This window comes from Brachybacterium sp. YJGR34, assembly GCF_003347015.1.
GTDB lineage: Bacteria > Actinomycetota > Actinomycetes > Actinomycetales > Dermabacteraceae > Brachybacterium.
In genome coordinates, this window is the sequence record NZ_PNFB01000023.1 from 1 (window position 1) to 56,167 (window position 56,167).

Below are 56,167 nucleotides of genomic sequence, written 5' to 3' on the forward strand. Positions count from 1 at the left end.
GGTCAGGTGCTTCTGACCGCACCGATCCACAGGCCGGGGCGGCGCGCCGGCGCGGGGTCTCAGGAGACGAGCTCGTCGATCTGGTCGATCGCCGAGCGCGAGCCCTCCTCTACTCCCATGTCCAGCACGGTCTGCAGGCCCTCCCGGTCGGCGTAGGTGGTCACGTAGACCGCCCGGGTGCCGCCGTCCTGCGCGGTGAAGGTGCTGACGCAGGTCGAGACCGGCAGCTCGGTGTTGGGGCGGAAGTCCTCGTGCGCGAAGCCGTCCTCGTAGCGGAAGGAGTCGGGCTCGTGGACCTCGAGCACCTTCCAGTACCCGTGGTGGCGGTCGCCCTCGGGGCCGGTCATGTAGTAGGTGACCAGGCCGCCCGGGGTGAGGCTGTGGTCCACCACGGTGGCCGGGTACTCCTTGGGCCCCCAGACCTTCTCGAGCTGGCGCGGGTCGGCGTAGATGTCCCAGATGCGCTGCACCGGGGCGGCGAACTGGGCCGTGATGGTGAGGGTCAGGGCGTCGAGGTCGTGGCTGATGTCGGTGACGGGCATGATCACTCCTGCATGAGGGACGGGGCGGACGGTGCCGCCGGATCCGCCGGCGACTCGCCGTCGTCGGATCGGGGGGTGGTCGCATCGAGCAGCTCGTCGATGCGGCCGATGTGCTCGCGCCACGGGACCTCGAGCTCCTCGAGGAGCCGGGTGGCGGAGCGGAGGGCTCCAGCGTCGCCGCGGGTGAGGGTCTCCCGCCCGCTGCGTCGCCGGGTGATCAGGCCGGCCTTCTCGAGCACCGCGACGTGCTTCTGCACCGCCGTGAGGCTCATCGAGTAGGACCGTGCCAGGGCCGAGACCGACTGCTCGCTCACCAGGACCCGGCGCAGGATGTCGCGCCGAGTGCGATCCGAGAGAGCCTGGAACCAGGCGTCGGCCCGATCCTCGTCGATCTGCTGCATGCCCCGAATCTACAACTGCATGGTTGTAGGACGCAAGGGGTCCGGGCAGGGGTTCTCCGGGCGCCTATGCTCGAGGCATGGCACAGGAGCGGGAGGAGTCCCCCGGGTACGACTGGGAGGACCCCTCCGTCCCCGGCCCGCCGGCGAGCACGGCCCTGCCCGATCACGGGGCCGGTCCTCGCCCTGCCCCGGACGGGGCGCTCCTCGCGCCGCCGGAGCCCGGGCCCGCGCCGGCCCGATGGTGGGGGAGCCTCCCGCCCTGGGCGATCGTCGCGATCGTCGTCGTGCAGGCCACGGCCCTGGTGCTGTGCCTCGTGCTGGTGCTGGGCGGGCTCCAGCGACTGCGCGCCCCGGACTCCGCCGCGCCGACCGCCGCCCCCACGACCGACGACCCCGCCGACGAGGCGGCCGCGTCGCCGCGCGAGCGGGGACGGGTCACCGACGCCGCCGGCGTCGAGCTCGGCGGCGGGATCGGGGACTACGACCGGCCGGCGAGCGTCGGGGAGCACACCTTCGTCTGGGACACCTGGAGCGGGGGCACGTTCAGCGTCACCGCCCGCGAGGTCGATCTCGCGGCGAGCTTCCCGCAGGGCGCCGGCGAGGAGGTCCTCGCCGAGGGGCACCGGCTGGTGGAGGCCCGCTACGAGGTGCGCTACGACGGTCCGGGGCAGATCGCCCCGGTCGAGGAGCTGTGGCTGACCGGGGAGTCGGACCTGTCCTACTTCCCGGACCTCGCCGAGGGCCTCGCACCGGACCCGATGGAGGTGATCCCGCCGCTGGCCAGCGGTGAGACCGCCAGCTTCCGCAGTCTGTACATCGTCCCCGAGGACGAGATCGGCTCCTTCCGGCTGGGCGTCGAGACGCCCCGCGCCCGGACCCTCTACTACGCCACCTGAGGACCGCGGGACCCGCATCCTCCGGTGGACACCCGGGCCCGATCTGAGGCATGCTCAGGACGCACCCCGCGGTATCGCTCACGTGGGCGGGAGACGCTTCCCCTCGACGACGAGAGGTCACCGATGAGCAGCTACGACGAGCACGTCACGAGAGTCCTCGCCACGCAGCGCGAGCATCCCGGCCTGGGCGCCGTGGCCGTCCTGACGATCGCCCCGCCCTCGGGGCAGGAGCACCGGCCCGCGACCCTCGGCCCCCGGTCCCTCGCCGCGGTCGCCGCGGCGATCGGCGCCGCCCTGGACCGGGCCGAGGCCGGCGAGATCGGGGCGATCGCCCTGACCGGCACCGGGCGGGTGTTCCTCGCCGGGGCCGACCTCTCGGTGTTCTCCGACCCGGCCGCGGCCGGTCACGTCGCCGAGATGACCCGTGCCGCCCACGACCTGCAGATCCGGGTGCGCACCAGCTCGGTCCCGGTGCTCGCGCACCTCAACGGCGCCGCCCTCGGCGGCGGACTCGAGGTCGCGCTGATGGCCGATGTGCGCACCGCCGCCCCGGGCGCGCGGGGTCTGGGCCTGCCCGAGACCGGCCTCGGCATCCTGCCCGGCTGGGGCGGGACCACGCTGCTGCCCGCCATCGTCGGCGCCGAGCATGCCGTGCGCATGATCCTCGAGGACCCCGCCCGGGACCGACGGCTCAGCGCCGAGCAGGCCGTCGAGATCGGCCTGGTCGACGAGCTCGCCGAGGACCTCGACGGCGCGCTCGACGCCTTCGCCGCCCTCGTCGCGGCGCACGGCGACGTCGAGGAGGCCGACGTCGACGTGCTCGACCCGCTCGTCGCCGAGGCCGCGGCGGATGCCGCCACGGTCCTCCCCGGAGCCTGGAGCGCCCGCACCGCCCCGATCCCCGCCACGGGCAGCGGGGAGGCGGAGTCCCTGCTGGACGCGCTCGACGCCGCCCACGGCGCCGGGACCCGACGCACCTGGGCCGCGCAGCTCGAGGCGCAGGGCGCCCCCGCCGTCGGCCGGGCCCTGGAGCTGCTGCAGCACCTGCCCGGATCGACCCTCCGCGAGGCGCTCGACCGCGAGGCCCGCGCGCTCGAGGACCTGGTGGCCGGCGACGCCGCCGCGGCCTCCCTCTACGCCGCCGAGCTCCTGCGCCGCGGGAAGCCCGGCCGCTCCGCCGTCGAGGGCGCCCGCGAGATCCACCGGGTGGGTCTCGCCGGAGCCGGCCTGATGGCCTCCCAGATCGCCGCCCAGCTGGCCCTCGGGCTGCGGGTGCCCGTGGTGCTGCGGGACCTCGACGCCGCGACCGCCGAGAAGGGCCTCGCGGCCGCCCGCGAGGTGGTCGCCGGCGCCGCCGCCCGCGGGCTGCTCGACGAGGCCGCCGCGACCGAGGTCGCCGGCGCGCTGTCCGCGACCACCGCGGTGCAGGACCTCGCCGACTGCGACCTCGTCCTCGAGGCCGTGCCCGAGGTCCCCGAGGTCAAGCGGTCCGTCCTCGCCGAGCTCGAGGGCGTGCTCGCCGACGACGCCCTGCTGGTCACCAACACCTCCTCGCTGTCGGTGACGCGGATGTCCGAGGGCCTGTCGCATCCCGAGCGGGTGATCGGCCTGCACTTCTTCAACCCCGTCGCGAAGATGCCGCTGGTCGAGGTGGTCCACACCGAGGCCACCGACGAGGCGACCCTCGCCACCGGCCTCGAGGTGGTGCGCCGGCTGCGGAAGTACGCGGTGCGCAGCGCCGACGCCCCGGGCTTCATCGTCAACCGTCTGCTGTTCCGGGTCCTGGGCGCGGTGCTCGCCTCCGTCGACGCGGGCGCCGACCCCGCCGAGGCGGACGCCTCCCTCGATGCGCTCGGCCTGCCGATGCGCCCCTTCGAGCTGCTGGACCTGGTGGGCCTGGGCGTCGCGGACCACGTGGGCACCGTGCTCGCCGCGGAGCTCGGCGACCGCTTCCACGCCTCCCCGGGCCTCGCCGCGATGGCGGCGCAGAAGCGGCATGTCACCGAGCGCCGGCGGTCCGCGGCGCATCCGGCGATCTCCCCCGCGGTGGCCGAGGTCTTCGCCGCGAGCGGGTCCCCGCGGCCCGAGCAGGCGCTGGTGGGCGACGCGCTGCTGGAACGGGTTCGCGACGGGCTCGCCGAGGAGATCGCGCTGATGCTCGAGACCGGCGTGGTGGAGCGGCCCGAGCAGGTGGACCTCGCCCTGATCCTCGGCGCCGGCTTCCCCCGCCACCGCGGCGGCATCACCCCCTACCTCGACGCGAGCGGCGCCGCGCAGCGCGCCGGCGGGCGCAGCTTCCACGGGGAGCGCTTCACCGGTCGTGCCTGAGCGCGGCACGGGTGCCGTTTCGTGCCCTGATGGTGACCTGCGTGTGCCTGGACGAGGACGGGGAGCCTCGTACGATGTGGCGACGAGCCGTGTGGTTCGAGCTGAGCAGGCCGTGTCGTGAGAGAGGGGACGGCGTCGCAGCTGACGCCGGAGCACAAGATGTCGCAGCCACCGCAGAGCGGATGGGGCCAGCCCCCGTCCGGAGACCAGTACGGCCAGCAGTCCCCGGCCGACGGCTACGGCCAGCAGGGGTACGGCCAGCAGGGCCAGGGCCCGGGTCCGCAGAGCTTGGGCCCGGACGTCGCGTCGGCGCCGATGTACGGCGGCGACACGGGAGCAGGGTCGACGCCGCAGGGCGGCGCCCCCTCGAAGAACTCCACGGTCCCGATCATCATCTGCGCCGGATGCGCGGTGCTCGCCCTGGTGCTGGTCCTCGTGGGCGGCGGCATCTTCCTGTTCACCCGCGACGGCGGCGAGGGCCCGAGCCCCGACCCCACGACCACGCTGGAGGAGTCGGAGCCCGCCGAGGAGCCGACCGAGGACGCCGAGCCCACCGAGGAGGAGGCGACCGAGGAGGAGGCGACCGAGGAGGAGCCCACCGAGGAGGAGCCCACCGAGGAGGAGGCCGCGAGCGGCGACAAGGGAACGCAGGACGATCCCTACGCGATCGGGGAGATGTTCACGCTCGAGGACGGCGAGGGCGGAACGCTCGACGTCACCATCGGCGAGGTGAACTGGGACGCCACCGATGCCGTCATGGAGACCAACGAGTTCAACGAGGAGCCGGGCGACGGAGAGACCTACATCCTGGTCCCGATCGAGATGACGTACCACGGTGATGGGGAGGCCGAGGCGTTCCTGACGATCACGGTCGAGTACGTCAGCGGGGGCAACAGCTTCACCGATGCAGGGACCGTGACTCCGAACGGCGTCCTGGACGTCGGAACCCTGCGCGACGGAGGCACCGGCAACTGGGACCTCGGGATCATCATCCCGGAGGACAGCGCGAAGGACGGCGCCTTCGTGGTCAGCGCCCTGCTCAACTTCGACGGCGACGAGGTCTGGGTCGCGGCCACCTGAGGGTGCGCCTCCGTCGTCCCTCGATCCTCAGCGCCGAGGCGCGGCCCAGGCCTCGAGCCGCTCGAGGGCCTGCTCGATCGTGGAGCGGCTCTTGCAGAACGCCAGGCGCAGGAAGGGTCTCGCCGCCCCGGCATCTCCGCCGCGGTAGAAGGCGGACAGCGGGATCGCGACCACCCCGGCCTCCGCGGGGAGCCGCTCCGCGAGCGCGTCGGCGTCGGTCTCGCCCAGCGGCGAGGCGTCCGCGACCGTGAAGTAGCCGGCCTCCGGCACGCTGAGGCGGAAGCCGATCTCCCGCAGCCCGGCGGTGAGCAGGTCGCGGCGCGACCGCAGATCAGCGGCGAGCTCCTCGAAGGCCGAGGCGGGCATCGCCAGCCCCTCCGCCACCGCGGGCTGGAACGGCGCCCCGGAGGAGTAGGTCAGCCACTGCTTGACGCCCGTGATGGCGGTGACCAGCTCCGGCCGCGCGGTGATCCAGCCGATCTTCCACCCGGTCACCGAGAAGGTCTTGCCGGCCGAGGAGATCGAGACGGTCCGGTCCTGCGCGCCCGGTAGCGCCGCGATCGGACGGTGCGGGGACCCGAAGGTGAGGTGCTCGTACACCTCGTCGGTGATGATCAGCGCGTCGTGCCGACGCGCCTCCTCGACGATCACCTCGAGCACCTCCGGCCCGGGCATCACGCCGGTGGGATTGTGCGGGGTGTTCACGAGCACCGCACGGGTGCGCTCGGAGAAGGCGGCGCGCAGGGCGGTGGTGTCCACCTCGAGCACCAGGTCGCCGTCCTCGCCCGCGCGGGAGACCAGCGGCACCGTGCGGTGCACGCCTCCGGCCAGGGCGATCATCGCCGCGTACTGGTCGTAGAAGGGCTCGAGGGTCACCACCTCGTCCCCGGGCTCGACCAGGGCCAGCAGCGTCGCCGCGAGCGCCTCCGTCGCCCCCGTGGTCACCAGCACCTCGCGCGCGGGATCCCACGTCAGCCCGTACCACTGCTCCTGATGCGCGGCGACGGCCTCGCGCAGCACCCGCTCACCGGCACCGGGCGGGTACTGGTTGCGGCCCGCCCGGATCGCGGCGATCGCCGCCTCCGCCACGACCTCCGGCGGATCGTCGTCGGGGAAGCCCTGCCCGAGGTTGAACGCGCCGAGCTCCGCGGCGCGGGCCGAGGTCCGGGCGAAAACGGTGGGGCGGGCCTCGCCGTCGACCAGCAGGCCGGCGGCGGCGGAGGCGCGGGTCCAGGGGCCGGAGGTGTCCATGGCTCCGAGTCTCGCAGACCCCGACCGGAGCCGTCGGCCCGGCCCATCCCGGCCCATCCCGCCGGCGTCAGCGGCGGGGGAAGACGAACCGTCCGTAGGTGACGTAGCGGAAGGACGTCGAGACGGCCTGGCCGATCAGGGTGCCGGAGATGTTGTCGGCCAGCGCCGTGTCCAGCCCCAGCACGTATCGGGAGAAGCCCAGGCAGGACAGCTGCAGCCCGGTCGCCAGCAGGTTGATCAGCAGGAACAGCACGATCGAGCGCGTGGTGTCGGGCCGGGGGCGGTCGCCGAAGGTCCACAGGCGGTTGCCCAGATAGGTGAGGCAGGAGGCCGCCGCGATGGTTAGCAGCTTCGCGGTGAGCGGCGAGCCGTGCATCAGCCCCTCGCCCCAGCCGTGCGTGGGGTGCCAGAACACCAGCAGGTTGTAGAGCGCCGCGTCGAGGAGGAACACGACTCCGCCGACGAGGAGGAACTTGACCGTCGAGGACAGATGCTCGTCGAGCAGCGCCCGGGCGCGGCCCCTCGCGCGCCCGTCGAGGGCGGGAGCGGGGCGGGCGGAGGCGGCCGGCGGCGCGGTCTCCTCCGTCGTCGGATCGGGGGGCGGCACGCCCGGCACCCTACCGGAGGCGGTAGGATCGGGCCCCTGCCGCAGCGACGGATCACAGTCGCCTCCCGCCCGAGGCGCCGGTCCTGGGAGCGCGCGGCACGACCGCTGCGACGGGCCGGCGGGGGATCCCCGGGCCCTGGGAGCGCGCGGTCAACTCGACAGCTCTCCACGGAAGGACCCCATGACTCACGTCGCCCTCACCATCGCCGGTTCGGAGACCACCGGAGGCGCCGGTGCGCAGACCGATCTGAAGACGTTCCACCAGCTGGACACCTTCGGCGCCGCGGCCCTGACCTGCATCGTCTCGATGGACCCGAAGGACAGCTGGAACCACCGCTTCGTCCCGGTGGACCCGCAGGTGATCGCGGACCAGATCGAGGCCTGCACCGCCGCCCACGACGTCGACACGGTGAAGATCGGCATGCTCGGGGCCCCGGCCACGATCGACACGGTCGCCGCCGCGCTCGCGCAGCACTCCTTCACGAACGTGGTGCTGGACCCGGTGCTGATCTGCAAGGGCCAGGAGCCCGGCGCCGCGCTCGAGACGGACAACGCGCTGAAGGCGCAGGTGCTCCCGCTGGCCACCTTCGTCACCCCCAACCACTTCGAGGCTCTCGCGCTCTCCGGCATGGACAGCATCGAGACGGTCGCGGAGCTCACCGAGGCCGCACGCCGCATCCACGACACCTACGGCGTGATCGTGCTGGCCAAGGGCGGCGTGGTGCTCGAGGGCCCCGACGCCGTGGACGTGTTCCACGACGGCGAGCAGACCGTCGAGCTGCGCAGCCCCAAGACCGGCGAGCACCGCATCCACGGCGCCGGCTGCACCCTCGCCGCCGCCGTCACCGCCGAGCTCGCCAAGGGGGCGACCCCGCTGCAGGCGGCGCGGACGGCGAAGGACGTGGTGACCAGCTCGATCGAGCACCGTCAGGCCAGCCACCTGCCGTTCGACGCCGTCTACCAGCGCCACTACAGCGCCTGAGCGCTCCGCCGCGGCGGCGCGCCGGGAGGACGGAGAGCCGGCGAACCCTCCATCCGTCGGAGCGATGGCCTACGCTCGGATCCCTGGGGTCGCACGGCGGGCAGGGCCGGCCGCGCGACCCGAGCCCCTGCCGCGACACGAGGTGGAGCACCCATGATCGGCTTCGAGAACGTCCGCAAGGAGTACCCGGGAGGGGCGCTCGCCGTCGAGGACTTCAGCCTCGAGGTCGCCTCCCATGAATCGGTGGTGCTCGTGGGGACCTCCGGCTCGGGCAAGACCACCCTGCTGCGGATGATCAACCGGATGGTCGATCCCACCTCCGGGGTCGTCCACATCGACGGGGACGACGTCTCCCGGCTGGACCCCGTCGTGCTCCGCCGCTCGATCGGCTACGTCATGCAGGCCTCCGGGCTGCTGCCGCATCGCACGGTGGAGGACAACATCATCACCGTGCCGGTGCTGCGCGGCACCTCGCGCGCACAGGCCCGCGTCCGTGCGCTCGAGCTGATGGAGACCGTCGGCCTCGACGTCTCCCTCGCCACCCGCTATCCCGCGCAGCTCTCCGGCGGCCAGCAGCAGCGCGTGGGCGTGGCCCGCGGCCTCGCCGCGGACCCGAACATCCTGCTGATGGACGAGCCCTTCGGCGCTGTGGACCCGATCGTGCGCGGCGAGCTGCAGCTCGAGCTGCAGCGCCTCCAGCGCGAGCTGCGCAAGACCATCGTCTTCGTCACCCATGACATCGACGAGGCCTTCCTCATCGGCGATCGCGTCGTGATCCTCCGCCCCGGGGGGATCGTCGCCCAGGTCGGCACCCCGCAGGAGATCCTCGCCGCTCCGGCCGACGACTTCGTGCGCACCTTCGTCGGCGCCGACCGCGGCGCCCGCTCCCTGCACGTCGAGCGGACCGACGGGCGCGACGTGGTCGTCGACGCCGACGGCCGGGCCGCCGGCGTGCTCGAGGCGGGGGCGGCCTCGCCATGAGATGGGTCCTGGACAACCTCGACGTCATCGCCGGATACACCGGCGCGCACCTCGTCCAGGCGCTGCCGCCAGTCCTCATCGCCTTCGCGCTCTCGCTGCCGCTCGCGAAGCTCGCCAACGCGCGCGGCTGGCTGCGCACCTCGGTGACCACCACCTCCGGGCTGCTCTACGCGATCCCCTCGCTGCCGCTGTTCGTGCTGCTGCCCGGCCTGATCGGCACCAGCGTGCGCAGCCCGCTGAACATCGCCGTCGCCCTGACCCTCTACGGCCTGGCGCTCATGGTGCCCGCCGCCTCCGACGCCTTCCGCTCCGTGAGCCGTGACGTGCTGGGCTCCGCGACCGCGCAGGGCTTCGCGCCTGCCGCCCGCTTCCTGCAGGTCGAGCTGCCGCTGGCCGGCCCCGTGCTGCTGGCGGGGGTGCGGGTGGTGGCCGTCAGCACCATCTCGCTGGTCACCGTCGGCGGAGTGCTGGGCGTGCCCAGCTTGGGCATGCTGTTCGTCGACGGCTTCCGCCGCGGCATCCTCGCGGAGATCGCCGCCGGCGTGGTCCTCACCGCCGCCCTCGCCCTGATCATCGACGCCCTGCTGGTGCTGCTGGGCCGCGCCCTCATGCCCTGGACCCGGCAGCAGGGGGTGCGGAGCGCATGACCTCCTTCCTCGAGGCCCTGGCCTGGCTGGGCGATCCCGCGCACTGGTCCGGTCCCTCCGGGATCCCGATCCGCACCGCCGAACATCTGGGCTACACCGTCCTCGGCGTGCTCGTCGCCGCGCTGATCGCCGTGCCGCTGGGCCTGTACGCGGGGCACACCGGCCGCCTGGCCAGCCTGAGCCTCGCGCTCGCGGGCGCCGCCCGCGCCCTGCCCACCCTGGGCCTGGTCACCCTGTTCGCGCTGCTGCTGGGCATCGGTCTGGGCGCACCGCTGCTGGCCTTCGTGATCCTGGCGATCCCCTCGCTGCTGGCCGGCACCATCGCGGCCGTGCAGTCCGCGGACCCCGCGACCGTCGACGCCGCCCGCGCGCAGGGGATGACCGAGACCCAGATCCTGGCCCGGGTCGAGATCCCGCTGGGCATGCCGCTGCTGATCGGCGGTGTCCGCGGCGCGACCGTGCAGGTCGTGGCCACCGCGATGCTCGCCGCCTATGTGGGCAACGGGGGCCTGGGTCGGTACATCTTCCTGGGGCTGGGCGCCCGGGACTATCCGCAGATGCTCGCCGGCTCGCTGCTGATCATCGCCCTCGCCCTGGTGCTCGACCTGTCGCTGCTGCTCCTGCAGCGCCTCACCGCGCCGCGCGGGGTGAGGGCGGCATGAGCCCCCGGAGCACACCACGCCGTCGCCGTCCCGTTCTCGCCGTCCCCCACCCGGAGGTTCCCATGACCATCCACAGCACCCGCCGTCACCTGCTCGGCACCCTCGGCGCCGGCGGACTCGCGCTCGGCGCGGCCGCCTGCGGCGGCTCCGATCCCTTCGAGGAGGAGGGAGCCGCCGGGGCGTCCGATGCCGGCGGCGGCTCCGCCGGCATCGTCATCGGCTCCCAGGCCTACTACTCCAACGAGATCATCGCCGAGCTGTTCGCCCAGGTCCTCGAGGCCGAGGGGTACACCGTGGAGCGCCAGTACCAGATCGGTCAGCGCGAGGTGTACATCCCGGAGCTCGAGTCCGGGGCCCTCTCCCTGCTGCCCGACTACCTCGGCAACCTGCTCCAGCACTACGACCCCGACGCCGAGTCCGCGAGCCCCGAGGAGATCCACGCCGCCCTCGGCGAGGCGCTGCCCGAGGGTCTGCGGGTGCTCGACTTCGCCGCGGCCAGCGACCAGGACTCCTACACCACCACCTCCGACTTCGCCGCGGAGCACTCCCTGACCACGATCGGGGACCTCGCCGGCGTCGAGGAGGACCTCACCATCGCCGCCAACAGCGAGTTCGAGGTGCGGCCCTACGGTCCCGAGGGGGCGAAGGAGATCTACGGCGTGGACGTCTCCGTGGTGCCCGTCGAGGACTCCGGCGGCCCGCTCACGGTGCAGGCGCTCCTGGACGGGGACGTGCAGCTGGCCGACATCTACACCGCCGACCCCGCCATCGCCGAGAACGACCTCGTGGTCCTCGAGGACCCCGAGTCGATGATCCTGCCCCAGAACGTGGTGCCCGTGGTCACCGATGCGATCGACGAGGGGGCCGAGGCCGCGATCGGCACGGTGCTGTCGGCGCTCAGCGCCGACGACCTGGTGGAGTTGAACCGGCGCAGCGTCGTCGACCAGGCCTCCAGCGCGGACATCGCGAGCGACTGGCTGAGCGAGAAGGGCCTGGTCTGAGGACCATCGGGGATCCGCTGCAGGACGCGAGGCCCGGACCGTACTGCAACTGAGGGGTTGCATTTGGTGGGGAGGGGTGGAACAGTGGTGCGCGCCGGGACCGCCGGCCCCACCTCCAGGAGGACTGCCATGAGCGAGCACGCCACCATCACCACCGATGACGTCCCCGACGAGATCGTCCGCAGCATCCACATCGACGCCGATGCCCAGACCGTCTTCGGCATCATCAGCGAGCCCGGCTGGTTCATCAACGACGGCGAGTACACCGAGCACGAGCTGACCGTCGAGGGCGAGGTCACGCATGTGGTCGACCCTGTCCACGGCCGGTTCGCGATCGGCACCGAGGTGCTCGATCCGCCGCACCGGGCCGTCTTCCGCTGGCTGGGCGGTCAGGCCGGTGAGCTCGAGGACTTCCCCGCCAACACCATCGAGTTCACGATCGAGGCCGACGGCGAGGGTGTGCTGCTCACCGTGTGCGAGCGCGGCTTCGCCGGGATCAGCCCCGATGCCGCCGTCCGCCGGGAGCGCTTCGAGGACAACACTGCAGGCTGGACCCAGGAGCTGGACGTCGCCCGGCGCCTCGCGGAGCGGGCCGCGTGACCACCGCGGCTCCCGCTGCGACGGCACTGCTCACCGAGGAGGCCGACGAGGTCTTCGGGCTCCTCGCCGACCGCACCCGCCGACGGATCCTGGTGCGCCTGGCCGAGAAGCCCGACGACGCCGGTGCCGTGGCCCGCGACCTCGAGCTCACGCGCCAGGGGATCGCCAAGCAGCTGCACCTGCTCGAGGACGCCGGGCTGGTGGGCGTCTCCCGGGTCTCCCGGCGGCGGGTCCACCACGTCGACCCCGCCCGGATCCGCGAGATCTCCGACCTGCTGGGCCTCGTCGCCCGCGGCTGGGACCGCCGGCTGGAGCAGGTCAAGGAGCGGGCCGAGGCGCAGGTCGCCCAGCGCGCCGAGGAGCAGGTCATGGGTCGCGCCGAGGCGCCGCGGCGGGAGTGAGGCGCCCGCGGTGCTGCCACCCCGCCGCCCGGACTATCCTCGCAGGATGGGCAGGGTCACCGAGACGAAGCGACTGCGCACGGTCCGGGTGCGGGACGGCAGGCTGTACGTCGGGCGCAAGGGCGACCACGTCGCGGTCGAGGAGCCCCTCGACATCCGCCTCAACGGGCAGAAGCTCTCGCTGACCATGCGCACCCCCGGGCACGACGTCGAGCTGATCCACGGCTTCCTCCACGCCGAGGGGCTGATCACCTCCCGCGAGGACATCGCCGAGGCCCGCTACTGCGACGGGGCCGTCGTCGAGGACGAGAGCGGCTTCGCACGCAACACCTACAACGTCATGGAGTTCACCACCGCGCGGCCCCAGCTGCTGCCACTGGTGACGAAGGCCTTCACCACCTCCTCCGCCTGCGGGGTCTGCGGGACCGAGAGCATCGAGGCCGTGCGCCGCTCCAGCCGCTATCCGATTCAGCAGCGCTGGAGCATCGACCCGCGGGTGATCCTGGCCGCGGCCGAGGCCCTGACCGACGAGCAGGCCGTCTTCGCGCGCACCGGAGGCGTCCACGCCGCCGCGCTGGTCGACCTCGCGGGGAACCTCCTGGTGGTCCGTGAGGACGTGGGCCGCCACAATGCGGTCGACAAGGTGATCGGCTGGGCGCTGCTCGAGGACCGCCTGCCGCTCGAGGACTGCTTCCTGCTGGTCTCCTCCCGCGCCGGCTTCGAGATCGCCCAGAAGTCCTGCCTGGCCGGGATCCCACTGCTGGCCTGCGTCTCCGCCGCCAGCTCGCTGGCCGTGGACACCGCCGAGGAGTTCGGCCAGACGCTCATCGGCTTCGCCCGCGCGGGCGCTGACGGCGACGGCCGGATGAACGTCTACACCCACCCCGAGCGCCTCGACCTCTCCGCCGCCGAGGGCTGAGCAGGACTGCGTCGCGGCGCTCCCGTGCGCGCGACGGGCCCGTCGTCCGCTCTCGCGGCCGGGCCCACGGAATGCGGTGCAGTTCCGCGCCATATCTCGGTCGAATCTGGTTCGGAATCGCACCCTAGCCTGCGGCGAGGCGGGCGTGCGGCGGATCGTGGCGCCGGGGTCCGTAGAGTGCTCGCATGCACAGCGATGAGCTCGACGCCTTCTGGTCCCGTGCCCGCGCCGCAGAGCCGTCACTGCCCCTGGAGGCGCCGACGGCCTGGGCCTTCGGCGCCACCGCGCAGCATGCTGATGACCTCCTGAACCTGGTGCTCGCAGGGATCAAGACCGGGACGGCGACGGCGATGGCCGATTTCGGGGACGACGAGCCGGTCCCCGTCGTCGGCGAGCTCTCCATCATCCTCGACGGCTCCGGGACGCCGCGCGCCGTGCTCGAGGTGACCTCCCTCGAGGTTCTGCCCTTCGACGAGGTGGGCGAGGAGCACGCCCGTGCGGAGGGAGAGGGGGACCGGACGCTGGCGAGCTGGCGGCGGATCCACGAGAGCTTCTGGCGGGCCCACGGATCCGAGGGGTTCGCGCCGGACATGCCGGTCCTCTGCGAGCGCTTCCGTCTGATCCATCCCCGCTCGGCTCCGACTCCCTGACCTCTCCTCCCCAACCCGGCCCCGTCCACCGGGGGCGGGACGTCGTCCGACTCCGTCGAACCCCGGGCTAGCGTCGGCCGCATGCTCGCGGACCTCGGACTCTTCGCCGGCCGCATCGATCATCGTGCGGTCTGGCAGGAGCGGGGGTTCCACTCGCGTGACCTCGCCTCGCCCCGCTTCACCACCGTCTTCCCGGGGTACCTCACCCCGACGGCCGCTCCCGCTTCGGTGAACGCCCTGGCATCGACCCTGCAGCGGTCGGTCCGCCCGGGGAGCATCCTCAGCCACACCACCGCCGCGCTGCTCTGGGGCATCCCGATCCCGCTGGGGCTCGAGAACGGGATCGCCCTGCTCCGCCGGCCGAACCAGGACCTGGCCTGGGACAGCGACGGCCCCGTCATCCCCTCGGTCGTGCCCGGCGCGGTGCTCGGGCAGGACGCCGCCCTTCCTCTGCTCCACTGCCGCGTCCGTCGGGGCGGCACCACCCGGGTCGGCCGCGGGGCCGTCGTGCATCGCGGCCGGCGCGGCAGCCCGAAGGTGCTCGGCGCCCTGGTCGTGTCCGGGCAGGCTGAGACGCTGCGGGAGCTCGCGACGATGATGCCTCTTTGGGACGTCGTCGCGGCGGTCGACGCGGTCATCGGCCCTCAGGCCGAGTATCGCGGCCAGACCGTCGCCTCGCTGGTGGCCGCGGCGTCCGCGCAGCGTGGCCTCCACGGACTCGACCGTCTGCGCGCCGCACTGGCCTTCGCGCGCGACGGCGTGCGCTCGCCGGGGGAGACGGTCATGCGTCTGCTGCTCGAGAGGATGGGATTCCCGCCGGCCGTGGTGAACCTCCCCGTGCGCGACCCGGACTCACGGAAGCGCTTCGAGATCGACCTGGCCTGGGAGGATCTCCGGCTCGGCCTCGAATACGACGGTGACGTGCATCGGGCGAAGGGGCAGTGGCGCCGGGACGAGGCCCGGCGGGACCAGCTCGCCTCGCTCGGGTGGACGCTGGTCCGCGCGAACGGCGACGATCTTCGGTCGCCCCGCCGGCTGCTGCTGAGGCTGCGGCGGACGATGGTCGAGCGCGGCGTCCTCCTGCCGAGCAAGGACCGCCTGCTGCGCGGCCTCCGAGAACTGGGCACGGAGCGGCCGACCCTGCGGATCGACCCCCGCCGGTTCTGATCGGTCCGCGCCGCTCGCCGCCAATGCGCGACCTCGCGGTCGCCAGGGAGAAAAGGTGCGGAACTGATCCAGATCAGAGCGAAAAGTGGATCGGATCCGCACCATTCTCGGCGGTGCGGCGGTGCGGCGGTGCGGCGATGCGGCGGTGCGGCAGCTCGGAGCGCGCCCGCACTCGCCCGCCCCGCCGGCGCTCAGGACAGCGAGAGCAGGCTCTGGGCGGTCACGGCGTCGAGGACCAGGTCGGTGGCGACCCCGGCGCGCAGCGCCGCGCGCAGGGGGAGCGCCTTGCGGGTGCCGGCCGCGACCAGCAGGCGCCGCGGGATGCGGGCCAGCTGCGCGGGGTCCGGCCCGGAGCCGCGGGCGTTCAGGGCGACGTCCCGGTAGGTGCCGTCGGCCCGCAGGAACACGGTGCAGACGTCGCCCACGGCGCCGTCGGCCCGGAGCGAGCGCCGGTCCTCGCCGGTGAGGTAGTTGTTGGTGTAGACGTGGCTGGGGACGACCGCGTCGAAGGCGCCCACGCTGAACACCGCGAGAGTGCACTGCCGCTGCACCTCGAGCACCCGCCGTACCGAGCGCTCGCGCCACATGGCCTCGCGGGTCGCGGCGTAGTCGAAGAAGGCGGGGACGGGGAAGTGGTGCACGGTGCCGTCCCACAGCGAGGCGGCCCGGGCGAGCACCGTGGAGACGTAGGTCAGCCCCGAGCCCTCGGTGTTGATCGCCCCGTTGAGCTGCACGATCCGCAGCCCCGGGACCGGACGGGGGCGCAGGGAGGAGACGAGGGCGGCGATGGTCGTGCCCCAGGCCAGGCCGATCGTCATCCCCGGCTCGAGCATGTCCTCGACCTGCTCGGCGGCGGCGCCGGCCACGGTCTGCAGGCGTTCGTGCTCGCCGTCGCCGGGGGCGGCCTGGACCACCACCGTCCGCACGCCGTACCGGTGGGCGATCCGTCGGCGCAGCTCCTCGAGGCGCGGCTGGCCGGGGGGATGCAGCGTGATCTGCACCAGGCCGGCCTCCCGTGCGTCGCGCAGCATCCGCGAGACCGTGGAGCGCGAGACGCGGAGCGATCCGGCGATCGACTCCATGGTGTGCCCCTCCGCGTAGTACATCCGTGCAGCGTCGAAGGCGGCGTCACGGCGGGAATCGGGGGCCATGACCCCAGTCTTGCACGTCCGTGCAGTGTGATTGCGGAGAGCTGCACAGCGTCCCACGATGTCCACCACGGGTGAGCCGCTGCGCTGCGGCACCCGTGATGACCACCAGCCGGTACCCCGGCTCCCGCCCGTCGCGCGGAGCCGACCCCTTGCGAAGGAGCATCCCGTGTCCGATCAGCATCGGTCCGCACTCACCCCCTCCGGTCGGGCCGAGCACCTGGGCCGGCTCCGCGCCGCCACCGGGGAGAACCCCCTGGACGTGCTCGTGGTCGGCGGCGGCGTCAACGGTGCCGGGGCGGCCTTCGACGCGGCCACCCGCGGACTCTCCGTCGGCCTCGTCGAGTCCCGCGACTGGGCCTCCGGCACCTCCTCCCGCTCCTCGAAGCTCATGCACGGCGGCCTGCGCTACCTGCAGATGCTGGACTTCTCGCTGGTCGCCGAGGCGCTGCGCGAGCGCGACCTGCTCCTGACGCACACCGCGCCGCACCTGGTGCGCCCCATCAAGTTCGTCTTCCCCTTCTTCAAGAAGGTCGTCGACCGCGCGTTCATCGGCTCCGGCGTGGCGCTGTACGACGCGATGCAGTCCGTGGGCCGCAAGCGCGCCGTCCCCGTCCACCGCCACCTCGGCCACGGGAAGATGCTCGAGGTGTTCCCGGGGCTGGACGGCGACAAGGCCGTGGGCGCGCTCGAGTACTTCGACGCGCAGATGGACGACGCCCGCTTCGTCATGATGCTGGTGCGCTCCGCCGCGCAGTTCGACGCCTCGGTCGCCAACTACACCACGGTCGTCGACTACCTCCACGATGCCGGCGGCCGGGTCATCGGCGCCCGGGTGCGGGACGAGGAGAGCGGCGAGGAGTTCGACGTGCACGCCCGCGAGACCATCCTCGCCGGCGGCGTCTGGACCCAGCGCCAGCAGGAGCTCGCCGGGGCCGACGCCGGCCTCGAGGTCCTCGCCTCCAAGGGCATCCACATCACCGTGGCCCGCGACCGCATCCCCGCCGTGCCGGACACCGGGATCATCACCCAGACCGAGAAGTCGGTCCTGTTCATCATCCCCTGGGACGAGTACTGGGTGATCGGCACGACCGACACGCCCTGGACCCAGGACCCGGAGGACGTCGGCGCCACCTCCGCGGACATCGACTACGTCCTCGAGCACGCCAACGCGGTGCTCGCCCAGGACCTCGACCGCGAGGACGTCATCGGCGTCTACTCCGGGCTGCGTCCTCTGCTGCAGCCCGTGAAGAAGGGCTCCGGCAGCTCGACGAAGGTCTCCCGTGAGCACACCGTCATGGAGGTCGAGCCGGGCCTGTCCGCGATCGCCGGCGGCAAGTACACCACCTACCGGGTGATGGCCGAGGACGTCGTCGATTTCGCCCTCAAGGACTCCCAGCCCGGCCGGCGCAGCCTCACCCGTTCGGTGCCGCTGCTCGGCGCGCAGGGGTACGAGGCGATGGTGCGGGACAAGACCGCCCTGGCCGCCCGCCTCGGGGCCGACGAGCTGCGCATCGACCGCCTGCTGTTCCGCTACGGCACGCTGCTGGGCGACCTGCTCGAGCTCGTCGAGGAGGACCCCTCCCTCGCCGCTCCGCTCGATCACGCGCCGCGCTACCTGCGCGTCGAGGTGCTCTACGCGGTGCGGGCCGAGGGCGCCCGGCACCTCGCCGACATCCTCGAGCGGCGCACCCGGCTGGACTACGAGACCCGGGATCGCGGCGTCGCCGCGGCCGAGGAGATCGCCGCGATCGTCGGCCCGGAGCTGGGCTGGGACGAGGCGGCGCGCGCTCGGGAGGTCGCGGCCTATCGCGACTACATCGCCGCACGTCTCGAGGGCGAGCAGTCGTCCGAGGACGCGCAGGCCGCCGCCCACCTGTCCGCCGTCTCCGAGGTCCCGCCCCGGGCCTGACCGGAGCAGGGGCGCCCGGGCACCGGGCTCGGGCGCCCCGGGGCGGCGGCACGCCGCCCCGTCGACCGTCCGCGGTCGTCCGAAACCCGGCACGGACCGGGCCCCGGTCCGTGCCACCACCGACCGGCTCTCGATGAGGAGAACTTATGGGAACGCTCGCCACGATCATGCTGTCGGAGATCGCGGGCACCGCGATGCTGACACTCCTGGGCGGCGGCGTCGTCGCCAACGTCGTCCTGGGCAAGACCAAGGGCAACGGCGGCGGCTGGCTGCTGATCAACTTCGGCTGGGGCCTCGCGGTCTTCTCCGGCGTCTGGGTCGCCTTCAAGACCGGGGCCCACCTGAACCCCGCCGTCACCATCGGCCTGCTCGCCAGCGGCGCCGAGGAGTACGGCCCCGGCATCCCCGTCGGGGTCGGGACCACGCTGGTCTACTTCCTGGCCGAGATGATCGGTGCCTTCCTGGGCGCCGTGCTGGCCTGGCTCGCCTACAAGAACCACTACGACCAGGAGACGGACCCGGGCGCGATCCTCGGCACCTTCTCCACCGGTCCCGAGATCCGCTCCCGCGGGTGGAACCTGGTCACCGAGATCATCGCGACCTTCGTGCTGGTCTTCGTGATCATCATGTTCGGCAACACGCCGAACGAGCTCGGTCCGCTCGCCGTCGCGCTGCTGGTGCTCGCCATCGGCGCCTCCCTCGGCGGGCCGACGGGCTACGCGATCAACCCCGCCCGAGACCTCGGACCGCGCCTCGCGCACGCGATCCTGCCGATTCCGCACAAGGGCGGCTCGGACTGGGGATACTCGTGGGTGCCGATCGTCGGCCCCATGATCGGCGGCGTGCTCGCCGGTCTCTTCTCGATCGTCTACTTCTGATCGACCGCGCGGCCCGGCGGCGCCGGGCTCCGCGCCACCACCTCGCAGCACCCATGACGAAGGAGTTCCGATGAACGACCAGCCCATGTACATCATGTCCATCGACCAGGGCACCACCTCCACCCGCGCGATCATCTTCGACCATGGCGGTCAGATCGTCGCCTCCGGGCAGCAGGAGCACGAGCAGATCTTCCCCCGGTCCGGCTGGGTGGAGCACGACGCGCTGGAGATCTGGCGCAACACCCGCGCCGTGGTCGCCGACGCCCTCCAGAAGGCGGAGATCAACCGCCACCAGCTCGCCGCCGTGGGCATCACCAACCAGCGCGAGACCGCGGTGGTGTGGGACAAGGCGACCGGTGAGCCCGTGTACAACGCGATCGTCTGGCAGGACACCCGCACCCAGAGGATCTGCGACGAGCTCGCGGGCGAGGAGGGCGCGGACAAATACAAGGAGCGCGTGGGACTGCCGCTGGCCACCTACTTCTCCGGCCCCAAGGTGAAGTGGATCCTCGACAACGTCGAGGGCGTGCGCGCGCGGGCCGAGGCCGGGGAGCTGCTGTTCGGCAACACCGACTCCTGGCTGCTGTGGAACCTCACCGGCGGTGCGGAGAACGGCGTGCACGTCACCGACGTCACCAACGCCTCGCGCACGATGCTCATGAACATCGACACCCTCGACTGGAACGCGGACATCGCCGCGGACATGGGCATCCCGCTGTCGATGCTGCCCGAGATCCGCTCCTCCTCCGAGGTCTACGGCCACGGCCGCAAGCAGGGCCTGCTCATCGACACCCCGATCGCCGGCATCCTCGGCGACCAGCAGGCCGCCACCTTCGGCCAGGCCTGCTTCGAGGTGGGCCAGGCCAAGAACACCTACGGCACCGGCAACTTCATGCTGATCAACACCGGCGAGGACCTGGTGCGCAGCGAGAACGGCCTGCTCACCACCGTGGCCTACAAGATCGGGGAGAACAAGCCGGTCTACGCCCTCGAGGGATCGATCGCCGTCACCGGCTCCCTGGTGCAGTGGATGCGCGACAACCTGGGCATGATCAGCGAGGCCCCGGAGATCGAGGACCTCGCGAAGAAGGTCCCCGACAGCGGCGGCCTGTTCATCGTGCCGGCGTTCTCCGGGCTGTTCGCCCCGCACTGGCGCTCCGACGCGCGCGGCGCGATGGTGGGCATGACCCGCTTCCACAACCGCCACCACATCGCCCGGGCCACGCTCGAGGCCACGGCCTACCAGTCCCGCGAGGTGCTCGACGCGATGGTGGCCGATGCGGAGCACGAGGGTGTGGAGCTCAGCGAGCTGAAGGTCGACGGCGGCATGGTCGCCAACGAGACCCTCATGCAGTTCCAGGCCGACATCCTGGGCGTGCCGGTGGTGCGCCCGCAGGTCATCGAGACCACCGCGCTGGGCGCCGCCTACGCGGCCGGCATCGCCGTGGGCTTCTGGAACGGCGAGCAGGACGTCATCGACAACTGGGCCGAGGGCAAGCGCTGGGAGCCCGCCATGGACGAGGACGCCCGGGCGCGCTCGATGCGCCTGTGGGCCAAGGCCGTCGAGCGCACCCTGGACTGGGTCGACGAGGACGTCGAGGCCCTGCAGGACTGACGCGCGGCGCGCGCCGACGCGCAGTGCGCCGGCCGCGCGGCGTGCCGGCGCGCAGTGAATGCGGTGCGGTTCTGTTCCAGATCGGAGCCCGAACTGGTTCAGGACCGCACCCTTCTTCATGCGGCTCGCTCCCGGGGACGCTTCCCGGTGCGGGGCGCTTCGGGCTGCTTCCCGACGTCGGGCAGCGGGGGCGCTGCTCCCGCCCGCGCGCGCATATAACCCTTCGGTAGCCTGCCCGGGGTGTGGAACTGTCGACCGTGAGGCAGATCGCTTCGGCGGACAGCAGGTGGGCAGGCTCACGGAGAAGCGCTGTGACCAGGAAAGGCGCAGCTCTCGCACAGCGCTGAGCAGTCGATCATCGTCGATCGGCATCGATCGTCCCCCTAGGGTCGAGGCGACCCATCCGCTCCCGACGACGTGCTCTGCCCGCCGTCGCGCTCCGGCGCGGCCCCGCGGAGGTCGACGTCGTCCTCGACCCTCCCTTCCCCGTCCCTTCCCCACCCCTGAGATCGGAGTCCTCCCATGGATCTCGCCGCCAAAGTCCTCGCCCTGGCCGTGTATTTCGCGGTCATGCTCGGCATCGGGCTGTACGCCTTCCGCAAGACCACGGGGGGTGAGGACTACATGCTCGGCGGGCGCCGGCTGCACCCCTTCGTCGCGGCGCTCTCCGCGGGAGCCTCCGACATGTCCGGCTGGCTGCTCATGGGCCTGCCCGGCGCGCTGTACATGAACGGCCTGGTCGAGGCGTGGATCGCCGTCGGCCTCACCCTCGGTGCCGGGCTGAACTGGTACTTCGTCGCCCCACGCCTGCGGCAGTACACGCAGATCGCCGGCAACGCCATCACGGTGCCCAGCTTCTTCGGCAACCGGCTCCACGACCGCAGCAACGTCCTCCGCATCGCCGCGGGCCTGATCATCCTGGTGTTCTTCACCTTCTACGTGTCCTCGGGCATGGTCGCCGGCGGCGTGTTCTTCCAGTCGATGTTCGGCGGCCCGTACGTGACCGGCATGCTGCTCGTCGGCGGCGTGACCATCCTGTACACGCTCTTCGGCGGCTTCCTCGGCGCGAGCTACACCGACGTCGTCCAGGGCCTGATCATGCTGGTCGCGCTGATGCTCGTCCCCGTCACGGCGATGTTCGCCGTCGGCGGGCCGGCGGAGATGTTCGCCTCGGTGCGCGAGGTGGACGCGAACTTCGGGTCCATGACCTCCGGCGGCACCTTCATCGGCATCATCTCCGCGCTCGCCTGGGGCCTGGGCTACTTCGGCCAGCCCCACATCATCGTGCGCTTCATGGCGCTGCGCTCCGCGCGGGACGCCCGCTACGGCTTCGGCGTGGGCATGGTCTGGATGGTGCTGTGCGTGGTCGGCGCCGTGTTCACCGCCCTGGCGGGCCTGGCGTACTTCCAGCAGAACCAGGACGCCGTGCTCACCGACTCCGTCAACGGCGAGTCGGTGTTCCTGGACCTGTCCCAGCTGCTGTTCAACCCGCTGATCGCGGGCCTGCTGCTGGCCGCCGTGCTCGCGGCGATCATGTCCACGATCTCCTCGCAGCTGATCGTCTCCAGCTCCGCGCTCATCGAGGACCTCGTGGGCGGCCTGGGCATCACCCTCACCTCGCAGCGCTCGCTGTGGGGCGGCCGGATCGCCGTGCTGGTGGTCTCGGTCACCGCCATCCTGCTGGCCCTGGACCCGGAGAGCTCCGTGCTGGGCCTGGTGTCCTTCGCCTGGGCGGGCTTCGGCGCCGCCTTCGGCCCGATCGTGCTGCTGGCCCTGTTCTGGCGCCGCCTGACGGCGATCGGCGCGGGGGTCGGCATGGTGGCCGGCGCCGTCGTCTCCTTCGTCTGGGGCCAGTTCACGCCGGACGTCACCTGGGGTCTGTTCGGCGAGCAGCATCTCTACGAGATCATCCCGGGCTTCCTGATCTGCCTGGTCCTGGCCGTGGTGGTCAGCCTGCTCACCCCGCCGCCGCCGGCCAGCACCGTGGCGGAGTTCGACGCCATGGAGCGCACCCTGGCCGCGGGCGAGGAGCCGCAGAGCACCGACAGTGCCGGTGTGGCCGGAGCCGGGAAGGGCACGAGCGCCTGAGTCCGGGCGCCGGGCGCCGGGCGCCGGGCGTCGGGCCGCAGGTGCGGGCCAGCGGGCGACGGCGACCGTCGCGCCCGCCCCTGCGGACCAGGGCGCCGGCCGCTCCGCCGGGTCAGCCGCCGAAGAGGCGCTCCTCGGCGGGGCCGCGGGTCCCGGGGTCGACGGCGAACAGCGAGCCGGCCTGCGGGTCCTCGCCGTCGGCCAGGTTCTCCCTGCTGGTGGTGATGAACAGCGTCGCGCGGTCCTCGCCGCCGAAGGTGCAGGCCGTGACCTTCTGAGCGCCGACGGTGATGCGCTCGGCGACCGCGCCGCGCTCGTCGAGCCCCAGCACCTGGCCGCCGCCGTTCATCGCGACCCAGGCCCGCCCCTCGACGTCCAGGGCGAGGCCGTCGGGGTGGCCCTCCTCCGCGGTGAGGTCCGCGAAGGGCCGACGGTTCAGCAGGCCCTCGGCGTCGGACCAGTCGAAGAGGTCCACCCGCCCCGTGGGGGTGTCGACGTAGTAGGCGGTCCTGCCGTCGGCCGAGAACGCCAGTCCGTTGGAGATGGTGAGGTCCCCGAACAGCTCCGTGGTGGTGCCGTCGGGCAGCAGGCGCCACATCGCGGCGGCGCCGGGGCGCTGGTCGTAGGCCATCGAGCCGCAGAGGAACGAGCCGTCCGGCGCGATCGCCCCCTCGTTCATCCGCACCGGGCCCTCCCACAGCGGCGGCAGCGGATCGATCGACCCGTCGGCGTCCTCGAGGGCGAAGCCGTTCTCGAGCGCGAGCACGGCGCCGCCGCTGGTGGCGGGCCGCACGCAGGCCACCACGGGGCTCGGGGTGGGCAGGCGGTGGACCTCCCCGTCGGCATCGAGATGCATGACGTCTCCGGCGAACATGTCCACCCAGCGCAGTCCGCCCCAGGTGTCGGACCAGGCGGGCCCCTCGGCGTGGTGGCAGATCGACGTGGTGAGGCGGTCGGCGTGCATGGCGGTCTCCGTTCGCGCGGGGCTGCGGGTGGGACCACCGTACGCTCCGGGCGGCGCGATCTCAGGCGCTGATCGCCTCCGCCCGGTAGGCGCTGGGCCGCTGGCCGTGCTCCCGCTGGAAGGCCGTGCTCAGCGCGAAGGCGCTCGAGTAGCCCACCCGGCGGGCGATCACCTCGAGGGTGTCCTCGCTCTCGCGCAGAAGGTCCGCGGCCAGGCACAGGCGCCACGCGGTGAGATACGCGATGGGCGATTCGCCGAGCAGCTCGCGGAAGCGGCGGGCGAAGGCGGCCCGCGAGGACTGCGCCCGGTCGGCCAGGGACGCCACCGTGTGCGGCAGCTCGGGCCGGTCGTGGATGACCTCGAGGGCCGGCCCGACCACCGGATCCGCCGTGGCGGAGAACCACGGGGGCACGGCGCCGCCGTCCTCGGCGGCCCCGGGGCGGGACAGCCCGTCGCGCAGCGCGCCGATCAGCACCAGGTCCAGCAGCCGGTCGAGCACCGCCTGCTGTCCGGGCTCGTCGCGGAGCAGCTCCGCCTCCAGCAGGTCCATCGGCGCCCGTCCCTGCCGCTCCCGCGGCACCATGAGCACCCGCGGCAGCCCGCCCAGCAGGCGTCGCGTGAGCCGGCCGGTCGCCGCGAAGGACCCCGTGAACAGGGCGTGCTCGGCATCCAGGCGGTCCCCGCAGGTGCGCAGGCCCAGGCTGATCTCCGCGTCCGGCAGCACCGCACCGGAGGCGTCGGTGCACCGGCCGTCGGCGATGCCCACGTACTGCGGCGGGGCGAGGGAGCTCGGGTCGCTGGTGACCGAGAACGGCCGCTCCCCGGTGACGACGGCGAGATCCCGTGGCGCCAGGTGCCGCGGCGGGGCGTCCCCGGCCTCGAGCCAGGCGCTGCCGCGCAGCATCGTCACCACGGTCATCGTCGCGCCCTCGTCCAGGCGGATCCGCCAGGGCGGGGTGAGCAGGTTCGTGCCCAGCAGCGCGCCTGTCGAGCGGATCCGCTCGACCAGATGGGTCAGAGCATCCATGGAGCCAGGATAGACGCTCGCGTATCGGGGAGAGACCCTGCAATATTCAGCGTCTTGCTCGGCGGTGGTCGACTGGGCGCATGACGACGACGGACACCGCATCGGACACCCGGACCGCACCCCTCTCCCACGCCCCGACCCCCGGCACCTCGCTGTGGGTGCATGCGCATCCGCAGCAGGGGTCCCTCAACGACCAGCTGTTCCGTGCCGGCGCCGCGGCCCTCGCCCACCGCGGCGAGGTGCTCACCAGCGATCTGTACCCCCAGGGCTTCGACCCGGTGCTGCGGACGGAGGACGCCGGGCACCTCGCCGCCGATCCGGGGAACCTCTCCCTGCGGATCTCCGCGGCTCACGCCGCCGGCCGGATCCCCGCGCAGGTGCTCCAGGAGCAGCGCAAGCTCGCCGCCGCCGAGCTGCTGGTGCTCCAGTTCCCGCTGTGGTGGTACGGGATGCCCGCGATCCTCAAGGGGTGGCTGGACCGGGTGCTCACCGACGGCTTCGCCTACGGCGACATGGACCGCGAGCTGGGAGTGCCGCGGCGCTACGGCGACGGCGGCCTCACGGGCCGGCGCGCGCTGGTGATCGTGACGGCAGGGGAGGACGCCGCTTCCATCGGCCCCCGCGGCATCAGCGGCGACATCGAGTCGCTGATGTTCCCGCTGACCCATGGCGCGCTGTGGTACGTGGGCATCGACGTGCTGGACATCCACCTGGTCACCGACGCCGACGGCCTCGACGCCGACGGGGTCGCCCGCGAGGTGGACCGGCTGCGCGCGCGGATCGAGGGGATCGACGCCGAGGCGCCGGTGCCGTTCCGGACCCTGCGCGAGGGCGACTACCGCGGCACCCGCGCGCTGCGCGAGGACCTGCTGCCCGGGCGCCATGACCTCGGGATCCATCGGCGGGCGGTGCGCTGAGTCCGCCGCGGCGCCGGCCTGTCCCCGGAGCCCGCCGACGCGTAGCGTGCCGGACATGACCGATCGCGCCGTCCCGAACCTGCCCTCGCGGGACTTCTCCGCGACCCTCGCCTTCTACGCCCAGCTCGGCTTCGCACCCCGCTACCGCGCGGACGACTGGATGATCCTGCGCCGCGGGGGCGTGGAGCTCGAGTTCTTCCCCGCGCCCGCGTTGGATCCGCTGGCCAGCGACTTCATGGCCAGCATCCGGGTCGCCGATCTGGATGACCTCTATGCGCAGGTCGCCGCCGTGGTGCCGCTCGGGACCACCGGGTACCCGCGCCGCCACCCGATCGCGCGGCAGCACTGGGGTGCGCGTGTGGGCTGGCTCGTCGACCTCGACGGCACGCAGCTGCACCTCATCGAGGACGCGCCGCCGGGGTGAGGCCCCGCGGCGGGGCCGCCCCTCAGGCGCTGTGCTGCCGCGCCGCCAGGGCGTGGGTGATCTCGCGGGTGGCGGGGTAGAGGTCCCGGTACAGCCGGTACAGCTCGTCGTACTGCGCGGCGGCCGCGGCATCCGGCGTGCACACGTGGTCGATGCCGTTCCAGCTCGTGGTGTCCGTGCCGTGCGCGACCTGCGCGGCGAGCATCGAGGTGCCATAGGAGGCGCCGACGGTGCGGCGCGGCACCTCCTGCTGCAGGCCGGTGACGTCGGAGACGATCCGGGGCCACAGCTCGTTCTGGGTGCCGCCGCCGACGGCGACCATTCGCTCGATCCGCACCCCGGCCTCGCGCAGCGCCTCCACGTGGTGGCGCACCCCGAAGGCCGCCGCCTCGAGGGCGGCGCGGTAGAGGTCCCCACGGGTGTGGGAGAGGGTCAGCCCGGCGATCACCCCACGGGCCGAGGGATCGTGCATGGGGGAGCGCTCCCCGGCGAAGTAGGGGAGCATGAGCAGGCCGTTCGCCCCCACGCCGCTGGCCTCGGCCTCCTGGACCAGGGTGGAGAAGTCCGCGTTCCCGGTCAGCTCCCGCATCCATCCGGTGATCGCCCCGGAGCTCGCCATCCCGCCGGAGAGGGTGAAGGTTCCCGGCGTGGTGCCGGACGTGACCCACATCGAGCGGCTCGGCGCGGGCGCATCGGTGATCGCCACCAGGAAGGTGGTGGTGCCGTACATGAGCATCACGTCGCCCGGGGCGGTGGCGCCCACGCTGATCGCCTCCGCCCAGGCGTCCACGGTCCCGGTGATCACGGGCGTGCCCTCGGCGAGTCCGGGGATCGCGCGTGCGGCCTGCGCGGACACGGTCCCGGCCACCTCCCCGGACCACTGCAGCGGCGGCAGCTCGAGTCCGGGGGCGACCACCTCGGCCCAGGGGCGGTGCCAGTCCAGCGCGGCGGTGTCGTACAGCGGGGTCGCCATGCTGGCGCTCGCGTGGTCCAGCACGTACTGCCCGGTGAGGCGGAAGGCGAGATAGGAGGAGGGCATGAACAGGCGCGATGCCCGCGCGAAGGTCTCCGGCTCGTGCCGGGCCACCCAGCGGACCTTGGGTCCCGCCGCCTGCGAGCTGAGCACGCAGCCGCTGCGCGCGAGGATCTCCTGCTCCCCGAACAGTGTCGTGAGCTCCTCGATCTCCGCCTCTGCGCGGGAGTCGACGCCGTAGAGGATCGCCGGGCGCACCGGCGTCCCGTCCTCGTCGGTCAGCAGCACGCAGGGGCCCATGCCGGAGACGCCCACGGCGGTGACCGGCACCTGGGCGGACTCGATGAGCTCCCGGGCGATGCCCGTGAACTCCGCCCACCACAGCTGCGCGTCCATCTCCACGTGGCCGGGGTGCGGGCGGTCCACCGCGTGCTCGCGGCTCGCCGTGCGCAGGATCGTCCCGTCGGGGCCCACCAGCACACCCTTGGTGCTCGAGGTGCCGATGTCGATGCCGAGCGTCGCGCCCCGGTGCCCGTCGCGCTCCTCGTGCTCCGCGCGGTCCTCGCGATCAGCCATCGACCCGCCCTCCTCCAGCTCGCCTCGATGCGGCCCGCGCCGGTCCGTCCCGGCGGGCCCCGGACATTGTGTCACCAGGGACGCCGCCGAGTGGTGGCGAGGGCGACCGGCGGCGTCGCCGCCGTTGGGAGAGGACGTTCTCGGCGCCGGGCATTTGCACGGGGCGGACCGCTCCTCTATAGGATCGTCGCGCCGGAGGCGACGGCCTGCCGGCCACGCGGTGCCCCCGCGGCAGCGGCCGACGATGAAGAGGTGGACGTGCTCGAGACGCACATGGACCCGCAGCTCCTGCACCGCGCCGCCTCGGCGTACTACCTCGACAACCTGCGGCAGGCGGAGATCGCCGAGCGCCTGGGGATCTCCCGCCCCACGGTCAGCAAGCTCCTCACCGAGGCGCGACGGATCGGGATGGTGCGCTTCGAGGTGCTCGACGTCGCCGGCCCGGACCTCTCGGATCTGGAGCGGCGACTCCGAGAGCGGCTGGGGGTGCGCGGGGTGCGGATCGCCCCGGGGGACCAGGCGCATCGGGACCTGCGCGGGATCGGCGACCTGCTGGCACAGGAGCTGCGGAGCCTGGACCTGCATCGCGGGGACGTGCTGCTGATCTCCTCGGGCAAGACCACCTACGCGGTCAGCCGCCTGCCCGGCATGCCGGAGCTGCGCGGAGTGGTCGTCGCGCCGACCGTCGGCGGGCAGCAGGAGCACGATCCCGCCTTCCAGACCAACGAGACGGTGCGGAGCCTCGCCGAGAGCACCGGCGCCGAGCCCCACTACGTCTTCGCCCCCGCGCTGCCCAGCCCCAGCCTCTGGCGCTCCCTGCAGGCCGATCCCAGCTTCATGGAGATCACGGGACTGTGGTCGCGGGCGGAGGTGCTGGTCACGGGCATCGGTGCCCCCTATGCCCGGAGGGACCTGCTGACCTCGGTGGTCCCGCGGGACGATGCGGCACTGCGCTCCGCGGTGGGTGATGTCTGCCTGCACTTCTACGACGTGGACGGCGAGCCGGTGGCCTATGAGGGATCGGACCGCCTGGTCCGCCTGCCGCGGGAGACGCTGCAGCGGATCCCCACCACCATCGCCCTCGCGGTGGGACGCGAGAAGGTGCCCTCGATCCGGGCGGGAGCGAAGGCCGAGCTGTTCACCACCCTGATCACGGACGTGCCGACGGCGGAGGCGATCCTCGAGGCGGAGTGATCGGCGGGGGAGTCCGCGCACGAATGACCCCGCGGTGAGAACATTTGTGCTTGACGAATGTGCACAGACGTGCCTAGTCTCACTCCGAGGGCACTCGTCGGGAGCCGCCGGCTCGGAGCCTGCCGACGCATGGTGCGCACCCGGATGGCAGCGAAGGAGATGTGTGGAGATGAGTGAGATCCCGTCGACGATGAAGGCCGTGGTCATGCACGCGCCGGAGGACTACCGCCTCGAGGACAAGGACGTGCCGGCGCCCGCCGCGGACGAGCTGCTGATCCGGGTGGAGGCCGTCGGCGTCTGCGCGAGCGACCTCAAGGCCTACGCCGGGGCCGCGAAGTTCTGGGGGGACGAGAACCGCGAGCGCTGGGTCGAGCCCGGCATCACCCCCGGTCACGAGATCGCCGGCGAGGTCGTCTCCGGCTCCGCCGAGGCGCTCGCCCACCACGGCGTCGCCGTCGGCGACCGCATCGTGGTCGAGCAGATCGTCCCCTGCGAGGAGTGCATGTACTGCAAGCGCGGCTGGTACTGGATGTGCGGCCCGCACGACATGTTCGGCTTCAAGCACTACGACGGCGGCATGGCCGAGTACATGATCGTGCCCTCGCTGGCCCGCGCCCACCGCATCTCCAAGGACATCCCGCCGCACCACGCCGCCTTCGCCGAGCCGCTGTCCTGCTCCCTGCACGCCGTGGAGCGCGCCCAGATCACCTTCGACGACATCGTCGTCGTGGCCGGCGCCGGCCCGATCGGCCTGGGCGCGATCATCGGCGCCGCGCACAAGAGCCCCAAGATGGTCATCGCCCTCGACTTCGACGCGAACAAGCTGGCCCTGGCCCAGAAGTGCGGAGCGGATCTCACGCTGAACCTCTCGGAGGTCGACGTGAACGAGGAGATCGGCAAGCTCACCGGTGGCTACGGGGCCGACGTCTACATCGAGTGCACCGGCCACCCCAGCGCCGTCGGCCAGGGTCTGAACCTGCTGCGCAAGCTGGGCCGCTACGTCGAGTACTCGGTGTTCAAGGAGAACGTCTCCGTGGACTGGTCGATCATCTCCGACGACAAGGAGCTCGACGTCCTCGGCGCGCACCTGGGCCCGCACTGCTGGCCGGCCGCCATCAAGATCATCGAGTCCGGCGTGCTGCCGCTCGAGGAGATCTGCACCCACCAGTTCGGCCTCGGCGAGGTCCAGAAGGCGCTCGACACGGTCGCCGACTCCGCCGGCGCCTCCGTCAAGGTCTCCCTCCTGCCGGGAGCCTGACCCCGCCCGTCCCCGGGGCCACGGCTCCCGGGGGCGACCCCGGGATGCTGCCCCCGGCGCCCGCTCCGGCGCCGGCCGCAGCACCCCCGCCACCACCTCCCCGCGCTCATCGGAGAGCGCCCCACCACTCCTCGCGGAGTCCCGGCCGCGACGCCACCGACGACGTCGCCCCGCCCCGGGACCCTCCGCCGTCGGCGATGACGCCGCGCACCCCGCGCACCGGTGCCCCGCCGACGGGCACGACCGGCAACGACGCCCCGCCCGCTCTCCCCGGGCGCCCGACAGGAAGGCTCAGCATGAGCACCGCACAGGCCGTCCCCGCGCGCACCCCGCAGCGCGAGAGCAGGCCCACGAAGCACCGGGGGCGCTGGATCGCCATCGCCCTGACCGTCATCGGGCTGCTCGTGGTCGTGCTCGGCACGAAGGTCGTCCCCCAGGGCGAGGAGGCCGCCACCACCGAGGCCTTCGACAAGGCCACCTTCGGCGCCGAGCAGTTCCCGATCGTCCAGGAGGGGATCACCGAGCGCGCCGTCCCCGCCCCCGAGCTGGCGGAGGCGATCGCCGCCGATCCCGCGGCCGCCGCCGAGGAGCACGGCGTCGAGGCCGCGGGCCAGACCGTCTACAGCACCACCTTCACCGGCACCGTCGGCGAGGGGGAGGCCGGCCTCTACGAGGTCGAGGTCGAGGGCATGCCGGAGGAGGTCACGGTGCGGATGCAGACCGGTCCCGCGATCAACGGCACCGAGCTGCGCGACGCGACCGGGGAGTACGACTTCGGCCAGTTCACCAACCAGATCGAGTACCAGGACGCCGGCGCCGCCCTCAACGAGGAGATGAAGAAGCAGGTCCTGGACCCGATCGACCTCGCCACGCTGCCCGGGCAGACGGTCACCGTCACCGGCGCGTTCACCGCGATCAATCCCGAGGGCTGGCTGGTCACCCCGGTGTCGATGGAGGTCCAGGGATGAGCGCCCTCGCCGATCATCACCCCGCGCCCGGCACCGGCGGCGCCGACCAGGTGGTCCTGCAGGCGCAGGGCGTGGTCAAGGACTACGGCGGCACGCGGGCGCTGAAGGGCGTCGACTTCGGCGTGCACCGCGGCCGCGTCACCACGCTGTTCGGGGAGAACGGCGCCGGCAAGTCGACGCTGATGAAGATCCTCTCCGGGGTCGAGCAGCCGACCTCCGGCCGCATCCTGCTGGACGGCGAGCCGATCTCCTTCTCCGACACCACGGACGCCCGCGATCACGGGATCGCGATCATCCACCAGGAGCTGAGCCTCGCCCCGAACCTCTCGGTGCGCGACAACATCTTCCTGGGCCGCGAGATCACGCGGCCCACCGGGGTCGACTTCGCCGAGGAGACCCGGCAGGCCGCCGCGCTGCTCGAGGAGATGCGGCTGGACGTGGACCCCTCGGCCGAGGTCGGGGACCTGCGCGTGGGCCAGCAGCAGATCGTCGAGATCGCCCGCGCGCTCTCGATCGACGCCCGGATCCTGATCATGGACGAGCCCACCTCCGCCCTGGCCGCGCAGGAGGTGGAGATCCTCTTCGGCATCATCGAGGACCTCACCGCCCGCGGGGTCTCGATCGTCTACATCTCCCACCATCTGGAGGAGGCGCTGCGGGTCACCGACCATGCCGTGGTGCTGCGGGACGGCGCCGTGACCGCCCGCGGCGACCGCGGGGAGATCGACCTGGAGTGGATCGTGCGCCACATGGTGGGCGACAACTTCGACCTCGGCTCCCCGCCCACTGGATACGCCTTCGGCGAGCCGGTGCTCGAGATCGAGGAGCTCACCCTCCGTGATCCGGAGAACCCCGAGCGCGCCGTCGTCGATCACCTCTCCCTCCAGGTGCGCGCCGGGGAGATCGTCTGCCTCTACGGGCTGATGGGCGCCGGCCGCACCGAGCTGCTCGAGGCCGTCGCCGGTCGCGGCGACCCGATCGGCGGGCGGGTCGTCCACCGCGGGCGGGCGCTCGGCGGGGAGTCGATCCGCGAGCGGCTCGCGCAGGGCATCGGCCTGGTCCCCGAGGACCGTCAGCGCGACGGCCTGGTCCCGACCATGACCGTCGGCCAGAACCTCACCCTGGCCAGCATCGCGCAGTTCCTCCGCCGGGGGCTGACCTCCCGGCGCGCCGAGCAGGCCCTGGCCGAGCGGCTGATCGAGGACGTCACCGTGAAGGCGCCCGGGCCGGCGGCGCCCATCGGCTCCCTCTCGGGCGGCAACCAGCAGAAGGTCGTGCTCGGCAAGATCCTCGCGACGAATCCCGGCATGATGCTGCTGGACGAGCCCAGCCGCGGCATCGACATCGGCGCCAAGTCCGAGGTGTTCTCCCTGCTCGCCGATCGCGCCCGCGAGGGGCTCGCCGTCGTCTACTCCACCTCGGAGATCGACGAGTGCTTCAGCATCGCCCACCGCATCGTCGTCCTCCACCGGGGACGCATCTCCGCCGAGTTCGGGCCCGACGCGGCGAAGGCCGACGTCATGGCCGCCTCCGGCGAGGTCGTCGCCCCGTGAACCAGCTCCCAGGAACGGAATCCCCCATGACCACCTCCGCCGTCGCCGCGCCGAAGGAGTCCGCGCAGCGGATCGACCTCTCCAAGCTGCTCCTCGAGGGGCGCGCCTTCCTCGCGCTCGCGCTGATCATCGTCGTCTTCTCCCTGCTCTCGCCGAACTTCCTGACCGTCGACAACCTGCTGATCATGTCCTCGCACGTGGCGATCTTCGCGCTGCTGTCGCTGGGGCAGCTGCTGGTGGTCCTCACCGGCGGGATCGACCTGTCCGTCGGCTCGACCCTCGGGTTCACCGCGGTGATCGGCGGCTTCCTCCTGCGCGGGGTGCCGCTGGACCTGTTCGGCGTCACCGTGTACCCGAACGTCGCCGCCTCGGTGCTGATCGCCGTCGTCCTGGGCGGGCTGATCGGAGCGCTCAACGGCGTGCTGGTGGCGCGGTTCAAGGTCGCCCCGTTCGTGGCGACCCTCGGCATGCTCTACGTGATCCGCGGCTTCGCGCTGCTGCTGACCAACGGGCGCACGATCAACGACCTCTCCGGCGACGAGGGGCTGGGCAACACCGGCTTCGAGTGGCTGGGCTTCCATCGCATCCTCGGCATCCCCGCCGGCGTGCTCATCATGGCCGTCATCGCCCTGGCGATCGCCGTGATGCTGGGGCGCACCACCTTCGGCCGCTGGCTGTACGCGACCGGCGGCAATCAGCGCGCCGCCCAGCTCTCGGGCGTGCCCGTGCGCCGGGTGACGGTGTGGGTGTACGTCATCTCCGGGCTGTGCTCGGCGGTGGCCGGGCTGATCCTCGCCTCGACCCTGACCAGCGCGAGCCCCACCGCGGGCAACACCTACGAGCTGACCGCGATCGCCGGCGTCGTCATCGGCGGCGCCGCCCTCTCCGGCGGCCGCGGCACCGTGCGCGGCACCCTGCTGGGCGCCTTCGTGATCGGCTTCCTCTCCGACGGCCTGGTGCTCATCGGGGTCTCCGCCTACTGGCAGACCGTCTTCGTGGGCGCCGTCATCGTGGTGGCGGTGCTGCTGAACTCCCTGCAGTACGGACGCCCCCGCCGTGCCCGGGCCGCGGCCCCGGCCGCGGATCCCGGTGCCGCCGACGGCCCCGCCGGCCCCGACGCCGCTGCCGACGGCGAGCCCGATCCCGGCTCCGCACCCCGCACCGAGCCCCCTCGGAGCGACTGACCCCTGACCCCTGCACGCGGCACCACGTGCAGGCCCGCGGCGCCTCCCCGACGGGATGCGCCACCCCTGAAAGGAACACACCATGGAACGCAGGCACTTCCTCTCCGTCCTCGGCGCCGGTGCCGCAGCAGCAGGTCTCGCGGCGTGCGGCGGCTCCGAGGAGACCGGTGGCGGCACGTCCGATGCGGGCGGTGGTGGCGGCACCGACGGCGGCCTCATCACCATCATCGTCAACGACCCCTCGAACCCCTACTGGAAGACCGAGGGCGACGTCGCCGCGGCCAAGGCCGAGGAGCTCGGATACACGACCACGGTCGGCGCCCACAAGGGCGACACCAACACCGAGAACACGCTGGTCGACACCGCGATCTCCAACCAGTCCGTGGCGCTGATCATGGATCCCGCCAATGCCGACGGATCCATCGGCACCATCAAGAAGGCCGTCCAGGCGGAGATCCCGGTGTTCCTCATCAACGCCGAGATCAACGAGGACGGCATCGCCATGGCGCAGCTGGTCTCGAACAACGCCCAGGGGGCCGCGCTCGGCGCCCAGGAGTGGGTGAAGCAGATGGGGGAGGGCGGCGAGTACGTCGAGCTGTTCGGCCTGCCCTCGGACAACAACGCCCAGACCCGCTCCAACGGCTACACCACGACGATCAGCCAGTACCCCGATCTCGAGAAGGTCGGGGAGGAGGTCGCCGATTGGAACCGCACCCTGGGGCACGACAAGGCGCAGTCCCTGCTCCAGGCCCATCCGGACATCACAGGGCTGATCTCCGGCAACGACGAGATGGCGCTCGGCGCGATCGCGGCCTTCCAGGAGGCCGGGGTGCTGGAGAACATCGTGGTGGGCGGCTTCGACGGCTCGCCGGACGCGATCGAGGCGATCAAGAACGGCGAGCTGGCCTACACGGTGCTGCAGCCGGTGGCGCAGTTCTCCGAGCTGGTCATCGAGATGGCCGATGACTACCTGCGCAACGGCACCGAGCCCGAGCAGGAGAAGCAGGCGCTGGACTGCCTGCTCATCACCGAGGAGAACATCGACAAGATGACGGCGCCCTTCACGTACACCGAGTGACCCTCGCCGTCCCGGGCCGCGGCCCCGGGTCCGGACCTCCCCGCGGCGACGGCGAGCCGGCGCGCCGGCGGGGGAGAACATTTGTGCTTGACGATTGTGCGCGCTCCGTCTAGGGTCTGATCCGTCCGCGCGCCGGCAGCGCCGTGCGCCGGGTCCCGTACGACTGTCGGCCCGTCGGCCGACTCCCACGAAGGAGTGCACCGTATGAGTTCGTCGACGCAGGCCGCCGGCCTCGCCCCGAGGGCGGCCGGCCAGGAGACGTTCCTGGACCGCCTCGGCATCCCCCACGTCCTGCGCTGGGGCTTCCTCGGCGTGCTGATCTTCATGACCGGCAACGGCGTCGAGTCCAACTTCGTCTCCACGCACATCGCCGAGGCCTTCGGGGGCGGGGACGACAAGATCGACCTCGCGGCCCGGATCATCACCGCCTACAGCCTCGCCGTCCTCATCGGCTCCTATCTCGCCGGCGCGCTCGCGGACCTCTGGGGCCCGCGCCGGGTGATGGCGCTGGGCTTCGGCGTCTGGGTGGTGTTCGAGCTGGCCTTCCTCGCCTCCCTGCAGCTCGAGTCGGTGCCGCTGGTGACCGTGTCCTACTTCCTGCGCGGCTTCGGGTTCCCCCTGTTCGCCTTCGCCTTCCTGGTGTGGATCAACCACGTGGTCGTCAAGGAGCGCAACGGCGCGGCCGTCGGCTGGTTCTACGTCATGTTCACCGGCGGTCTGCCCACGCTCGGCTCGATCGTCGCCGTCTTCCTGATCCCCGGCTTCGGCGGCGGCTTCGCCGGGGAGTCCTGGGCGATGCTGGCCTCCACCGTGCTCGTCACCATCGGCTTCCTGATCGCCTGGTTCGGCGTGCGCGAGAAGCACGGCAACGTGCGCCTCGCCCCGGCGGGAGAGTCCTCGGGCGCCGTGGTCCTCTCCGGCCTGCGGCTCACGGTCACCAACAAGCGCATCGCGATGGGCTTCCTGACCCGCCTGATCAACACCGCGCCCCAGTTCGGCATGTTCATCATCCTTCCCAACGTCATCGCCGGCTCGATCGACGACGGCGGCCTGGGCTGGAGCCAGTCGCAGTGGCTGGTCATGACCAGCGTGGTCTACGCGGGCAACATCCTGTTCAACGCCGCCTTCGGCACCCTCGGCGACAAGTGGGGCTGGACCCGGACGGTGCGCTGGTTCGGCATCGTCGGCTCCGCCGTCGGCCTGCTGCTGTGGTGGTACGTGCCGCACATGGTGCCGGCCGGCTCCGACTGGGGCTTCGTGGTCTCCGTCGCCGCGGGCACCGTCTTCGGCATCCTGCTGGCCGGTTTCGTGCCGCTGGGCGCGATCATGCCCGCGATCGCCCCCAAGCACACCGGTGCCGCGATGGCCATGTACACCACCGCCGCCGGCGGCGCGACCTTCCTCGGCTCCGCCGTGGTCGCCCTGGTCCGTCCCCTCGGCGGCGACGTCGGCGTGGTCTGGGCCTTCATCGGACTCTACGCCTGCGCCTTCGTCATGACCTTCTTCCTCAAGGTCCACCAGCCCCGGCTGCACGGCGCGGATCTCTCCGACGACGCCGCCGAGGCCCCCGCCGCCCGCTGATCCGCCCGGCCCCGGCCTGTCCCGCCCGGCTCGCCGCGCGTAGCCTGGGGACGGGCCGACAGGTCGGATCGCCGACGCTCCCCGCCGCCACCACGCCCCGAGAGAGACCCTGATGACCTATCTGTTCGATGATCCCAAGACCTTCCCCTCCGACGCCGTGGAGGGCCTCGTCGCCGCGCACCCCGAGGAGCTCGTGCGCGTCCACGGCGGCGTGGTGCGGGCGACGGCGACGCCGGCGGGGCAGCCCGCGCTGGTGGTCGGCGGCGGCTCGGGCCACTACCCGGCCTTCGCCGGCTGGGTGGGTCCCGGCTTCGCGCACGGCGCGCCGTGCGGGAACATCTTCTCCTCCCCGTCCGCGGACCAGGTGTACGCGGTCGCGCGCAATGCGGACAACGGCGGCGGCGTGATCCTCGGCTTCGGCCACTACGCCGGGGACGTCCTGCACTTCGGGGTGGCCGCGGAGAAGCTGCGGGCCGAGGGCATCGACGTGCGCATCGTCGCCGTCAGCGATGACGTCGCCTCCGGGGAGCCGGGCGATCACCGCGATCGCCGCGGGATCGCGGGGGACCTGCCCGTCTTCAAGATCGCCGGGGCCGCGATCCAGGCCGGCGCGGATCTCGAGGAGGCCGAGCGCCTGGCCTGGAAGGCCAATGACGCCACGCGCTCCCTGGGCGTCGCCTTCGACGGCTGCACCCTGCCCGGAGCCGAGGACGCCCTCTTCCACGTCCCCGCGGGGACCATGGCCATCGGTCTGGGCATCCACGGCGAGCCCGGCATCGACGAGGTGCCGATGCCCAGTGCACAGGAGCTGGCGCGCGTGCTCGTCGAGGGCGTGCTGAAGGAGACCCCGGAGCTGGACTCCTCCCGCGCCGCCGTGGTCCTCAACGGCCTGGGCACCGTGAAGTACGAGGAGCTGTTCGTGGTGTGGAAGCACGTCGCGCAGCTGCTGGCCGAGGCCGGCGTGACCGTGGTCCGTCCCGAGGTGGGCGAGCACGTCACCAGCTTGAACATGGCCGGCCTCTCCCTGACCGTGACGCGCCTGGACGAGGAGCTCGAGCAGCTCTGGCTGGCCCCGGCCGACGCCCCGGCGTTCCGTCGCGGCGGCAGCGTCGCCGGGGAGCGCGGCGCGGTGCGCGACGAGCTCTACACCCCCGGCGAGGACCCGATCCCTCCGGCCTCCGAGGACTCCCGCGCCGGCGCCGCGCGCATCACCGAGATCCTCGCCGAGCTGCAGTCCCTGCTCGAGGAGATGGAGCCGGAGCTGGGGCGCATGGACGCGATCGCCGGCGACGGCGACCACGGCCAGGGCATGGTGCTCGGCGTGCGCGCCGCCCGCGCCACCGCCGAGCGCGTCACCGGCGCCGGAGCGGGCGCCCGCACGGTGCTGGTGCAGGCCGGGGCCTCGTGGTCCGCCGAGGCCGGCGGCACCTCCGGGGCGCTCTGGGGCGCGGCGCTGACCAGCCTGGGCAGCGCCTTCTCCGATGACGAGGCGGTCTCCGACCCGCAGATCCTCACCGGCCTCCAGCAGGCCGTGCAGGCCGTCGAGCGCCTCGGCGGCGCGGCCCCCGGCGACAAGACCATGGTCGACGCCGGGGTGCCCTTCCGCGAGGCGCTGGCCTCCGCCGCCGAGGGCGCCCCCGCCGCGGAGGCCGTCCGCGCTGCGGCCGCGCAGGCCACCGAGGCCGCGCAGGCCACCGCGGACATCGCCGCCCACCTGGGCCGCGCCCGCACCCACGGCGACAAGTCCGTGGGCACCCCGGACCCGGGGGCGATCTCCTTCGCGGCGATCGTCACCCGCCTCGGTGAGCTGCTCGCCGCCTGACCACCGCATTCCGCAGGAACCACACCCCGAAGGAGACGTCATGGGCTGGAGAATCATCACCGGATCCGACAACGCCGGATACGGGCACAAGAGCGCGCTGAAGGAGCTGCTGGAGGCGGATGACCGCGTCGAGTCGGTGGTCGACGTGGGCGTCGGCTCGGCCGATGACGGCACGTACTACCCGAACGTCGCGGTCGCGGCGGCGGAGAAGGTCGCCGCCGGCGAGGCCGATCGCGCGCTGCTGGTCTGCGGCACCGGTCTGGGTGTCGCGATCGCGGCGAACAAGGTCTCCGGCGTCCGCGCGGTGACCGCGCACGATCTGTACTCGGTGCAGCGCTCGGTGCTGTCGAACAACGCGCAGGTGCTGTGCATGGGCCAGCGGGTGGTGGGCCTCGAGCTCGCGAAGGAGCTGGTCAAGGTGTGGCTGGACCTCGAGTTCGATCCGGCCTCCTCCTCCGCGGCGAAGGTCGATGCGATCTGCGCCTACGACGGGTCCCTCGAGCAGGCCTGATCCGGCCGGGCCGGCGCGAGCCGGCCGCGGCGGGCTCGCCGGCAAGGTCCTCCCTTTCCCCCTCGCCCCCAGGGTGGGTCGGAGAACGTCCCCTCTACAAGGGGCCTCATCCGACCGAACCCGCCGGCGGCCCACTCTGCCGCGGTGTGGTCGGGGAAGGTCCCCGTCTCCGGGGGCTTTCTCCGACCGCACCCGTCGGTGGCGCCTGTCAGTCCGCGAGTGCCCGACCGCGCAGCTCGGGCAGGGTGAAGGCCGCGGCAGCGGCCAGGGCGAAGGCGAGGGCGAGAGCGCCGAAGGCCAGGACCTGGCCACCGGCCGCGACCAGCACGGGCACCAGGAACGGCGCCATGATCGAGGCGAGGCGTCCGAAGGCCGCCGCCGCCCCGGTGCCCGTGCCGCGCACCGCGGTGGGGTAGAGCTCCGGGCCGATCGCGTACAGCGCGCCCCAGGCGCCGAGGTTGAAGAAGCTCAGCAGGCACCCGGCGACGAGGATCTGCGCCTCGCTGTCCGCCAATCCGTAGCCGATCGCCGAGAGGGCGGAGCCGGTGAGGAACACCGTGAGCGTCCAGCGCCGCCCCAGCACCTCGATCAGCCAGGCCGCGGCGGCATAGCCGGGGATCTGGGCGAGGGTGATGATGAGCGTGAAGGTGAAGGAGCGGGTGAGGTCGAAGCCGCGGTCCACCAGCAGCGTGGGGATCCAGATGAAGGCGCCGTAGTAGGCGAGGTTGATGAAGAACCACACCGCCCACAGGCCGGCGGTGCGGCCGCGCAGCGCCCGGGACCAGATGCCGCCGGCGTCCTCGACCCGGTCCGCCGCGGGCACCACGCCGACGGCATCGGCGTCGACCCGTTCCGCCGCGCAGCCGGACGGCGCCGTCGCACCGTCGGACGGCGCCTCGCCGGCCGGCTCCGACGGGGGCTCGATCCCGGCGGCCTCCTCGAAGCCGCGGGTGACGGCCTCGGCCTCCTCGAACCGGCCCTTCGTCTCCAGGAAGCGCACTGATTCGGGGGTGCCCAGGCGGATCACCAGCGAGTACAGGGCCGGGACCAGGCCCGCCGCGAGCGCCCAGCGCCACCCGGTGGGTCCGGAGGCGGCCACGAAGGTCCCGACCAGGGCGGCGAGGATCCAGCCCAGCGCCCAGAACGCCTCGAGCCACACCACCACGCGGCCGCGGATCCGGGCCGGGGCGAACTCGCTCATCAGGGTGGAGGCCACCGGCAGCTCGGCCCCGAGGCCCAGACCCACCACGAAGCGCAGCACGATCAGCGCGCCCACTCCGAGCGCGAGGGCGGAGGCGCCCGTGGCCAGGCCGTAGACCAGCAGGGTGAGGGCGAAGACGCTGCGTCGCCCGATCCGATCGGCGAGCAGGCCGCCCACGCTGGCCCCGAGGGCCATCCCGGCGAAGCCCGCGGAGGCGATGAGGGAGCCGTCGGCCGTGGAGATCCCCCAGTGCACGGTCAGCGCCGCGATGATGAACGAGATCAGGCCCACGTCCATCGCGTCCAGCGCCCAGCCGATGCCGGAGGCGCCCAGCAGCTTGGCGTGCTTGCGGGTGAAGGGCAGGCGGTCCAGGCGCTGGGACCGCGTCAGCGGATCGCCGGTGGCGGCACTCGCGGCGTCGGGCGCGGCAGGGGAGCGGCTCATCGTCATCTCCGGGGAGGTAGGGGTGTCCCGGGCCATGATGGTCCACCCGATGCCACCGACGACGACCCGTCCGTGCCGGTGGTGTGGTGCGGATCACGAGCACGGCCGACGAGGAATGCTCACGTGGGAGAAGCGTTTGACAGGGAATTTCTAGCGCTGCAAACTTGCCGGGCGTGGCGACTGCGACACGGCTGATCGCGGTCCGTCCTCCGGCGATCCGCCGAACCGGGACCGGAGCCACGAGCAACTACTGGATGTCTGCGTGAGGACGCGCGACGTACGTGCGTGATGGTGCGCCGAGGAGGACCGACAGTGCGAACGAGAACATCAGGTGCCGACGGACAGGTCAGCCGGCGACGGCTCCTCGCCGGCGCCGCGGGAGGGATCGGCGCGGGAGCGCTCGCCCTGGCCGGCTGCTCCGGCGGCATCGGCAGCAGCGGCGCAGACCTGCGCTTCTTCATGCAGAAGCAGGAGGTCATCGGCTACTTCGGTGACCTGCTGACGCAGTTCGAGAGCGCGCACCCGGGCCTCTCGGTCGTCCACGACTCCACCACCGCGATCGCCCCGCAGTTCGTGCGCGAGGACCCGGCCGATGTCGGCTGCTTCAACACCAACCTCGAGCTGGCCCGGTACATCGAGCGCGGCGTGCTGCGCGACCTGTCCGATCTGCCCTCGGCCGGTCGGATCCGCGACAGCATCGGCGAGCTGGCCACCCAGTACGCCGACTACCCCGGCCGCACCAGCGTCCTGCCGTACTCGCTGGCTGCGGCGGGAGTCATCTACAACCGGACGATCTTCTCCGAGCACGATCTCCCCGTCCCGGAGACCTGGGACGAGTTCGTCGACGTGTGCACGGAGCTGCAGGACGCCGGGGTGACCCCGATCTACGCGACCGACCGTGACACGTGGACCCTGTGGCAGGGACTGTTCGACTACTCCGTGGGCAGCCTCGTCGACCCCGCCGCCTTCTTCGCGAAGATGACCGAGATCGGCGAGGACGTGGGACCGGACTCGGAGGTCTCCTTCGAGAAGGACTTCGCCGTGCCGATGGAGCGCGCGAAGACGATCTCCTCGTTCTTCAACCCCGACCACGCCACCCGTTCCTACGCCGACGGCAACCTCGCCTTCGGCAAGGGCGAGGCGGCGATGTATCTGCAGGGTCCCTGGGCTCTGAGCCAGATCGCCCTGATCGACGACAGCCTCGACATCGGCACCTTCGCCCTGCCGGTGACCGATGACCCGGCCGACCGGCAGGCGCGCGTGAACGTGGACCTGGGGCTGTGGATCCCGGAGCAGGCGAGCGATGTCGACGGCGCTCGCGAGCTCGTCGAGTTCCTCATGCAGCCCGAGATCATCAACGCCTACAACCGCGACAACCTCACCTACGCCACGACGACGGGCGCTCCGCCGCAGACCGACGAGCGTCTCGAGGGGCTGCAGACCTACATCGACGAGGCGGCCTTCTACCAGGGGGCCGGCACCTTCGTGCCGACCTCCATCCCGCTGGGCAACTACCTGCAGTCCGCGATCCGCAGCGGGGACTTCACGACGATGCTGCGCCAGCTCGATGCCGACTGGCGCCGCGTGTCCGTCCGGGACGCGACCGTCTGAGCGCGATGGCACCCCTCGAACCAGGAGCGAGCATGACCAGCACCGACATCTCAGCACCCAGCCCGGAGCGCACACCGCCGACGACGCGCTCCGACGACTCGCCGGCACGGGGCAGGCGCACCGGCGGCCGTGCCCGGCGCAGCCGCGGACCGCGCACCGACCTGATCCACTACCTCTTCCTCGTGCCCGCCCTGCTGGCCTTCACCGGCTTCGTCGTGGTCCCGGCGGCGCAGGGCATCTTCTACAGCTTCACCGACTTCGTCGGCTTCGGAGAATGGAAGATGCTGGGTCTGGCGAACTACCGGACCCTGTTCTCCGACCCCTCGATCCTCAGCTCCTACTCCTTCACCCTCGCCTTCGCGGTGGTGACGGTGATCCTCACCCAGACCATCGCGCTGGCCCTGGCGATCGCCCTGACCAAGCGCGTGCGGTTCGTCTCCGGGCTGCGCACGATCTTCGTGATCCCGATGGTGGTCTCCGGCATCGTCGTCGCCTACGTGTTCAACTACCTGTTCTCCAACACGATCCCGGCCCTCGCGACCGCCCTCGGCATCGGCCCGCTGGAGGAGAGCATCCTGGGCAACCCCGACCTCGCATGGCTCTCGATCGTCATCGTCACCTCGTGGCAGACCGTCCCGGGCGCCCTGCTGATCTACACCGCCGGGCTCACGTCCATCCCGGACGAGCTCTACGAGGCCAGCTCCCTGGACGGCGCCTCCGCCTGGAAGCAGCTGCGGGCGATCACCCTGCCTTTGATCAGCGGATTCGTGCTCATCAACACGATCCTCGGGGTGAAGGGCTACCTGGGGGCCTATGACGTCATCGTCGGCCTGACCGGCGGCGGTCCCGGCACCTCCACGCGAAGCGTCGCCATGAGCATCTTCTCCGGCTTCACCGGCGGGGAGTACGCCTATCAGATGGCCAACGCGACGGTCTTCTTCGTCATCACGGTCCTCATCTCCGTCGTGCAGCTGCTCGTTGTGCGAGGAAGGAACCTCACTCTCGCATGAGCACCCTCGACACCGCCCCCTCCGACACCGCCCCCACGGACACGGCCCGGACGGGCGCCTCCCCGGCCGGCGCCGCGCCCACCGGCTCCGACCGCACCGGGGCCCTGCGGCACCGTGGCGGCCGCGTGAACTGGCCGCTGACGATCCTGCTGGCGATCGCCGCGCTGACCGTGATCATCCCGCTGTACGTCACCGTGATGATGTCGCTGAAGACGCCCTCGCAGTCGGCCGACGGCAATGCTCTCTCGCTGCCGGACCCCTTCGATCCCTCCGGCTTCGCCGAGGCCTGGGAGCTGACCCGCTTCCCGGTCGCCTTCGGGGTCTCCGTCCTCGTCTGCCTGGTGACGGTGACGCTGACGCTGCTCCTGAGCTCCCTGGCGTCCTACACGATCGTGCGCAACTGGCATCGACGGTTCTTCCGCTGGTCGTTCGTCTATCTGCTGGCGGCGATGTTCCTGCCTTTCCCTGTGGTGGCGCTGCCGCAGATCAAGCTCACCGCTCAGCTGGGGCTGGACAATCCCGTCGGGGTGGCGATCCTCCACGCGATGTTCCAGCTGTCCTTCAGCGTGCTGCTGTACTCCGCCTACCTGCGCTCGATCCCGGCCGAGCTGGAGGAGAGCGCCCGGATCGACGGGGCATCGACCTGGCAGATCTTCTGGCGGATCATCCTGCCGCTGCTGGGGCCGATGAACGCGACCGTCGGCATCTTTGCGTTCCTGGCCTCCTGGAACGACTTCATGCTGGCCTCCCTGATCACCTCGGATCCCCTGCTGCAGACCCTGCCGGTGGTTCAGAACATCTTCCAGAGCGATTTCGGGACCAACTACAACGTGGCCTTCGCGTCGTACCTGATGGCGATGGCGCCGACCGTGATCGTGTACCTCATCGCGCAGCGCTGGGTGATCAGCGGGATCACCCAGGGCGCGGTGAAGTCCTGACCCGCGGCGCGCCGCGGGCGGGCCGGGACCGGACCGCCATCCGGCCGCTGCTGCCGGAGGGTCGGCGGCCCGCCGCGCCGGATCAGCCGACGGCGCGCTGGTCCGCGTCCACCGTCCCGTCGGCGTAGGGGGCGCTCTCGCCGACCAGCAGCCGGTGTCCGACGGTCAGATGGCGGCCGGGCCCGTCGTGCCCCTCGATCCTCCCGAGCAGCATCTCCAGAGCGCTCTCGGCGAGGGCCACGGTGTCCGGCGCCACCGAGGTCAGGCTCGGCACCAGGCTCGCCGCCAGGCCGATCGCATCCCAGCCGATCACCGCGATGTCATCGGGCGCGTGCAGTCCCCGCAGGTGCATCGCCCGCAGCGCACCGAGGGCCGCGAGGTCGTCGCGGCACAGCAGCGCATCGACCTCGAGACCGCGGTCCAGGGCCGCGCCGACCGCCACCACCGCTCCCCGGTCGTCCCCGACCTCGCGCGGGACCAACAGGGAGTCCTCGACAGGCAGGCCGGCCTCGCGCAAGCCGTTGCGGTACCCCTCCAGGCGCAGCGCCGAGGGCCGGGAGAGCTCGCCGATCTCGTGTCCCGCGAAGCCGATGCGCCGGCGGCCGAGGGCGACGAGATGGGCCACGGCCTCCTCGGCCGCGAGCACGTTGTCGATCGCGATCTGGTCCGCACGGGCGGACCGATCGCCTTCGCCGAGGTAGACGACCGGGGAGTCCCCGCGCAGCTCGTCGATCCGGGCCGGGGTGAGGTCCTGGGGGTGGACGATCACACCGTCGACCATCCCTGCCGCCCGTCCCCGCACCGCGGAGCGCTCGCCGTCGGCGGTCCCCGCGGTCTCCTCGAGCAGCAGCTGGTAGCCGCGCGCCGCGCAGACGCGGGAGAGGACGTGGGCGAGCTCGGCGAAGTAGGGACGGCGCAGATCGGCGAAGGCGAAGGCCAGCATGGTGGAGCGTCCGGTCGCCAGACTGCGGCCCAGGACGTTGGGGCGGTAGCCCAGAGCATCGAGCGAGGCCTGCACGCGCGTGCGCATGGCATCGCTGACGTGCACGTAGCCGCGCACGACGTTGGAGACCGTCTTCATCGAGACGCCCGCGTGATCGGCGACGTCCTGCAGGGTGACCCGACTCATCGGACTACGGTACCCGGCGGCGAGATCCTCGATCGGCGGAGCCGTGTCCACCGCCCGTGCTCAGCGGTGCGGGTGCGCCTGCAGGTCCACCTCGGCCTCGCCGCGCAGCACGGCCAGGGCGCGCCGGGCCCGGGCCCCGCCCCACGAGGAGAGGATGTCGGCCTCGGCCTCGGGGATCAGCGCCCAGTCGTCCAGCTCGGCGACCTGCGGGACGATCCTCGCCACGAGCTCCGCGCGAGGGATCACGCCGGCATCGAACACGAAGTGCACGCCCATCGGGGCGCTGCGCACCGCGGAGGAGGGCAGCCAGTCCACCGCCAGCAGGCGCCCCACCTCGAGGTCCAGGCCCAGCTCCTCGCTGACCTCCCGCTGGGCGCACCGGCGGGGGTCCTCCCCGGGGTCGACCCCGCCGCCGGGCAGCAGCCAGTGGTCTCGATAGTTCGGCTTCTCCACCACGAAGCGGTCGTCCTCGTCCCGCAGGATCACCGCACCGGAGGTGATCACCGTGGGCAGGGAGGCGAAGTAGGCGGGGTCGGGGAGCAGGCGCGGCATGGGCTCATCGTGTCACTCCGCCGGGGCGAAGCGCACGGCGGTTCCCGGAGCCGCCTGTCCCAGCAGGTCCAGCCCCGCACGGGGGACGACGGCGATCACGGGGTACCCGCCGGTGGTGGGATGGTCGGGACCGAAGACGACGGGCAGTCCCGAGGGCGGCACCTGGATCGCGCCGGGGAGCATCGCCTCGCTGGGCAGCGAGGCGGCGCCGATCGGCACGCTCAGCGCCTCGCCGTCCAGGCGCACGCCCACCCGGTCGGAGTCCGGGCGCACGGTCCAGGTCCTCGCCAGCAGCGCCTCCAGCGCCGGGGCGCCCAGCAGTGCGTCCCGCGGTCCGGGATGCACGGGGACGCGCAGCGCCGCCGCGGTCGGCGCGCCGCCCCCGGCCGACGGCGCGGGCTCCTCCGGGGACGGCTCCTGCGCCGTGGTCGCAGCGGGTGGGACCGCGTCGAGCCCCTGCTCCGCGCCGGCCAGGAGCACGTCCCCGGGCCCCAGCGGCGACGGGCCGAGGCCCGAGAGGGTGTCGTGGGACATCGCGCCGAGGACCGGTCCCTCGGCCGGTGCCCCGCCGGCGGGGTGCACGGCCCCGATGCCGCCGCGGACGGCGAGCACGAGCCGCAGCCCGTCGGAGGCCGGTCCCAGCTCGAGCCGGTCCCCGGGGTCCAGCGCGATCGCCCGTTCCCGGCCCGAGCCGGCGAGGTGCTCCAGGTCGCCGCTCTCCTCGTCCCGGCGATGCACGGTCAGCGGCGCCCTCGCCCCGGAGACGGCCACGACGGCGGGTGCGAGCGCCTCGAGCACCAGCGGCCCCACGAGCGTCTCGAGCACCGCGGCGCCGGAGGGATTGCCGAGGGCGAGGTTCGCGCGCACCATCGCGCCGCGGTCGAAGACCCCGGAACCGCTCACGCCGATCGCCGCGCGCCCCGGGCGGCCGGCGTCCTCGAGGAGGGTCAGCGGGCCGGGGGCGCGGACCTCGAGCACGGGGGTCCCACCGGGGGCGAGGGCGGGACCGCCGCGCCGCCGGCCCCGCAGGGCGGCACCCCGCGCGGCGCGCGCGATCGGGGAGGCGGTGCGCGCGGTCGGCCGCTGCGGGGCGAAGCGGACGCGGGTGCCGGGCGTGAGCAGCGCGGGCGGCTCCCGGTCCGGAGCGAACAGCTCGGCGTCGCTGCGGCCGATGAGCTGCCAGCCGCCGGGGGAGGAGCGAGGGTAGATCCCGCAGTAGCGGGAGGCGAGGCCCACGGCACCGGCCGGCACGGCGGGGCGCGGCTCCGCGCGTCGCGGCACCTCCCCGGGGGCGTCGGCGGGATCCTCCGGCACCAGATACGCGAAGCCCGGCGCGAAGCCGCCGAAGGCCGCGATCCAGGTCGTCGAGGAGTGCGCGTCGATCAGGGACTGCGTGCTCCTCCCGAGCAGCGCGGCGAGCTCCTCGAGGTCCTCGCCGTCGTAGACGACCTCGAGCGTGCGCTCGGCGGCCTCCCCCTCCGTCGCGGGGGCGGCGGGCAGCGTGGTCAGCAGGTCCGCGAGGGCGGCGCGGTCCCCGGCGGTCGTCCCGGTCAGCAGCAGCGTGCGCTCGGCCGGGACCAGGTCCCGCAGACCGGCGGGGGCGAGGGCCTCCACGGCGGCCGCGGCGGCCAGCACCGCTGCGGTGTCCTCGTACTCGGCCAGCAGGGCGTGCTCCCCGGCGCGATGCACGGCCCGCGGCGGCGGGAGGGTCCGCGGAGGGCTCACAGCGCCGCCTCGAGCTGCACGCCCTCGTCCAGGAGCCGTGCCCGCACCGCACGGGCCAGGGCGATCGCCCCGGGGGTGTCGCCGTGCAGGCACAGGGTGCGGACGTCCAGGGGCACCCAGGTCCCGTCGGCGGTCCGTGCCCCGCGCTCGGTCGCGATCGATGTGGCCTGCGCGGCCACCGCCACCGGATCGGTGAGCACCGCGCCGGGCTCGTGGCGCGGGGCGAGGGTGCCGTCGGCGCGGTAGGCGCGGTCGGCGAAGCCCTCGAGGACCACCTCGATCCCGGCCGCGCGGGCGAGGTCGACGACGGCCGCGCCGGGCGCCGCGACCAGGGGCAGCCGCCCGCCGAGCTCCTGCAGCGCCTGCACCACCGCCTCGGCCTGACCGGTGTGGTGGGCCAGGGCGGAGTACAGGGCACCGTGCGGCTTGATGCCCCGCACCGGTGCCCCCTCGGCGGCCGCGATCGCCTGCAGGCCGCCCACCTGCACGATCACCTGGTCGGTGAGGTCGTCGGGGGAGATGTCCAGGAAGCGCCGGCCGAATCCCAGCAGATCCGGATAGGCGACGTGCGCGGTGATCGCGACCGAGCGCGCGGCGGCCGCGCGGGCGGCGGCGCGCATCGTGCCCGGATCCCCGGCGTGCCCGCCGCAGGCTACGTTCGCGGTGGTCACGACCTCGAGCAACGCCTCGTCGTCCCCCATCGTCCAGGGCCCCAGGCCCTCCCCGAGGTCGGCATTGAGATCGAGCAGCGGCATCTGGGCGGACATCCTCGGTCGACTCCTTCGCATGGGCGGCGCACGTGCCCCCATTGTCCGCCCCGGCCGCTCCGGCGGGGCCCTAGCGTGCCGCGACGGCCCCGGTCGCGTCCGCCCAGGACGCCAGCACGTCCTCGAGCCGGCCGTGGAGGCGGAGCGTCGCGGCCGGGTCCGCGCGCGTGGGGCCGTCGTTGAGGATGACCACGTCCTGCCCCGCCCGGCCCGCGGCCCGTACGAAGCGCAGTCCCGACTGCACGGTCAGGCTCGAGCCCAGCACCAGCAGCGCCTCGGCCGCCGCGAGCGCCGCGAAGGCCGCGGAGACCGTCTCCCGCCGTGCCGACTCCCCGAAGAACACCACGTCCGGTTTGAGGATCCCGCCGCACAGCGCGCAGGGCGGGTAGCGGAACGAGCTGGTGCGGTCCACCTCGGCGTCCCCGTCGGGCGCCTGCGCGGCATCGGCGGCCAGCTGCGGCAGGCGGGCGGCGAGCTCGGGATTCATCATCAGCAGCCGCGCGTGGAGAGCGGCGCGGGAGGAGAGGGCGTCGCACTGCTGACAGCGCACCCGGTCGAGCCGGCCGTGCAGGTCGATCACGGGGTCCGAGCCCGCGGCGGCGTGCAGGGCGTCGACGTTCTGGGTGATCACGGCGGTCACCGGGAAGGCGGCGGGATCGAGCGCGGCGAGCAGACGGTGGGCGCGGCCGGGACGCGCCCGGCCGAACTGCTCCCAGCCCACCGTGGAGCGCGCCCAGTAGCGGCGCCGGGCCAGGTCGTGGCCCATGAACTCCTGGTAGGTCATGGGGGAGCGGGGCACCGCGTCGCGGCCGCGGTAGTCCGGGAGGCCGGAGCCGGTGGACATGCCGGCGCCGGTGAGCACGGCGACCGGCCGGTCGCGCAGCAGCTCGAGCGCCGCGGTGACCTCGCTCGCGGGGCTCCGCCGGCCGTACTCCGCCCCGACCATCGGCCCCCAGGCCGGCAGCCGCGGGCCGCGGGCGGAGGTCGGGGCGGAGGCGCCCGCGGGGCGGGGCGCGGCGGTCGAGAACCAGCGGCCGACGTCGGCGGCGGGGCCGGCGCGCGAGGTCCCGGCGCCGGGCGTCGACGGGCTGCTCATTCCTCGAGCGTAGGCGGTGCGGGGCGCTCGGCGGGGGTGCTCTCGGTCTCGTCCTCCGCGGCCGGAGCCCGGTCCCGGCGCGACCGCAGGCGCTGGGTGAGGAAACCGGCCGCGGCGAGGATCCCCAGGCCCGCCACGATCGAGGAGTAGATCCGCACGAAGCCCTCGAGCACCTCGCCGCCGGCCTGCCCGAAGAGATAGCCCGCCACCACGAACAGGGCGTTCCAGATCCCCGATCCCAGACCTGTGGCCAGGGCGAACAGCCACACGGGCATCTTCTCGATCCCCGCCGGGATCGAGATGAAGGTGCGCACCATCGGCACGAAGCGGGCCAGCGCGACGGCGGGGAACCCCCAGCGCTCGAAGAAGCGCATGGCCACGTCGACGTCATGCTCCTCGAGCAGCGGCAGCCGCCGGATCAGGGCGGTGGTGCGGCGCCGTCCCAGGGCGCGGCCGACGGCGTAGACCCCGAGTCCCCCGAGCACCGAGCCCAGCGTGGTCCACGCGATCGGCACCAGCACGCTCTGGCCGTTGGCGGCGGCGGTGACCCCGGCGAAGGGCAGCAGGATCTCCCCGGGGACCGGCGGGAACAGCGCCTCGGCGGCGATCACGAGCGCGGTGCCGGGGCCGCCCAGGAGCTCCATGAGGCCGATGGCCCATGCGGTGACGTCCATCCCGACCTCCGTCCGCGCCGCGGGTCCGAGGTCGGCACGCTAGCGGTCCGGGGTGGCCGGGCGTTGAACGGCGCGTGGCGCGGCGGGGACCGCCGTCGGTCGCTCAGCCGCCGACGGCGGCGACGGCCTCGTCGTGCCAGCCCTGCGCCGCCTCCGCCGGGGTGGAGTCCCCGAAGAGCACCGCGTTCTGGTAGCGCGGGGTGATCTCCTCGACGGCGGTCGAGCCGGCCGGCCCGATCCAGGTGGGCTTGAGCTCCATCTCGGAGAGCGCGGAGATGTACTCGACCTCTCGCTGCGCGGGAGGGGCGAGGTCCGGCAGGATCGCCTGGCGCACGGCCTCGACCCCCGGGACCCCGCGGTCGGTGAGGATCAGCTTCCCCGCCTCGACGTCGCTGACCAGGAAGTTCACGAACTCGGCGGCGATCTCCGGGGAGCCGGTGCGCGCGGAGATGGTGTAGAACTGCGAGGACTGCAGCCACACCCCGCTCTCGAGGGACTCACCGGGCACCTTGACGACCTCCAGGTCTCCGCCGCCGGCCTCGGACAGCGGGGTCAGCGAGCTGGACCAGGTGAGCATGAAGGCGGCCAGCCCGCGTCCGATGAGGGTCTGCTCGGGGCTCACGTCGGTGAGCTCGACGAGCACGTCCGCTCCCGGGGAGGCGCCGGAGTCGACCAGCATCTTCGAGAACTCGAAGAAGCTCTGCACCGTCTCCACCCCCACGCCGATCTGCCCGTCCTCGGTGTAGAGGATCTCGCCGTGCTGACGTGCCCAGAGATCGATCGTGTCATGGCTGAACACCGAGCCCGAGCCGAAGGTCCCCTCGATCCCGGCCTCGGTGACGGCCTGGGCGGCGGCGGCGAAATCGTCCCAGGTCCAGGTCTCGGGATCGGGGAGATCCACCCCTGCCTCCTCGAGCACCGCCCGGTTCACGATCATGCCGGGGGCGTTGATGCCGCTGGTGACGGCGACCTGGGTGCCGTCCACCTGACCGTTGCTGCGCGCCGTCTCATCCATGACCGAGAGGTCCAGCTGGTCCGTGACGGTGCCCAGGTCCAGCAGCACGTCGCGGGCGGCGTACTCCGCGGGATAGGCCCCGCCCATGGTGATGACGTCGGGCTCGTCCCCGGCGGCGACGGAGGTGGCGAGCTTGTCGAAGTACCCGGAGATGTCCCCGGGCTCGGCGCTGATCTCGAGGTCCTCGTGGCCGGCGAGGAACAGGTCGATCACGGCCTGGGTGGTCGCGGCCCGCTCGGGGTTCCCCCACCAGGAGAACCGCAGCGTTCCCCCCTCGGCGTCCCCGCCGCCTCCACCCCCTCCGCTGTTGGGGCCACAGGCGGCGAGGGAACCGGCGGCGAGAGCGCCGAGCGGCAGGGCGGACAGGGCGGTGCGACGGCTGAGGGGCATCTCGGAGTCTCCCGGATCAGGTGCGGTGAGGTGGAGGCGTGCGGGCGGAGGGCGGGGCGAGGAGGGCCGGTCGGAGCGTCAGCCCTCGGGCTGCATGCCGGTGAGGACCGTCAGCAGCTCCTCGGCGATCTCCGCCGGCGGTCGGGTGCCGAACAGCGACTCCTCGCCGAGGCGGCTCATCTCGTCGCTGAAGCCCACGCCGGAGGCGGGCGTGACCAGCGGGGGCGGGGCCACCTCGGCCTGCATGTCGCGGGCGAAGTCCAGGGAGACCATCTCGTTCTCGTCGAGCACGGTCTCGATCTCGGACTGCAGCTCGGGGAAGGACGTCACGCCGCGCTCGATCTTCAGCACCTTCGCGGCCTCGGGATCCCTCAGCAGGAAGTCCACGAGCATCGCCGAGGACTCGACGGCACCGGACTGCGCGGCGATCGACCAGTACATGGAGGCCTTGTTGACCATCTGGTGGTCGCCGCTGGTGCGGGCGGGCAGGCGCAGCAGCTTCAGGGGCGAGCCGGAGGAGGCCTGGAAGGTCTGCACCTGGGTGTGGAACTGCAGATGGAAGGCGGCGCGGTTGTTCCCGAACCGCCCCTGCTCGACGCCGGCGGCGGCGTCCTCGAGCTGCTCGGACGGGGCCGGAACGGCTCCCGAGGAGACGAGCTCCAGCGCATACTCCAGGAAGGACCGGATGGTCTCCACGCTGACCAGCGTCTCGTCCTCGCGGGGGAAGAGCTGCTCGCCGCTCTGCCGCGCCCAGGCACCGAGCTCCGCGGCCCCGGTGCCGAAGAAGTCGAAGCCGACCACGTCCTCCCCGGCCTCCTGCGCCCAGTCGCTGATCTGCGCGCTAATCTCCGCGAACTCCTCCCAGGTCCACGTCGTGTCGTCCGGCATCTCCACCCCGGCCTGCTCGAGGAGCTCGGGGTTCACGCCGACGGAGAAGATCCCGATCCCGAGCGGTGCGCCCACCAGCGTGCCGTCGGCCAGGCGCCCGGTGTCCAGCACCGCGGCGTCCATCGCGCGGAGGTCCAGCTGGTCGCCCACGGTCTCGAGATCGAGCAGGGATCCGCGGGCGCCGTAGGAGTCGATGTACGCCTCGTCCATCTGCAGCACGTCCGGGGCGTCGCCGCCGGCGAACTGGGTGGCGAGCTTGTCCCAGTACCCCGTCCACTCGCTGTACTCGGGGGAGACGGGCACCTCGGCGTTCTCCGCGGTGAAGAGGTCCAGCGCCTCGCGGGTGAGGTCGTTGCGCAGGTCGCCTCCCCACCAGTAGATCCGGACCGTCTCCGAGTCCTCCCCGGAGGAGGCGTTGGGACCGCAGGCGGCCAGGGCGGGGAGGGCGCCGGCGGCGGCCAGGAGGGCGAGGGTGCTGCGACGGGTGATCAACATCGATCCTTCGGGGGTGCGGGGCGACCACGAACGTCGGGGCGTTCCGACGGGGAGGGCCCGGAGGGAGCCCGGCGCGGCAGCGGTGCCGCCCCGGGCAGGGAGCGCGGTTAGTTGTCGACAAAGACTAAGCGTGTGACCCGCATCGCACAAGGCACGGAGCGCCGGTGGTCCGGTGCCCGGGACGCGCCGACGGCGGCGGGGCGACCATCGGGGAAAGTGTGAGCCAGGGCACGGTTCGGCAACAGTCTCGTCAGCGGCCCGCGGCGGGTTGACATCGCCTTCGCCAAGCGCTTTCCTAGGTGGGCCGCCACCGGCTCGCCGGCCGTCCCCGACACGCCGACGGAACCACGGGCCGTGCGGCGCGATGCGGGAGCGATCCCCTCGTCGCGACCCAGCCCGGCGTGACCCCTGCCGGCGCCGGACAACGCGGCTCGAGCCAACCGGCCCGGGCCGGGCATCCACCTCGGAGCGACCATGACGGTCGAGCCGGGCGCCCCACACTTCCGCTCGTGCACCACCCGAAGATCAAAGGAGATCTGATGTTCACTCGACGAAGCGCGCTCGCGCTCGGCATCGCTGTCCCCGGTCTCGCCGGCCTCGCCGCCTGCGGGCCCAACTCCTCCGGCGGGAGCGGCGGCGGGGACGACGGCTCCGCCTCGCTGCGCCTGGCGTGGTGGGGCAATCCCACCCGTGACGAGAACACGCAGAAGGTCATCGAGGCCTACGAGGAGGCCGAGGACTCCGTCACCGTCGCCCTCGAGCCCGGTGAATGGAGCGGCTACTGGGACAAGCTCGCCACCCAGACCGCCGGCGGCGACTTCCCGGACGTGGTCCAGATGGACGAGAAGTACCTCTCCGAGTACGGCGGTCGCGGAGCCCTGCTGGATCTCGCCGGCGCCGGCCTGAACACCGACGACTTCGTGGAGGGCTCGGTCGAGGTGGGCGAGGTGCCCGATGCCGGCCTCGCCGCCATCAATGCGGGCCTGAACTCGCTCGCCTTCCTCATCAACCAGGAGGTCTTCGACGCCGCCGGGGTCGAGATCCCCGACGACACCACCTGGACCTGGGACGACCTGCTGGACATCGCCACCCAGATCACCGAGAACACCGAGGACGGCACCTTCGGCATGACCCAGATGGGGCCGGTCCAGGGCCTCTTCCAGGTGTGGGTGCGCCAGGCCGGCCAGGACCAGTACAAGGACGGCGCCGCCGGCTTCGACGCCGAGACCGCCACCGCCTGGTTCGAGTGGGCCAAGAAGGTCCAGGACACCGGGGCGGGCCCCGGCGCGAGCCTCTCCGTCGAGGACGCCGCGCAGGCGATGGACCAGTCGCTGTTCGCCACCGGGAAGGTCGCCATGACCGTCGCCTGGTCGAACCAGGTCGTCGCGCACGACGGGCTCGTCCCCTCGGGCGTCACCGTGCTGCGACCGCCCTCGGTCACCGGCTCGGCGGCCGACGCCCAGCTCTGGTACAAGGCCTCGATGTACTGGGCGGTCTCCGCGAACTCGGCCTCCCCGGAGGCGGCCGTGGCGCTCGTCGACTACCTCGTCAACTCGCCCGATGCCGGCACGATCCTCGGCGTCGAGCGCGGCGTGCCCGGCAACATGACGGTCCGCGAGGCGATCGTGCCGGACCTCGACGAGCCCAACCTCAAGGCGGTCGACTTCCTGGAGTCGATCGAGGGCGAGCTCGGGCCCATCCCCGAGATCACCCCGCAGGGCGGCGGCGAGTTCGAGGACATCCTCACGCGGGCCTGCGAGGACATGCTCTTCGGCACCCTCACCCCGGCCGAGGCCGGTCAGCGCCTGCTCGACGACCTCACCGCAGCCCTGGGCTGAGACCACCTGTTCCGCATCACCGGGCCGACCGCCGCCGCGGCGGCCCGGTGATGGTGGGCCATCGAAGAAGGGAAGAAGCCTATGAGCGCGATCGGAGAGCTCTCCCAGATCGTCGGGAAGCGCAAGAAGGGCGGTGTGAAGGAGAAGCACCCGGACAATCGGGCGGGTCTGCTGTTCATGTCGCCGTGGCTGCTGGGGCTGTTCGGCATCACGCTGCTGCCCATGATCGCGTCGTTCGCCCTCGCGTTCACGGACTACAGCCTGCTGGCGCCGCCGGAGTTCACGGGGCTGGCGAACATCAAGGAGATGATCGGCGACACCCGGCTGCACAACTCGCTGGTGGTCACGTTCATCTACGTGTTCGTGGGGACGCCGCTGCAGCTCATCGTGGCGCTGCTGCTGGCGGTGCTGCTGAACCAGGGCATCAAGGGCCTGTCGTTCTACCGGTCCGTGTTCTACCTGCCGTCGCTGCTGGGCGGATCGGTCGCGATCGCGATCCTGTGGCGCCAGATGTTCGGCGCGAACGGCCTGGTGAACCAGGTCGCCGGGATGCTGGGCTTCGAGAACCTCCCGGGCTGGGTGTCCAATCCGGACACCGCGCTGGGCACGATCATCCTGCTGCACGTGTGGACGTTCGGGTCGCCGATGATCATCTTCCTGGCGGGACTGCGGCAGATCCCGGAGATGTACTACGAGGCCGCGAGCGTGGACGGCGCCTCGAAGTTCGCGAAGTTCTTCCGGATCACGCTGCCGCTGCTGACGCCGATCATCTTCTTCAACGTGGTGCTGCAGGTCATCAACGCGTTCCAGTCGTTCACCCAGGCGTTCGTGGTCTCGGGCGGAACGGGTGGCCCCTCGGACTCGACGATGTTCTACACGCTGTACCTGTACCAGAAGGGCTTCACCCAGTTCGACATGGGGTACGCCTCGGCGATGGCATGGCTGCTGCTGATCATCGTCGCGATCTTCACCGCCATCAACTTCTTCGTCTCCAAGTTCTGGGTGTTCTACGATGACTGATCAGCTCCATGACACGACCGCCCCGGTGACGACGGGGACCGCACCGGTCCCGCCCCGCCGGCATCGCCGTCACCGGCACCTGACCTCCCGGACCCTGCGGCACGTGGTGATGATCGTCGCGAGCGTGCTGATGATCTATCCGCTGCTGTGGATGGTGGTCTCCTCGCTGCGGCCCAATGAGGAGATCTTCCGCAATCCCGGTCTGCTGCCGCTCAGCCTGGACTTCTCGAACTACGAGCGGGGCTGGACCTCGCTGGCGCAGCCGTTCTCCCACTACCTGATGAACTCGACGCTGCTGGTGCTGGGGTGCGTGGTCGGGAATCTGATCGCGTGCTCGCTGACGGCCTACGCGTTCGCGCGGCTGAAGTTCTGGGGTCGCAACGTCGCGTTCGCGATCATGCTGATGACGCTGATGCTGCCGATCCACGTGGTGATCGTGCCGCAGTACATCATGTTCTCCCAGACCGGCTGGGTGAACACGATGCTCCCGCTGATCCTGCCGAAGTTCCTGGCGACCGACGCGTTCTTCGTGTTCCTCATGGTCCAGTTCATCCGCGGGATCCCGAAGGAGCTGGACGAGGCCGCGCG

51 protein-coding genes (1 of these 51 cut by a window edge) are annotated in these 56,167 nt (G+C 72.5%); 34 read left to right on the plus strand and 17 right to left on the minus strand.

Translation table 11 applies throughout. The features are described 5' to 3' along the window. Window positions 1-59: 59 nt before the first annotated feature. Both CXH06_RS15680 and CXH06_RS15685 read right to left on the minus strand, forming a co-directional pair. The gene (locus CXH06_RS15680) at window positions 60-542 is read right to left on the minus strand and encodes an SRPBCC domain-containing protein (protein WP_114856135.1); all 483 of its coding nucleotides are present in this window, start codon (window positions 540-542) and stop codon (window positions 60-62) included. A 2-nt stretch (window positions 543-544) separates the two neighbouring features. After that, window positions 545-943: a helix-turn-helix transcriptional regulator gene (locus CXH06_RS15685; protein ID WP_114856136.1), complete on the minus strand. Its 399-nt coding sequence runs from the start codon at window positions 941-943 to the stop codon at window positions 545-547. Window positions 944-1,020: 77 nt separating this feature from the next. Here CXH06_RS15685 and CXH06_RS15690 point away from each other — a divergent pair, with 77 nt between their 5' ends. From CXH06_RS15690 to CXH06_RS15700, 3 genes are all read left to right on the plus strand, one after another. After that, on the plus strand, window positions 1,021-1,839 hold the full coding sequence (locus CXH06_RS15690) for a hypothetical protein (RefSeq protein WP_114856137.1): 819 nt from the start codon (window positions 1,021-1,023) through the stop codon (window positions 1,837-1,839). Window positions 1,840-1,962: 123 nt separating this feature from the next. Beyond that, on the plus strand, window positions 1,963-4,167 hold the full coding sequence (locus CXH06_RS15695) for a 3-hydroxyacyl-CoA dehydrogenase NAD-binding domain-containing protein (protein WP_114856138.1): 2,205 nt from the start codon (window positions 1,963-1,965) through the stop codon (window positions 4,165-4,167). 159 nt (window positions 4,168-4,326) lie between these two features. Then, window positions 4,327-5,247 (plus strand): hypothetical protein, encoded by a 921-nt coding sequence (locus CXH06_RS15700; RefSeq protein WP_114856139.1) that lies wholly within the window; start codon window positions 4,327-4,329, stop codon window positions 5,245-5,247. 27 nt (window positions 5,248-5,274) lie between these two features. On the opposite strand, the gene CXH06_RS15705 is transcribed toward CXH06_RS15700, so the two are convergent. Both CXH06_RS15705 and CXH06_RS15710 read right to left on the minus strand, forming a co-directional pair. Continuing rightward, entirely contained in the window at window positions 5,275-6,498 is a 1,224-nt protein-coding gene (locus CXH06_RS15705; RefSeq protein WP_114856140.1) for an aminotransferase class I/II-fold pyridoxal phosphate-dependent enzyme, read from the minus strand. A gap of 67 nt (window positions 6,499-6,565) precedes the next feature. Continuing rightward, complete coding sequence (locus CXH06_RS15710; RefSeq protein ID WP_232820392.1) at window positions 6,566-7,105, minus strand: GtrA family protein; 540 nt, start codon at window positions 7,103-7,105, stop codon at window positions 6,566-6,568. Window positions 7,106-7,286: 181 nt separating this feature from the next. Here CXH06_RS15710 and CXH06_RS15715 point away from each other — a divergent pair, with 181 nt between their 5' ends. The 10 genes from CXH06_RS15715 to CXH06_RS15760 all read left to right on the plus strand — a co-directional run bounded on the left by CXH06_RS15715 (window position 7,287) and on the right by CXH06_RS15760 (window position 15,115). After that, window positions 7,287-8,087 (plus strand): hydroxymethylpyrimidine/phosphomethylpyrimidine kinase, encoded by an 801-nt coding sequence (locus tag CXH06_RS15715; protein ID WP_114856142.1) that lies wholly within the window; start codon window positions 7,287-7,289, stop codon window positions 8,085-8,087. Window positions 8,088-8,240: 153 nt separating this feature from the next. Then, on the plus strand, window positions 8,241-9,068 hold the full coding sequence (locus CXH06_RS15720; RefSeq protein ID WP_114856143.1) for an ABC transporter ATP-binding protein: 828 nt from the start codon (window positions 8,241-8,243) through the stop codon (window positions 9,066-9,068). Further along, window positions 9,065-9,715 carry an ABC transporter permease gene (locus CXH06_RS15725; protein WP_114856144.1) on the plus strand — a complete coding sequence of 217 codons (651 nt, stop codon included), beginning with the start codon at window positions 9,065-9,067 and terminating at the stop codon, window positions 9,713-9,715. Before CXH06_RS15720 ends, CXH06_RS15725 begins: the two co-directional genes overlap by 4 nt. Then, entirely contained in the window at window positions 9,712-10,377 is a 666-nt protein-coding gene (locus CXH06_RS15730; protein WP_114856145.1) for an ABC transporter permease, read from the plus strand. Before CXH06_RS15725 ends, CXH06_RS15730 begins: the two co-directional genes overlap by 4 nt. A 62-nt stretch (window positions 10,378-10,439) precedes the next feature. Further along, entirely contained in the window at window positions 10,440-11,378 is a 939-nt protein-coding gene (locus tag CXH06_RS15735) for an ABC transporter substrate-binding protein (RefSeq protein WP_114856146.1), read from the plus strand. A gap of 129 nt (window positions 11,379-11,507) precedes the next feature. Next, window positions 11,508-11,978 (plus strand): polyketide cyclase, encoded by a 471-nt coding sequence (locus CXH06_RS15740; protein WP_114856147.1) that lies wholly within the window; start codon window positions 11,508-11,510, stop codon window positions 11,976-11,978. Then, the gene (locus CXH06_RS15745) at window positions 11,975-12,379 is read left to right on the plus strand and encodes a helix-turn-helix transcriptional regulator (protein WP_114856148.1); all 405 of its coding nucleotides are present in this window, start codon (window positions 11,975-11,977) and stop codon (window positions 12,377-12,379) included. The genes CXH06_RS15740 and CXH06_RS15745 overlap by 4 nt, the downstream gene beginning before the upstream one ends. Window positions 12,380-12,425: 46 nt before the next feature. Beyond that, on the plus strand, window positions 12,426-13,298 hold the full coding sequence (gene fdhD / locus CXH06_RS15750) for a formate dehydrogenase accessory sulfurtransferase FdhD (protein ID WP_114856149.1): 873 nt from the start codon (window positions 12,426-12,428) through the stop codon (window positions 13,296-13,298). A gap of 185 nt (window positions 13,299-13,483) precedes the next feature. Then, window positions 13,484-13,948, plus strand: a complete 465-nt coding sequence (locus CXH06_RS15755) for an ASCH domain-containing protein (RefSeq protein WP_114856150.1) — start codon at window positions 13,484-13,486, stop codon at window positions 13,946-13,948. A gap of 81 nt (window positions 13,949-14,029) precedes the next feature. Beyond that, the gene (locus CXH06_RS15760; protein WP_114856151.1) at window positions 14,030-15,115 is read left to right on the plus strand and encodes a hypothetical protein; all 1,086 of its coding nucleotides are present in this window, start codon (window positions 14,030-14,032) and stop codon (window positions 15,113-15,115) included. Between the two features lie 191 nt (window positions 15,116-15,306). Here the strand turns inward: CXH06_RS15760 and CXH06_RS15765 are convergent, their stop codons facing one another. Further along, a complete protein-coding gene (locus tag CXH06_RS15765; protein ID WP_114856152.1) occupies window positions 15,307-16,266 on the minus strand; it encodes a sugar-binding transcriptional regulator in 960 nt (319 codons plus the stop codon). A gap of 166 nt (window positions 16,267-16,432) precedes the next feature. Between CXH06_RS15765 and CXH06_RS15770 the strand changes: the two genes are divergently transcribed. The 4 genes from CXH06_RS15770 to putP all read left to right on the plus strand — a co-directional run bounded on the left by CXH06_RS15770 (window position 16,433) and on the right by putP (window position 22,756). Continuing rightward, the gene (locus tag CXH06_RS15770; protein ID WP_114856153.1) at window positions 16,433-18,175 is read left to right on the plus strand and encodes a glycerol-3-phosphate dehydrogenase/oxidase; all 1,743 of its coding nucleotides are present in this window, start codon (window positions 16,433-16,435) and stop codon (window positions 18,173-18,175) included. 146 nt (window positions 18,176-18,321) lie between these two features. Beyond that, complete coding sequence (locus CXH06_RS15775) at window positions 18,322-19,053, plus strand: MIP/aquaporin family protein (RefSeq protein ID WP_114856154.1); 732 nt, start codon at window positions 18,322-18,324, stop codon at window positions 19,051-19,053. A 70-nt stretch (window positions 19,054-19,123) separates the two neighbouring features. Continuing rightward, on the plus strand, window positions 19,124-20,668 hold the full coding sequence (glpK, locus tag CXH06_RS15780) for a glycerol kinase GlpK (protein ID WP_114856155.1): 1,545 nt from the start codon (window positions 19,124-19,126) through the stop codon (window positions 20,666-20,668). A gap of 522 nt (window positions 20,669-21,190) precedes the next feature. Then, window positions 21,191-22,756 carry a sodium/proline symporter PutP gene (gene putP / locus CXH06_RS15785; protein WP_114856156.1) on the plus strand — a complete coding sequence of 522 codons (1,566 nt, stop codon included), beginning with the start codon at window positions 21,191-21,193 and terminating at the stop codon, window positions 22,754-22,756. Window positions 22,757-22,868: 112 nt separating this feature from the next. On the opposite strand, the gene CXH06_RS15790 is transcribed toward putP, so the two are convergent. After that, window positions 22,869-23,720, minus strand: coding sequence for an SMP-30/gluconolactonase/LRE family protein (locus tag CXH06_RS15790; RefSeq protein ID WP_114856157.1), 852 nt, complete (start codon window positions 23,718-23,720; stop codon window positions 22,869-22,871). A 61-nt stretch (window positions 23,721-23,781) separates the two neighbouring features. Further along, window positions 23,782-24,747: an AraC family transcriptional regulator gene (locus CXH06_RS15795; RefSeq protein ID WP_114856158.1), complete on the minus strand. Its 966-nt coding sequence runs from the start codon at window positions 24,745-24,747 to the stop codon at window positions 23,782-23,784. An 80-nt stretch (window positions 24,748-24,827) separates the two neighbouring features. Here CXH06_RS15795 and CXH06_RS15800 point away from each other — a divergent pair, with 80 nt between their 5' ends. Together CXH06_RS15800 and CXH06_RS15805 are read left to right on the plus strand one after the other, a co-directional pair. Beyond that, on the plus strand, window positions 24,828-25,664 hold the full coding sequence (locus CXH06_RS15800; RefSeq protein WP_114856159.1) for an NAD(P)H-dependent oxidoreductase: 837 nt from the start codon (window positions 24,828-24,830) through the stop codon (window positions 25,662-25,664). A gap of 55 nt (window positions 25,665-25,719) precedes the next feature. Further along, a complete protein-coding gene (locus tag CXH06_RS15805) occupies window positions 25,720-26,088 on the plus strand; it encodes a bleomycin resistance protein (RefSeq protein ID WP_114856160.1) in 369 nt (122 codons plus the stop codon). Between the two features lie 22 nt (window positions 26,089-26,110). On the opposite strand, the gene CXH06_RS15810 is transcribed toward CXH06_RS15805, so the two are convergent. Beyond that, window positions 26,111-27,637 carry an FGGY-family carbohydrate kinase gene (locus tag CXH06_RS15810; RefSeq protein ID WP_114856161.1) on the minus strand — a complete coding sequence of 509 codons (1,527 nt, stop codon included), beginning with the start codon at window positions 27,635-27,637 and terminating at the stop codon, window positions 26,111-26,113. Between the two features lie 258 nt (window positions 27,638-27,895). On the opposite strand from CXH06_RS15810, the gene CXH06_RS15815 reads away from it, so the two are divergent. The 9 genes from CXH06_RS15815 to CXH06_RS15855 all read left to right on the plus strand — a co-directional run bounded on the left by CXH06_RS15815 (window position 27,896) and on the right by CXH06_RS15855 (window position 38,786). After that, complete coding sequence (locus CXH06_RS15815; protein WP_114856191.1) at window positions 27,896-28,831, plus strand: sugar-binding transcriptional regulator; 936 nt, start codon at window positions 27,896-27,898, stop codon at window positions 28,829-28,831. A gap of 169 nt (window positions 28,832-29,000) precedes the next feature. Continuing rightward, entirely contained in the window at window positions 29,001-30,089 is a 1,089-nt protein-coding gene (locus tag CXH06_RS15820) for an alcohol dehydrogenase catalytic domain-containing protein (protein ID WP_114856162.1), read from the plus strand. 296 nt (window positions 30,090-30,385) lie between these two features. Next, window positions 30,386-31,057, plus strand: coding sequence for a DUF2291 family protein (locus CXH06_RS15825; protein ID WP_114856163.1), 672 nt, complete (start codon window positions 30,386-30,388; stop codon window positions 31,055-31,057). Beyond that, window positions 31,054-32,610: a sugar ABC transporter ATP-binding protein gene (locus CXH06_RS15830; protein WP_114856164.1), complete on the plus strand. Its 1,557-nt coding sequence runs from the start codon at window positions 31,054-31,056 to the stop codon at window positions 32,608-32,610. Before CXH06_RS15825 ends, CXH06_RS15830 begins: the two co-directional genes overlap by 4 nt. A 26-nt stretch (window positions 32,611-32,636) precedes the next feature. Continuing rightward, window positions 32,637-33,794, plus strand: a complete 1,158-nt coding sequence (locus CXH06_RS15835; protein ID WP_114856165.1) for an ABC transporter permease — start codon at window positions 32,637-32,639, stop codon at window positions 33,792-33,794. A gap of 82 nt (window positions 33,795-33,876) precedes the next feature. Beyond that, entirely contained in the window at window positions 33,877-34,872 is a 996-nt protein-coding gene (locus CXH06_RS15840; RefSeq protein WP_114856166.1) for a D-ribose ABC transporter substrate-binding protein, read from the plus strand. 204 nt (window positions 34,873-35,076) lie between these two features. Beyond that, entirely contained in the window at window positions 35,077-36,453 is a 1,377-nt protein-coding gene (locus CXH06_RS15845) for an RbtT/DalT/CsbX family MFS transporter (protein ID WP_114856167.1), read from the plus strand. A 112-nt stretch (window positions 36,454-36,565) separates the two neighbouring features. Then, window positions 36,566-38,275 (plus strand): dihydroxyacetone kinase family protein, encoded by a 1,710-nt coding sequence (locus CXH06_RS15850; protein ID WP_114856168.1) that lies wholly within the window; start codon window positions 36,566-36,568, stop codon window positions 38,273-38,275. Between the two features lie 40 nt (window positions 38,276-38,315). Next, on the plus strand, window positions 38,316-38,786 hold the full coding sequence (locus CXH06_RS15855) for a ribose-5-phosphate isomerase (protein WP_114856169.1): 471 nt from the start codon (window positions 38,316-38,318) through the stop codon (window positions 38,784-38,786). 208 nt (window positions 38,787-38,994) lie between these two features. Here CXH06_RS15855 and CXH06_RS15860 read toward each other — a convergent pair whose 3' ends face one another. Beyond that, a complete protein-coding gene (locus CXH06_RS15860; protein WP_114856170.1) occupies window positions 38,995-40,431 on the minus strand; it encodes an MFS transporter in 1,437 nt (478 codons plus the stop codon). A 312-nt stretch (window positions 40,432-40,743) separates the two neighbouring features. Here CXH06_RS15860 and CXH06_RS15865 point away from each other — a divergent pair, with 312 nt between their 5' ends. Genes CXH06_RS15865 through CXH06_RS15875 form a run of 3 tightly spaced genes read left to right on the plus strand, consistent with a single transcriptional unit; the run spans window position 40,744 to window position 43,990 of the window. After that, the gene (locus tag CXH06_RS15865; RefSeq protein WP_232820393.1) at window positions 40,744-42,042 is read left to right on the plus strand and encodes an ABC transporter substrate-binding protein; all 1,299 of its coding nucleotides are present in this window, start codon (window positions 40,744-40,746) and stop codon (window positions 42,040-42,042) included. Between the two features lie 32 nt (window positions 42,043-42,074). Beyond that, on the plus strand, window positions 42,075-43,052 hold the full coding sequence (locus CXH06_RS15870) for a carbohydrate ABC transporter permease (RefSeq protein ID WP_114856172.1): 978 nt from the start codon (window positions 42,075-42,077) through the stop codon (window positions 43,050-43,052). Further along, window positions 43,049-43,990 (plus strand): carbohydrate ABC transporter permease, encoded by a 942-nt coding sequence (locus tag CXH06_RS15875; RefSeq protein ID WP_114856173.1) that lies wholly within the window; start codon window positions 43,049-43,051, stop codon window positions 43,988-43,990. Before CXH06_RS15870 ends, CXH06_RS15875 begins: the two co-directional genes overlap by 4 nt. Window positions 43,991-44,072: 82 nt before the next feature. Here the strand turns inward: CXH06_RS15875 and CXH06_RS15880 are convergent, their stop codons facing one another. From CXH06_RS15880 to CXH06_RS15915, 8 genes are all read right to left on the minus strand, one after another. Continuing rightward, complete coding sequence (locus tag CXH06_RS15880; protein WP_114856174.1) at window positions 44,073-45,119, minus strand: LacI family DNA-binding transcriptional regulator; 1,047 nt, start codon at window positions 45,117-45,119, stop codon at window positions 44,073-44,075. 60 nt (window positions 45,120-45,179) lie between these two features. After that, entirely contained in the window at window positions 45,180-45,671 is a 492-nt protein-coding gene (locus CXH06_RS15885; RefSeq protein WP_114856175.1) for an NUDIX hydrolase, read from the minus strand. A 12-nt stretch (window positions 45,672-45,683) separates the two neighbouring features. Beyond that, complete coding sequence (locus CXH06_RS15890; RefSeq protein ID WP_114856176.1) at window positions 45,684-47,396, minus strand: carboxyltransferase domain-containing protein; 1,713 nt, start codon at window positions 47,394-47,396, stop codon at window positions 45,684-45,686. Continuing rightward, window positions 47,393-48,163, minus strand: coding sequence for a LamB/YcsF family protein (locus tag CXH06_RS15895; protein ID WP_114856177.1), 771 nt, complete (start codon window positions 48,161-48,163; stop codon window positions 47,393-47,395). The genes CXH06_RS15890 and CXH06_RS15895 overlap by 4 nt, the downstream gene beginning before the upstream one ends. A 70-nt stretch (window positions 48,164-48,233) precedes the next feature. Further along, the gene (locus CXH06_RS15900; protein ID WP_114856178.1) at window positions 48,234-49,259 is read right to left on the minus strand and encodes a Sir2 family NAD-dependent protein deacetylase; all 1,026 of its coding nucleotides are present in this window, start codon (window positions 49,257-49,259) and stop codon (window positions 48,234-48,236) included. After that, entirely contained in the window at window positions 49,256-49,933 is a 678-nt protein-coding gene (locus tag CXH06_RS15905; protein WP_114856179.1) for a DedA family protein, read from the minus strand. Before CXH06_RS15905 ends, CXH06_RS15900 begins: the two co-directional genes overlap by 4 nt. A gap of 103 nt (window positions 49,934-50,036) precedes the next feature. Continuing rightward, complete coding sequence (locus CXH06_RS15910) at window positions 50,037-51,338, minus strand: ABC transporter substrate-binding protein (protein WP_114856180.1); 1,302 nt, start codon at window positions 51,336-51,338, stop codon at window positions 50,037-50,039. Window positions 51,339-51,416: 78 nt separating this feature from the next. After that, on the minus strand, window positions 51,417-52,721 hold the full coding sequence (locus CXH06_RS15915; protein WP_232820394.1) for an ABC transporter substrate-binding protein: 1,305 nt from the start codon (window positions 52,719-52,721) through the stop codon (window positions 51,417-51,419). 539 nt (window positions 52,722-53,260) lie between these two features. On the opposite strand from CXH06_RS15915, the gene CXH06_RS15920 reads away from it, so the two are divergent. The 3 genes from CXH06_RS15920 to CXH06_RS15930 form a co-directional block, all read left to right on the plus strand. Continuing rightward, window positions 53,261-54,559, plus strand: a complete 1,299-nt coding sequence (locus CXH06_RS15920; RefSeq protein ID WP_114856181.1) for an ABC transporter substrate-binding protein — start codon at window positions 53,261-53,263, stop codon at window positions 54,557-54,559. 81 nt (window positions 54,560-54,640) lie between these two features. Further along, window positions 54,641-55,579 (plus strand): carbohydrate ABC transporter permease, encoded by a 939-nt coding sequence (locus tag CXH06_RS15925; RefSeq protein WP_114856182.1) that lies wholly within the window; start codon window positions 54,641-54,643, stop codon window positions 55,577-55,579. Further along, window positions 55,572-56,167, plus strand: partial view of a carbohydrate ABC transporter permease gene (locus tag CXH06_RS15930; RefSeq protein WP_232820395.1) — the 5' portion only. The gene runs 313 nt beyond the window's last position; 596 of the gene's 909 nt are visible here — the first part of the coding sequence; the start codon lies at window positions 55,572-55,574; its stop codon lies beyond the right edge, outside the window. Before CXH06_RS15925 ends, CXH06_RS15930 begins: the two co-directional genes overlap by 8 nt.

Excerpts from the sequence above, each read along its gene's own strand:
- CXH06_RS15700 (WP_114856139.1), top strand. The coding sequence starts at position 4,327 with ATGTCGCAGCCACCGCAGAGCGGATGGGGCCAGCCCCCGTCCGGAGAC.
- glpK (WP_114856155.1), top strand. The coding sequence starts at position 19,124 with ATGAACGACCAGCCCATGTACATCATGTCCATCGACCAGGGCACCACC.
- CXH06_RS15800 (WP_114856159.1), top strand. The coding sequence starts at position 24,828 with ATGACGACGACGGACACCGCATCGGACACCCGGACCGCACCCCTCTCC.
- putP (WP_114856156.1), top strand. The coding sequence starts at position 21,191 with ATGGATCTCGCCGCCAAAGTCCTCGCCCTGGCCGTGTATTTCGCGGTC.
- CXH06_RS15760 (WP_114856151.1), top strand. The coding sequence starts at position 14,030 with ATGCTCGCGGACCTCGGACTCTTCGCCGGCCGCATCGATCATCGTGCG.
- CXH06_RS15765 (WP_114856152.1), bottom strand. The coding sequence starts at position 16,266 with ATGGCCCCCGATTCCCGCCGTGACGCCGCCTTCGACGCTGCACGGATG.
- CXH06_RS15830 (WP_114856164.1), top strand. The coding sequence starts at position 31,054 with ATGAGCGCCCTCGCCGATCATCACCCCGCGCCCGGCACCGGCGGCGCC.
- CXH06_RS15910 (WP_114856180.1), bottom strand. The coding sequence starts at position 51,338 with ATGCCCCTCAGCCGTCGCACCGCCCTGTCCGCCCTGCCGCTCGGCGCT.
- CXH06_RS15740 (WP_114856147.1), top strand. The coding sequence starts at position 11,508 with ATGAGCGAGCACGCCACCATCACCACCGATGACGTCCCCGACGAGATC.
- CXH06_RS15850 (WP_114856168.1), top strand. The coding sequence starts at position 36,566 with ATGACCTATCTGTTCGATGATCCCAAGACCTTCCCCTCCGACGCCGTG.
- CXH06_RS15685 (WP_114856136.1), bottom strand. The coding sequence starts at position 943 with ATGCAGCAGATCGACGAGGATCGGGCCGACGCCTGGTTCCAGGCTCTC.
- CXH06_RS15840 (WP_114856166.1), top strand. The coding sequence starts at position 33,877 with ATGGAACGCAGGCACTTCCTCTCCGTCCTCGGCGCCGGTGCCGCAGCA.
- CXH06_RS15870 (WP_114856172.1), top strand. The coding sequence starts at position 42,075 with ATGACCAGCACCGACATCTCAGCACCCAGCCCGGAGCGCACACCGCCG.
- CXH06_RS15720 (WP_114856143.1), top strand. The coding sequence starts at position 8,241 with ATGATCGGCTTCGAGAACGTCCGCAAGGAGTACCCGGGAGGGGCGCTC.
- CXH06_RS15820 (WP_114856162.1), top strand. The coding sequence starts at position 29,001 with ATGAGTGAGATCCCGTCGACGATGAAGGCCGTGGTCATGCACGCGCCG.
- CXH06_RS15755 (WP_114856150.1), top strand. The coding sequence starts at position 13,484 with ATGCACAGCGATGAGCTCGACGCCTTCTGGTCCCGTGCCCGCGCCGCA.
- CXH06_RS15715 (WP_114856142.1), top strand. The coding sequence starts at position 7,287 with ATGACTCACGTCGCCCTCACCATCGCCGGTTCGGAGACCACCGGAGGC.
- CXH06_RS15895 (WP_114856177.1), bottom strand. The coding sequence starts at position 48,163 with ATGTCCGCCCAGATGCCGCTGCTCGATCTCAATGCCGACCTCGGGGAG.
- CXH06_RS15860 (WP_114856170.1), bottom strand. The coding sequence starts at position 40,431 with ATGAGCCGCTCCCCTGCCGCGCCCGACGCCGCGAGTGCCGCCACCGGC.
- CXH06_RS15920 (WP_114856181.1), top strand. The coding sequence starts at position 53,261 with ATGTTCACTCGACGAAGCGCGCTCGCGCTCGGCATCGCTGTCCCCGGT.
- fdhD (WP_114856149.1), top strand. The coding sequence starts at position 12,426 with ATGGGCAGGGTCACCGAGACGAAGCGACTGCGCACGGTCCGGGTGCGG.
- CXH06_RS15880 (WP_114856174.1), bottom strand. The coding sequence starts at position 45,119 with ATGAGTCGGGTCACCCTGCAGGACGTCGCCGATCACGCGGGCGTCTCG.
- CXH06_RS15925 (WP_114856182.1), top strand. The coding sequence starts at position 54,641 with ATGAGCGCGATCGGAGAGCTCTCCCAGATCGTCGGGAAGCGCAAGAAG.
- CXH06_RS15695 (WP_114856138.1), top strand. The coding sequence starts at position 1,963 with ATGAGCAGCTACGACGAGCACGTCACGAGAGTCCTCGCCACGCAGCGC.
- CXH06_RS15690 (WP_114856137.1), top strand. The coding sequence starts at position 1,021 with ATGGCACAGGAGCGGGAGGAGTCCCCCGGGTACGACTGGGAGGACCCC.
- CXH06_RS15845 (WP_114856167.1), top strand. The coding sequence starts at position 35,077 with ATGAGTTCGTCGACGCAGGCCGCCGGCCTCGCCCCGAGGGCGGCCGGC.
- CXH06_RS15795 (WP_114856158.1), bottom strand. The coding sequence starts at position 24,747 with ATGGATGCTCTGACCCATCTGGTCGAGCGGATCCGCTCGACAGGCGCG.
- CXH06_RS15705 (WP_114856140.1), bottom strand. The coding sequence starts at position 6,498 with ATGGACACCTCCGGCCCCTGGACCCGCGCCTCCGCCGCCGCCGGCCTG.
- CXH06_RS15790 (WP_114856157.1), bottom strand. The coding sequence starts at position 23,720 with ATGCACGCCGACCGCCTCACCACGTCGATCTGCCACCACGCCGAGGGG.
- CXH06_RS15900 (WP_114856178.1), bottom strand. The coding sequence starts at position 49,259 with ATGAGCAGCCCGTCGACGCCCGGCGCCGGGACCTCGCGCGCCGGCCCC.
- CXH06_RS15680 (WP_114856135.1), bottom strand. The coding sequence starts at position 542 with ATGCCCGTCACCGACATCAGCCACGACCTCGACGCCCTGACCCTCACC.
- CXH06_RS15875 (WP_114856173.1), top strand. The coding sequence starts at position 43,049 with ATGAGCACCCTCGACACCGCCCCCTCCGACACCGCCCCCACGGACACG.
- CXH06_RS15730 (WP_114856145.1), top strand. The coding sequence starts at position 9,712 with ATGACCTCCTTCCTCGAGGCCCTGGCCTGGCTGGGCGATCCCGCGCAC.
- CXH06_RS15885 (WP_114856175.1), bottom strand. The coding sequence starts at position 45,671 with ATGCCGCGCCTGCTCCCCGACCCCGCCTACTTCGCCTCCCTGCCCACG.
- CXH06_RS15725 (WP_114856144.1), top strand. The coding sequence starts at position 9,065 with ATGAGATGGGTCCTGGACAACCTCGACGTCATCGCCGGATACACCGGC.
- CXH06_RS15735 (WP_114856146.1), top strand. The coding sequence starts at position 10,440 with ATGACCATCCACAGCACCCGCCGTCACCTGCTCGGCACCCTCGGCGCC.
- CXH06_RS15775 (WP_114856154.1), top strand. The coding sequence starts at position 18,322 with ATGGGAACGCTCGCCACGATCATGCTGTCGGAGATCGCGGGCACCGCG.
- CXH06_RS15835 (WP_114856165.1), top strand. The coding sequence starts at position 32,637 with ATGACCACCTCCGCCGTCGCCGCGCCGAAGGAGTCCGCGCAGCGGATC.
- CXH06_RS15915 (WP_232820394.1), bottom strand. The coding sequence starts at position 52,721 with ATGTTGATCACCCGTCGCAGCACCCTCGCCCTCCTGGCCGCCGCCGGC.
- CXH06_RS15905 (WP_114856179.1), bottom strand. The coding sequence starts at position 49,933 with ATGGACGTCACCGCATGGGCCATCGGCCTCATGGAGCTCCTGGGCGGC.
- CXH06_RS15855 (WP_114856169.1), top strand. The coding sequence starts at position 38,316 with ATGGGCTGGAGAATCATCACCGGATCCGACAACGCCGGATACGGGCAC.
- CXH06_RS15810 (WP_114856161.1), bottom strand. The coding sequence starts at position 27,637 with ATGGCTGATCGCGAGGACCGCGCGGAGCACGAGGAGCGCGACGGGCAC.
- CXH06_RS15825 (WP_114856163.1), top strand. The coding sequence starts at position 30,386 with ATGAGCACCGCACAGGCCGTCCCCGCGCGCACCCCGCAGCGCGAGAGC.
- CXH06_RS15805 (WP_114856160.1), top strand. The coding sequence starts at position 25,720 with ATGACCGATCGCGCCGTCCCGAACCTGCCCTCGCGGGACTTCTCCGCG.